We start from the raw sequence: 56,773 nt of genomic DNA on the forward strand, positions 1-56,773 counted from the left end.
GCGGTCACCGAGGGCGCGCTGCTCGGCGGCTACCGGTTCGCCGGCTACAAGACCAAGCCGCAGCCGGCCCGGCGCGCGCCGGTGGCCGAGGTGCTGGTCGCGGTGCCGGACGCGGCGGACGCGACCGCCCAGGCCGAGGTCACCCGCGCGCAGGCGGTGGCCGGTGCGGTGCTGACCAGCCGGGACTGGGTCAACACCGCCCCGAACGAGCTGCGCCCGCCGTCGTTCGCCGAGGCCGTGGCCACCGCCGCCCGGGAGGCAGGGCTCGGCGTCGAGGTGCTCGACGAGGCGGCGCTGGCCGCCGGCGGCTACGGCGGCATCCTCGCCGTGGGCCAGGGCTCGGAGGCCCCGCCTCGGCTGGTCAAGCTGACCTACACCCCGGAGGGTGGCGGCAACGGCAAGCGGGTGGCGCTGGTCGGCAAGGGCATCACGTTCGACACCGGCGGCATCTCGATCAAGCCGGCCCAGGGCATGTGGGAGATGAAGTCCGACATGGCGGGCGCGGCCGCGGTCGGCGCGGCCATGCTGGCGGTCGCGGCGCTCAAGCCGTCCGTCGCGGTCACCGGCTACCTGCCGATGGCGGAGAACATGCCGTCGGGCACCAGCTACCGCCCGGGCGACGTGATCACCATGTACAGCGGCAAGCGGGTCGAGGTGCTCAACACCGACGCCGAGGGCCGGATGATCCTGGCCGACGCCATCGCCCGGGCCTGCGAGGACGGCGCCGACTACCTCTTCGAGACCTCGACGCTGACCGGCGGCCAGGTGATCGCGCTGGGCAAGAGGATCGCCGGCGTGATGGGCACCCCGGAGCTGTGCGAGCGGGTCCGGGCCGCGGGTGACGCCACCGGCGAGCCGGCCTGGCCGATGCCGCTTCCGGACGACGTGCGCAAGGGCATGGACTCCGACGTCGCCGACATCTCGCAGGTCAACGCCGGCATGGACCGGGCGGGCCACATGCTCCAGGGCGGCGTCTTCCTGCGGGAGTTCGTCACCGACGAGGTGGCCTGGGCGCACATCGACATCGCCGGCCCCGGCTACCACTCGGGCGAGGCCACCGGTTACTGGACCAAGGGCGGCACCGGCGTCCCGGTGCGTACGCTGCTGCACCTGGTCGACGACGTCGCCGCCAACGGCTGACGCGTCCACCGCGCCGCAACGGGGCGCTCCCCTCGCCGGGGGGCGCCCCGTCCGCGTGTCCGGTTCAGAACAGCTCGGGGCGGCGCTTGCGGCGCTCGTTGTAGTCGCGCATCCGCTGCGGGTAGCCCATCAGCCGGACGTCGTAGATCGGGATGGCGAGGCGGTGCGCGAACCGGCGGGCCTCCTCCGGCCCGCCGACCCGCCGCCGGGTCCACTCGCCGTCGTCGGCGATCAGCATGACCGTGGTCTCGGTGACCGTGGTCCGGGGTTCCAGATACGCCTCGACGCCCCGCCGGGTGCGGACGAAGCCCTCCAGGTGATCCAGATCGGCGCGGTCGGCGGCGCGGTCGCGGCTCACCGCGCCCACCCGCTTGCGTCGTCGGAACAGCCCCACCGAACCCACTCCTCCCCCGTCGGTCATCGAAGACGGTGCCAAGCGTACGTGCCACCGACGTGTCGTTGGGCACCTCACTACGCGCACCGTCCCCGGTGGTGACAAGATGACCGAGGTGGGGTGTGCCTGTTACTCCCCCGTAACCCCCGATGCAGCGACGCGACCTGGGAGTTGGACGTGAGCGAGCCGAACGACGCAACCTTCGACATCGTCATCCTCGGAGGTGGTAGCGGCGGCTACGCGGCGGCGCTGCGTGCCGCCCAGCTGGACCTGTCCGTCGCCCTGATCGAGAAGGGCAAGCTCGGGGGTACCTGCCTGCACAACGGCTGCATCCCGACCAAGGCGCTGCTGCACGCCGCCGAGATCGCCGACCAGACCCGCGAGTCGGAGCAGTTCGGCGTCAAGGCCGAGCTGGTCGGCATCGACATGGCGGCGGTCAACTCGTACAAGGACGGCGTCATCTCCCGTCTCTACAAGGGCCTCCAGGGCCTGGTGGGCGGCGCCAAGAAGATCACCTTCGTGGCGGGCGCCGGCAAGCTGGTCGGGAAGAACGTCGTCGAGGTCGACGGCAAGCGCTACACCGGCCGCAACGTCATCCTGGCCTCCGGCTCGTACGCGAAGAGCCTGCCCGGCCTGGAGATCGACGGCGAGCGGATCATCACGAGCGACCACGCGCTGACCCTGGACCGGGTTCCCTCCTCGGCGATCGTGCTGGGCGGCGGCGTGATCGGCGTCGAGTTCGCCAGCGTCTGGAAGTCCTTCGGCGTGGACGTGACCATCGTCGAGGCGCTGCCCCGCCTGGTCGCGGCCGAGGACGAGGAGTCCTCGAAGGCGCTGGAGCGGGCGTTCCGCAAGCGGAAGATCAACTTCAAGGTCGGCAAGCCGTTCGAGAAGGTCGAGAAGACCGAGAACGGCGTCAAGCTGACCATCCAGGGCGGCGACACCGTCGAGGCGGAGCTGCTGCTGGTCGCCGTCGGCCGCGGCCCGACCACCGCCAACCTCGGCTACGAGGAGCAGGGCGTCAAGATGGACCGCGGCTACGTGCTGACCGACGAGCGGCTGCGCACCAGCGTGCCGAACGTCTACGCGGTCGGCGACATCGTGCCCGGCCTCCAGCTCGCCCACCGCGGCTTCCAGCAGGGCATCTTCGTCGCGGAGGAGATCGCCGGCAAGAACCCGGCCGTGATCGACGAGGCCGGCATCCCGCGGGTCACCTACTGCGACCCGGAGCTGGCCTCCGTCGGCCTGACCGAGGCGAAGGCCAAGGAGCAGTACGGCGCTGACAAGATCAAGACGTACAACTACAACCTGGGCGGCAACGGCAAGAGCCAGATCCTCAAGACCGCCGGGCACGTGAAGCTGGTCCGGGTCGAGGACGGCCCGGTGGTCGGCGTGCACATGGTCGGCGCCCGGGTCGGCGAGCTGATCGGCGAGGCGCAGCTCATCTACAACTGGGAGGCGTACCCGGCCGAGGTGGCGCAGCTCGTGCACGCCCACCCGACGCAGAACGAGGCCCTGGGCGAGGCGCACCTGGCCCTGGCCGGCAAGCCGCTGCACGCGCACGCCTGACACGACAACCGCGGCGTCCGGCGACGGGCGATGATCCCACCAGGGGAATGAAGGAGTCTGGAGAACATGCCGGTATCGGTCACCATGCCCCGGCTCGGCGAGAGCGTCACCGAGGGCACCGTCACGCGCTGGCTCAAGCAGGAGGGCGACACCGTCGAGGTCGACGAGCCTCTGCTCGAGGTGTCCACCGACAAGGTGGACACCGAGATCCCGTCCCCCGCGGCGGGCGTGCTGAGCCGGATCGTGGTCGGCGAGGACGAGACCGCAGAGGTCGGCAGCGAGCTGGCGGTCATCGCCGGTGAGGGCGAGGAGGCCGGCGGCGCCGCCCCGCAGCAGGAGGCCCCGGCGGAGCAGGCCGAGCAGGCCGCCGCCGAGCCGCAGGCCGAGGCGGAGCAGCCGGCCGTCGAGGAGCCCGCCCCGGCCGCCGCGCCGTCGGGTGAGGGCACCCCGGTCACGATGCCGGCCCTGGGCGAGAGCGTCACCGAGGGTACGGTGACCCGCTGGCTCAAGCAGGTCGGCGAGACCGTCGAGGTCGACGAGCCGCTGCTGGAGGTCTCCACCGACAAGGTCGACACCGAGATCCCGTCGCCGGTCGCCGGCACGCTGCTGGAGATCAAGGTCCCCGAGGACGAGACCGCCGAGGTCGGCGGCGTCCTGGCGATCGTGGGCGCGGCCGGCGCCGCGCCGGCGGCGAAGCCGGAGCCGAAGCCCGAGCCCAAGGCCGAGGCGAAGCCCGAGCCGAAGCCCGAGCCGAAGCCGGAGCCGGAGCCCAAGGTCGAGGAGCCGACCCCGGGCATGTCCTACAACGAGCCGGCCGCCGAGACCGAGCAGGCCGCGCAGCCGGCCAAGGTCGAGCAGGCCGCCCAGCCGGCCGCCCCGACTCCCACGCCGCAGCGGCCGACCGTCCCGGCCCAGGCCGGCGGCGAGGAGGGCGCCGGCTACGTGACCCCGCTGGTCCGCAAGCTGGCCGCCGAGCACGGCGTGAACCTCGCCTCGGTCAACGGCACCGGCGTCGGCGGGCGGATCCGCAAGCAGGACGTGCTGGACGCGGCCGAGAAGGCGAAGGCTGCCCAGGCCGCGCCGGCCGCGCAGCCCGCCGCTGCGGCGGCCCCGGCCAAGCCGGCCGCGAAGCCGCAGCCGAGCAGCAAGCGGGGCACCGTCGAGAAGCTGCCCCGGATCCGCAAGGCCATCGCCAACCGGATGCACGAGTCGCTGCACGAGATGGCGCAGCTCACCACGGTGATCGAGGTGGACGTCACCCGGATCGCCAAGCTGCGGGCCCAGGCCAAGGACTCCTTCCAGCAGCGGCACGGCGTGAAGCTGTCCTTCCTGCCGTTCTTCGCCCTGGCCGCCGTCGAGGCGCTCCAGTCCTACCCGATCGTCAACGCCCGGCTGGACCTGGAGGGCGGGACGATCACCTACCCGGACGCGGAGCACCTCGGCATCGCCGTGGACACCGAGCGGGGCCTGCTGGTGCCGGTCATCCACAACGCCGGTGACCTCAACCTGGGCGGGATCGCCAAGCGGGTCGCCGACCTGGCCGAGCGCACCCGGACCAACAAGATCAGCCCGGACGAGCTCGCCGGCGCGACCTTCACCCTGACCAACACCGGCAGCCGGGGCGCGCTCTTCGACACCCCGATCGTGCCGTCGCCGCAGTCGGCGATGCTCGGCACGGGTGCCGTGGTCAAGCGCCCGGTCGTGGTCAACGACCCGGAGCTGGGCGAGGTCGTCGCGGTCCGGTCGATGGTCTACCTGGCCATGTCGTACGACCACCGGCTGATCGACGGCGCGGACGCGGCCCGCTTCCTCGTCGCGGTCAAGGAGCGGCTGGAGGCCGGCAACTTCGAGGCCGAGCTGGGGCTCTGACTCCCTGACGGCACGAAGGGGGGCGCGCGGCGTACGCCGCGCGCCCCCCTTCGTCGTCTCCGGGTCAGCCGCGCAGGTGCTCCTCGGACACCTCCCAGAGCCGCTCGGCGGCCTCCGGGTCACGGGCGTACGGGGCGTAGCCGGTGCGGGTGCCGGGCTGGTTCGGCCCGGCCTCCTGGCAGTCCTCGAAGTACCGGCCGCCGACCCCGGCGACCAGCGGCGAGGCGGCGACCAGCACCGAGGTGGCCGCGCCCTGCTCGGGGCTCTTCCAGTACGCCGCGCCGCCGCCGCTCTGCGTACGCATCCGGTCCAGTTCCTCCTCGCTGATGTAGCGCTGGAGGTTGGTCCGGATCGCGCCCGGCATCAGCGCGTTGGTGTAGATCCCGTCGTCGGCCCAGCGCCGGGTGGCGTCCACGGCGAAGAGCACGTTCGCGGTCTTGGACTGCCCGTACGCCTGCCACGGGTCGTACGGCCGCTGCCGGAAGTGGATGTCGGAGAACACCACGGGCGAGCGCAGGTGGGCCGCCGAGCTGACCGAGACGATCCGCGCGCCCTCGGCCGCGGCCAGCGCCGGGCGCAGCCCGGTGGCCAGCGCGAAGTGCCCGAGGTGATTGGTCGCGAACTGCATCTCCCAGCCCTGCTCGGTGCGCATCTCCGGTGAGGCCATGGTGCCGGCGTTGTTGACCAGCATGTGCAGCGGCCCGTCCCAGGTGCGGACGAAGGCGGCCACCGAGCCGAGATCGGCCAGGTCGAGCGGGGCGACCAGGATCCGGTCGTTGCCGGTGGTGCCGGTGATCTCGGCGGCGGCGCGCTGCCCGGCCTCCGGGTTGCGGACCGCGAGGGTGACGTCGGCCCCGGCGGCGGCGAGCGCGCGGGCGGTCTCCACGCCGATCCCGGAGGCGCCGCCGGTGACGACGGCTCGCCGGCCGGTCAGGTCGAGGTCGCGGACCACCTCGAGGGCGGTGGTCTCGCGGGAGAACGGGGTGCTGACGGGTGTACTGGTGGTCATGATCCATCCTTGTCGGCGGCGGCGCGGACCGGTCGGCCGGCCGCTACGATGAGAAGCGGAGGATCCTCCGTTACGACCGAGCCTAACCGGAGGGCCCTCCGGTTGCCAGTCCGGCCGGACCCGCTGTCCGGTCGAGCCGAGGAGGAGCCGTGCCCGACCGACCGCTGCGCGCCGACGCGCTGCGCAACCGGCAACGACTGCTGGACGCCGCGGTACGCACGTTTTCCCAGGCGGGCGCCGAGGTAACGCTGGACCGCATCGCCAAGGAGGCCGGGGTCGGCATCGGCACCCTCTACCGCCACTTCCCCACCCGCGAGGCGCTGATCGAGGCGGCCTACCGCAACGAGCTGGCCAAGCTCTGCGACGCCGTGCCGGAGCTGCTGTCGGCAGTGCCCGCCGAGGCGGCGGTCCGGGCCTGGATGGACCGGTTCGTCGACTACCTCGCCACCAAGCGGGGCATGGCCGACGCGTTGCGGCTGGCCATCGCCTCCGGCGCCAACCCGTACGCGCACAGCCGGGACCGGCTGCTCGCCGCGCTGGGCGACCTGCTGGCGGCCGGCGTCGCCGCGGGCACCGTACGCGCCGACGTGGCCGCCGGCGACGTGCTCGCCGGGCTGAGCGGCGTCTCGCTGGTGGCCGGCGAGCCGGACCAGCGCGCGCAGGCCGGCCGCCTGCTCGACCTGCTGATGGACGGGCTGCGCCACCGCCCGGGCTGACCCGATTCCGGCCCGGCAGCAACCGACCGCTGAAAGACTCGGTCGGTGAGCGGCTTCGGGCGGCGGGGGCGCCTCGGTCCGGTGGTGCCGGTGGCCCCGGCGGCCCGGGTCGACCGGTTCGAGATCTTCTTCGACCTCGTCTTCGTCTTCTCGTTCTTCATCATCACCCGGGCCACCGCGCTGGCCATCACGCCCGGCGCCCTGCTGCATGCCCTGCTGGTGCTCGCGGTGCTCTGGTGGTGCTGGGTGGTACACAGCATCGTCGCCGCCAAGATCCGGCTCGGCGAGGGCTTCGTACCTGTGCTGATGACCGTCGGGATGGCGGCATTGTTCACCTTCTCCCTGTCGCTGCCGCAGGCCTTCAAGGAACCGGACAAAGCCGCCTCCGGTCCGTTCGTGGCCGCGATCAGTTACGTGGTCATCCGGGGCGTTCACCTGGCCCTGTACTGGCACGCCGTGCGGGACAGCCCGAACGAGCGGCGGCAGCTCCTGCGCTTCCTACCGGAGCTGGTGCTCAGCACCCTCCTGCTGCTCGCCGCCGCCCTGATCCCGGCCGCCCTCGACCACGGCGGCGGGGCGGCGCTGATCCGGGACTCGCTGTGGACCACGGTCGTGCTCCTCCAGTACGGGTCGGGAATGCTCGCGGGCACCTGGGGATGGGGGGTCACCTCCGCCGAGCACTGGACCGAGCGGTACGAACTCATCCTGATCATCGCGCTCGGCGAGTCCGTGATCTCCGTCGGCGTGGGAAGCAACCTGCTCGGCCAGGCCCCGACCTGGCCGGCGGTGATCGCCGCAATCCTCGGCATCTTCTTCACCGCTGCCCTGTGGTGGGCGCACTACGACATGATCGGACCCGCCGCCCGCATCGCCCTGCACGCGGCCGAGGACGGCCCCCGCGTGGCCATGGCCCGGGACGGGTACGCGTACTGCTTCCTGCCGATGATCGCCGGGATCATTCTCTTCGCGCTGGGTGCCGAACTGATCGTGCACCAGGTCACCGACCCGCGCGTCCCCAACCACCTGCCCGCCCGCGGCCCCAGCGAGCCGCTGCTCATCGGCGGCGTGATCTGCTATCTCTGCGGCAACATGCTGTTCCAGTTCCGGATGCTGCGCACGGTCTCCTGGACCCGGGTCGGCGCGGTGCTGCTCCTCGCGGCGAGCGTCCCGGTGGCCAACCGACTGCCGGCGCTGGGCGCCTTCGCGCTGGTGACGCTGATCACTCTGGGGCTGGTGACCACCGAGGTGATCGTCTTCAACGAGGCCCGGCGGGCCCTGCGCGGCTTCGTCTTCCAGGAGCGGACCGCATACGAGGCACACGAGGCAGCCGTGCGGGCCCGCTGGCACGAGCCGGAGCCCGAGGATCCGTCGACCTGAGCGGCCATTCGACGACGGGTCCGATGCCGTACCCTGCGTCGAAGCGTCGCGGTGCACCCGGCACGAAGGCCGCCGTGGGCATGGAGGCGCGGACAGCAGGGGAACATGTGCACCCATCCCACCCACCGAGCGGCCGGCTGGCCGCCCTCGGCACCCAGTTGATCGAGATCCACCACTGGCTCCGCGAGGAGCTGACCCGGCTCCGCGCGAGCCTCGACTCCCCCGACGTCGGCGGCGCCGCACTCTCCCGAGAGCTGCGCGCGCACTGCGTCGGCTTCTGCGCGGCGCTGGACCGGCACCACACCGGCGAGGACGGCGGCGCATTCCACGTGCTGGCCGAGCGGGTGCCCGAGCTGCGCCCCGTGCTGGCCGAGCTGAGCGCCGACCACCGCATCGTCGCCGACCTGCTGCGCCGGGTCGACGCCCTGCTCGCCGAGGCGGCCGACGGCCGGTCCGTCCGGGCCGAGCTGGACGGGCTGGCCGCGCTGCTGGAGTCGCACTTCACCTACGAGGAGCGGAAACTCGTCGCCGCGTTGAACCGGCTGGCGGGCGACCCCGTGGAACTGCTCGGCGTGACGCCACCCGGGAACGGGGACATTCTCGAACGGACGGAGACCGCATGACCATCGACACCGTCGACGCCGCCGCGGCCGGCACCTGGCAACTCGGCGACCGCACCGTCAACCGGATCGGCTTCGGGGCGATGCGGTTGACCGCGAACGCGGACGGCAGCCCCAGCGACCGGGACCGGGCCGTGGCGGTGCTGCGCCGCGCGGTCGAGCTGGGGGTCAACCACATCGACACCGCGGCGTTCTACTTCTCGCCGCTGCGCTCGGCCAACGAACTGATCAACCGGGCACTGTCGCCGTACCCGGCGGACCTGGTCATCGTGACCAAGGTCGGGCCGGGCAAGGACCCGTCCGGCCAGTGGCTGCCGATGGCCCGGCCGGACCAGCTCCGCGGCCAGGTCGAGGAGAACCTGCGCCAGCTCGGCCGGGACCACCTCGACGTGGTCAACCTCCGGGTGTACGGCCCGGAGCCGCTGGCCGAGCACTTCGGCGCGCTGGCCGAGCTGCGCGACGCCGGGCTGATCCGGCACCTCGGCGTCTCGGCCGTGAAGCCGCACCAGGTCGCCGAGGCACGCGCCATCGCCCCGGTGGTCTGCGTGCAGAACTCGTGGAGCCTCGGCTACCGGCGGAGCAACGACGCGCTGATCCGGGACTGCGCCGCGCACGGGACCGCCTTCGTGCCGTTCTTCTCCCTCGCCACCAGCGGCCGGGAGGCCGGCGCGAGCGGCGCGGAGCACGACGAGGTACGCGCGGTGGCCCGGGCCCACGGCGTGACCCCGGCGCAGGTCCGGCTGGCCTGGACGCTGCACCGGAGCCCGAACGTGCTCGCCATCCCCGGCACCGGCAACCCCGCGCACCTGGTGGAGAACGTCGCGGCCGGCGCGCTGCGGCTCACCGACGACGATTTGTCCCGCCTCGACGCCGTCCACGAGTCGGCCGGCTGAGCCCGCGCCCACCCGGATTCGCCGGTCAGCAGAATCGGCGGGTCCGGGCTGGCCGGGAGGGGCGTACCGCGGGAATGCTGGGCCGATGGCGATCTTCTCCGTGCAGGCCCGGCCCACCGACGCGACGGGCTGGACCGACCTGGCCCGCCGGGTCGAGGCCGCCGGCTTCGACGCGCTGCTGGCCTCCGACCACCCGGGCCACGGCGGGTCGCCGTTCGTGGCCCTCGCCGCAGCGGCGGCGGTGACCTCGACCCTCGGTCTCGGCTCGTACGTCTCGAACGCCGGCGTGCGGGAGCCGATCCTGCTCGCCACCGACGTGGCCACCCTCGACGTGGTCTCGGGTGGCCGGGCCCGGCTCGGCCTCGGCGCCGGGCACACCCCGGCCGAGTGGCGGGCCGTCGGGCGGGAACGGCCCGACGTCGCCGCCCGGGTCCGCCGCTGCGTCGCGGTCGCCGAGGCGGTGCAGGCCCTGTTCGCCGGCGAGGAGGTCACCGTGGACACGCCGGAACTGGCCGCCCGGGGTGCGCGGCTCACCGAGCTGCGACCCGTGCAGGCCCGGGTGCCGCTCACCATGGGTACGGCCAATTCGGCGCTGCTGCGCTGGGCCGGCGCGCACGCCGACGTGGTCGGGCTGACCGGCTTCGGGCGTACCCTCGCGGACGGTCACGCCCACGCCGTGCGGTGGCGGGCCGACCAGATCGAGGCACAGCTCGCGCATGTGGCGGCCGGGGCGGCCGGGCGGGGCACGCCGCCCGCGCTGGAGGCCCTGGTCCAGCAGGTCACCGTCACCGACGACGCCGAGGCGGCCGCCGCCGCGATCGCCGCCGACACGGGGCTGACCGTCGCCGACCTGCTCGCCACCCCGTTCGTGCTGATCGGCACGGCCGAGGAGATCGTCACGGCGGTCGCGGACCATCAGCGCCGCTGGGGGATCACCCGCTTCGTGGTACGCGCCGACGCCGTCGAGCCGCTCGGCCCGCTGTTGCCACGGCTCGCCGCCGCCACGGCCTGACCCGCGCGGTCCCACCGCCACAGTCCGTCTCCGAGTGCACTTGTTGTCGCCGGGGACGACGACAAACGCACCCGGATGCGCCCTGCCCCGACGTGAGTGATTTCGCTCAACGCATCCAACTCGCGGCCCGTACCGGAAGATGTGGACATGCGGATCCTCATGGCCGGAGTGTCCGGCTTCCTCGGCACCCGACTGGTCGACCGGCTCACCGCGGACGGGCACCAGGTCACCCGCCTGGTCCGCCGCGCACCGCGCACCCCCGACGAGCGGCAGTGGAACCCGTCCGCCGCGCAGCTCGACCCGCAGGTCGTCGCCGACGCCGACGCGGTGGTCAACCTGGCCGGCGCCGGGGTGGGCGACAAGCGCTGGAACGACGCGTACCAGGGCCTGATCCGGTCCAGCCGGGTGGACAGCACCACCACCCTGTCGATCACCATCGCCGGCCTGCCGGCCGCCGACCGGCCGGCGGTGCTGCTCAACTCCTCCGCCGTCGGCTGGTACGGCAACACCGGCGACCGGACGGTCGAGGAGGACTCGCCGGCAGGCGAGGGCTTCCTGGCCGACGTCTGCCGGGTCTGGGAGGCCGCCACCCGCCCGGCGGAGGACGCCGGCGCCCGGGTGGTGCGGCTGCGTACCGGACTGCCGTTGCACCGCGACGGCGGCATGCTCAAGCCGCAGCTGCTGCCGTTCCGGCTGGGCGTCGGCGGCAAGCTGGGCAACGGCCGGCAGTGGCTGCCGTGGATCTCCCTGCGCGACTGGCTGGACGCGGTGACCTTCCTGCTGGGCCGGCACGACCTCGCGGGTCCGGTCAACGTGGTCGGTCCGGCCCCGGTCACCAATGCCGAGTTCACCCGGGAACTGGCCCGCCAGCTGCACCGGCCGGCGGTCATGCCGATCCCCGCGCTGGCCCTGAAGGTCGCCCTCGGCGGCTTCGCCCACGAGGCGCTCACCAGTACCCGGGTCCTCCCCGGCGTGCTCGGCAGGGCCGGCTTCACCTGGACCCACCCGGACCTGCGTAGCGCGCTGCACGCCGCCCTCACCGAGTGATCGGCGAGGGCGGCGGCGCGGTCAGCAGCCGATGACCCAGTAGCTGGGGCCGGCCTGCTTGAGGGTGCTCGTGTAGAAGGTGTTGTAGAGGCCCATCCGCTGGTTGCTGCCCAGCGCGTAGGCGTAGCCGCCGGACTGGTAGGCCCGGCCGGCCGTGACGTGCGCGTAGTTGCTGGCGGTGACGCAGACCGGCGCGGTGGTCGGGGTCGGCGAGGGCGTGGGCGACGCGGTCGCCGTGGGGGTCGGGCTCGGCGTGCCCCCGCCGTTGAGCCCGAAGAAGAGCGCGTCCCGGTAGGTCGAGCAGATGGTGTCCAGGAAGTACGCCCCGGCCGTGCCGCACTGGTCGGTGGCCGGGCCCGGGTCGACCGGGGTGCCGTGGCCCATGCCGGAGACCCGGTAGAGCCGTACCTGGTCGCTGCCGTAGACCTCCAGGCTGGTGCCGGCCGGCAGCGAGGCGGTGCTGGTCGGGGTCTGCGGCACGCCCAGCACGTTGGTCCACTGGTCCCGCGACTCGGCGGCGTTCAGCGGCGCGACGGTGGTGTCCGAGGTGCCGTGCCAGATGGCCACCCGGGGGCGCGTGCCGGTGTAGCCGGCGTAGGCGTTGCGGACCAGGTCGCCCCACTGCGCCGGGGTCTTGTCCACGCCGGGGTTCATGCAGGTGAAGGCGTTGGTCATGCTGGTGGCGCAGCGGTAGGGGAGGCCGGCGATGACCGAGCCGGCGGCGAACACGTCCGGGTAGGTGGCCAGCATGACGGCGCTCATCGCCCCGCCGCCCGACAGGCCGCTGACGTAGACCCGGCTCCCGTCGACGGAGTAGTTGGTCTTCGCGTAGTCGACCATCTGCTTGATCGACAGCGCCTCGCCCTGCCCCCGGGCGGTGTCCCCGGTCTCGAACCAGTTGAAGCACGAGTTGGCGTTGTTGGCCGAGGGCTGCTGCGGCACGATCAGCGTGAACTTCCACTGGTCGGCGTACTTCTGCCAGCCGGAGTTGGTGAAGTAGGTCGAGGCGTTCTGGGTGCAGCCGTGCAGCAGCACCACGGCCGGGGCGTTGGCCGGCAGGCCGTCCGGGCGGTAGGCGTACATGGCCAGGTTTCCGGGGTTGGAGCCGAAGCCGGTCACCTGGGTGAGGGTGGCGGCCTGCGCGGGGAGCGCGGCGACGAGGACGGCGGCCGCGGCCAGCACGACCCCGGCCGCCACCCCGGCCAGGCGGGTGAGAAGGGATGAGGAGCGGGACACGGCGACCTCCCTGGTTGCGGAATGTGAACTGGGTCACCTTCGAGTTGCCGAGACGTTACGTCCGTGTTTCACACCCCCGGAATGGCCACCGCTCACACATTCATGGACGCCGAAGTGTGCGGGTGGGGCCGCGCCAGCCGGGTTTCGTGTCTGACCGGCGGGTCCAGGTCCGGTTGGTAACGTCCGCTGCGTGTCGTCCATCCCGTCCCTGACCACCGGCCCGTCGACCGCGCCCGCCGCCCGGAACCGGCGTGCCGACCTTGTGCTGGTGCTCGCCGCGGTGGCCCTGGCCCTCTGGGTGACCAGCGGAATGTGGCGGGACCCGAACACCCGCACGATCACCGTCAACTCCAGCGACCAGGCCCTCTTCGAGTGGTTGCTGGCCTTCGGCGGGCACGCGGTGACCCACGGGGAGAACCCGCTCTTCACCCACCTGATCAACGTGCCGGACGGGGTGAACCTCGCGGTCAACACCTCGATCACCGCGTACGCGGTGGTCTTCGCGCCGCTGACGTACCTGATCGGGCCGCCGGCGACGTTCCTGGTGATCCTCACGCTCAACCTCGCCGCCACCGCGGTGGCCTGGTACTGGCTGCTCAGCCGGCACCTGGTCGCCAGCCGGCTGGCCGCCGGGATCGGCGGGCTCTTCATCGCCTACTGCCCGGCCATGGTGTCGCACGCCAACGCGCACCTGAACTGGACCGCCGGCTGGCTGGTGCCGCTGCTGATCTGGGGCGTGCTCCGGCTGCGCCGCCCCGGGCGCGCGGTGGCCGGCGGGGTCGTGCTCGGCGTGCTGGTGGCGGTCGCCTTCTCGATCGCCGCCGAGGGGCTCTTCTTCACCGCGCTGGCGGTCGCCCTGTTCCTGCTGGTGTGGGCGCTGCATCCAGTCCGCCGGGCCGAGGCGCGGGCCGCCCTGCCGAGCTTCCTGCGCGGGCTCGGCGTGACCGCGCTGGTGGCCGGGGTGCTGCTGGCCTACCCGCTGTGGCTGCACTTCGCCGGGCCGCAGCGGTTCCACGGCACCGGCTTCGACCCGATGATCCACTCCGAGGACATCGCCGCGTACGGGTCGTATCCGCGCCGGTCCCTGGCCGGCTGGGCCGGGCTGGGCACCTCGCTCGCGCCCAACCCCACCGAGGAGAACTCCTTCTTCGGCATCCCACTGCTGCTGCTCGCCGTCGCCTGCTTCGTCCTGCTCTGGCGGCGCGCCGACCGGGCGTTCCGGGCCACCCTCACCGCGCTCGGGGTGACCGCGCTGGTCTTCGCGGTGCTCTCCTGGGGCCCCACCGCCAAGTGGAACGGCCGGCGCACCGACCAACTGCTGCCGTTCGGGGTGCTGGACAACCTGCCGGTGATCAACGCGGCACTGCCCTCACGGCTCGCCCTGGTGGTGGCCCCGGTGATCGGGCTACTGCTGGCGTACGCGGTCGACGCCCTGCGCGCCCGGCCGCCCCGGCACCGCTCCTCCCAGCTGGCCTGGGCGCTCGGCTTCGCCGCCGCGCTGCTGCCACTGCTGCCCACCCCGCTGCTGACCAGCGTCCGGGAGCCGGTCCCGGCGTTCATCACCAGTGGCGCCTGGCAGCGCTACGTCTCCCCCGGCGGGGTGCTCACCCCGCTGCCGCTCACCGTGGACCTCTATCCGGACGGCCAACGCTGGCAGGCGTACGCCCTGGCGCACCGGCAGGGCGAGTTCCGCATCCCGGCGGGCTTCTTCCTCGGCCCGGGCGGGCCGGACGGCCGGGGCCGGATCGGGCCGGTGCCGCGCACCTTCAGCGCGCTGATGGACCAGGCCGGGCGGACCGGGCTGGTGCCGATCATCACCGAGGGCAGCATCCGGGAGTCCCGGGCCGACCTGCACTACTGGGGGGTCGAGACGGTGGTGCTGGCCGACCGGGTGCACGGCGCGAAGTTCGACGTCGACGAGGAGGCGCTCCGCCGCACGGCGACCGCCCTGCTCGGCCCGCCCGAGCGGGTCGAGGACGTCTGGGTCTGGCGGGTCCCCCCGCCCTGACGGCCGGCCGGTGGCGCGGCTCACGCGGGTCGACCGTGGGCTGCGGGACTAGGGTGGAGCCGTGAGCGTGACTACTTCCGGATTGAGCGCCGTCCGTGCGGGGCTGCTCGACTACCAGGCCGCCTGGGACGAGCAGCGGCGGCTGCACGAGGCCGTGGTGGCCGGCGAACAGGGCGACACCGTGCTGCTGCTGGAGCACCCCAGCGTCTACACCGCCGGCAAGCGGACCGAGCCGTGGGACCGGCCGGTGGACGGCACCCCGGTGATCGACGTGGACCGCGGCGGCAAGATCACCTGGCACGGGCCGGGGCAGCTGGTCGGCTACCCGATCGTCAAGCTGCCCGACCCCGTCGACGTGGTGGCGTACGTCCGGCGCACCGAGCAGCTGCTGATCGACGTCTGCGCCGAGTTCGGGCTCGCCGCGGGGCGGGTCGAGGGGCGCAGCGGGGTCTGGGTGCCGGAGGACGACCGGGGGCCGGCCCGCAAGGTGGCCGCCATCGGCATCCGGGTGGCCCGGGGCGTGACCCTGCACGGCTTCTCGATCAACTGCGACTGCGACCTCGGCCACTTCGACCGGATCGTGCCGTGCGGCATCCGCGACGCCGGGGTCACCTCCCTGACCGCCGAGCTGGGTCGCCCGATCACGGTCGCCGACGTGCTGCCGGTGGTCGAGCGGCACCTGTCCACCCTGGTCCAGGTCTGACCCCGGTGCGGATCGATCTCGTCACCCTCGTCGTCGCCGACTATGACCCGGCGATCGACTTCTTCACCGAGGTGCTCGGCTTCGAGCTGGTGGAGGACAAGCCGTCGCTGACCAACGACGGCCGGCCGAAGCGCTGGGTGGTGGTCCGGCCGCCCGGCGGCGGCACCGGGCTGCTGCTGGCTCGCGCCGACGGGGAGCGGCAGGCGGCGGCGGTCGGTGACCAGACCCACGGCCGGGTCGGCTTCTTCCTCCAGGTCGACGACTTCGACGCCACCTACCGGCGGATGGTCGAGGCGAAGGTCGAGTTCGTGAAGCCCCCGCGCACCGAGCCGTACGGGCGGGTCGCCGTCTTCCGCGACCTCGCCGGCAACCCCTGGGACCTGCTCGGTCCCGCCTGACGAGGAGAAACCCCCGATGACCGACGTGATGTCGACCCGCCGGCGGATCGCCGAGGAGCTCCAGGTGCCGGCGACCTTCGACGCCGCCGAGGAGATCGAGCGGCGGGTCGTCTTCCTGGCCGACCGCCTGGTCGACACCGGCCTGACGACGCTGGTCCTGGGCATCAGCGGCGGCGTGGACTCGACCACGGCCGGCCGGCTCTGCCAGCTCGCCGCGGAGCGGGCCCGCGCCGCCGGCCACCCGGCCGTCTTCATCGCCATGCGCCTGCCGTACGGGGTGCAGGCCGACGAGCACCACGCCCGGGCGGCGCTGGAGTTCATCCGGCCGGACCGGCTGCTCACCGTCGACGTCAAGCCGGCCGCCGATGCCGCCCTGGACGCGCTGGTCGCCGCCGGGGTGGCCTTCCGCGACGCCGCCCAGCAGGACTTCGTGCTCGGCAACGTCAAGGCCCGGCAGCGCATGATCGCCCAGTACGCGGTGGCCGGCGCGGCGGGCGGCCTGGTGGTCGGCACCGACCACGCCGCCGAGGCGGTCACCGGCTTCTTCACGAAGCACGGCGACGGCGCGGCGGACCTGGTTCCGCTGACCGGGCTGACCAAGCGGCGGGTGCGGGCGCTCGCCGCGGCGCTCGGCGCCCCCGCCGAACTGGTCGGCAAGGCGCCCACGGCCGACCTGGAGAGCCTCGCCCCGGGCAAGCTCGACGAGGACGCGCTCGGCCTGGCCTACGAGCACATCGACGACTACCTGGAGGGCCGACCGGTGCCGGCCGAGGTGGAGGCGGCGCTGGTGGAGCGCTACCGGGCCACCGAGCACAAGCGCCGGCTCCCGATCGCACCCTGACGCGACGCCCGGCGGAAGGGGCCCCGGTCGACCGGGGCCCCTTCCTCCTCAGGGCGTGAGGCGGTGCAGGTCGCGCGGGAAGGCGGTCACCTCGCGGACGTTGGCCGCGCCGGTGAGCCGGGCGACGAAGCGTTCCAGCCCGATGGCGAAGCCTCCGTGCGGCGGCATGCCGTGCCGGAACGCGTCCACGTACCCGGCGTACGGCTCGACCGGCTCGCCGCGGGCCGCCAGCGCGGCCAGGTAGTCCTCGTACCGGTGCAGCCGCTGCCCGCCGGTGACCAGCTCCATCCCCCGGAACAGCAGGTCGAAGCCGTTGGAGTGGGTCGGTCGGGCCGGGTCCGGGTGGGTGTAGAACGGCCGCTTCGCCATCGGGTACCCGGTGACGAAGAGGAAGTCCGAGCCGTGTTCGCGGCGCGCCCACTCCCCCAGCGCCCGCTCGTGCGCCGGGGCTAGGTCCGGCTCGTCGGCCGGTGCCCCGGCGATCTTCAGCGCCTCGGCGAAGTGCACGGCCGGGATCTCGGCGGGCACCCCGGGCAGCGCCAGACCGAGCGTGGCGAGCGCCCCGCCGGCCCGCGCCGCGACCTCGGCCAGCATCCCGGCCAGGGTCTCCCGCAGCACGGCCATCACGGTCCCGGTGGTCGGCCACGAAGCCCAGCTCGACGTCGAGCGAGGTGTACTGGGCCAGGTGCCGGACGGTGTCGTGCGGCTCGGCGCGGAACACCGGCTCGACCTCGTACACCCGCTCGAAGACGCCGACCATGAGCTGCTTGTAGAACTGCGGCGACTGGGCCAGGTACGCGGGCCGGCCGAACCAGTCCAGCGCGAACACGTTCGCCCCGCTCTCGGTGGACGAGGCGACCACCTTCGGGGTGTGGATCTCCACGAACCCGCGGGCGTCGAGGGCGGCCCGGAAGCCGGCCACCGCCGCCGCCGAGATCCGCAGCGCCGCCGACCGGGTCGCGTGGCGCAGCGCGGTCGGGGCGTGGTCGAGCTGGGTGGGCAGGGTGGCGGTGAGCGCCGGCCGGTACAGGTCGAACGGCGGCGGGACGGCGGGCGGGCCGAGTGGGCGTACCGTCGGCTCGGCCAGCTCGACCCCGGCGGGCGCGGTGGCGTTCGCGACCACCGTGCCGACCACCTCGACGACGGTCTCCTCGGGCAGCGACTCGACGGCCGCGCGCACCGCCGGGTCGGTGACCACCACCTGGGCCAGGCCGGCGGCGTCCCGCACGATCAGGAAGGCCACCGACTTGAGCAGCCGGCGGCGGTGCACCCAGCCGGCGATCCGCACGGTCGCGCCGACATGGTGGGTGAGCTCGGAGGACAGGATGCGTTGCACGGCGGTTACCTCCTTGGTCAGTCGCAACGCGATCCCCAGGGAGGTGTGGGCGAGCGGGAAGCCTCGCGGTGCCACCACACCTTCGCCCCCGCCGGAACGGGGGCCTCGTTCGTCGCCTTTTCACCGGGGCCAGCCGGGCGGGTTCTACTGGGCGGGCGGACCGCCGTTCTTCCCGCAGCTCGGGAGGGTCTTCGCGGGGCCGGCGCCAGACCGCCTCACAGCAACCGGCGGCTCTCTGGGCTGGCGGATCGGCCCGCTACTCGGCTCCGTCGCAGCTTTGTCGGGGAGGCTAGCACCCGGACCCGGCCCGTGTGACGCCCATTTTTCGCCACTGGTGTCCGGTGTCACAGCGATTCGGGCGTGACGGCCGTCGCCCGTCGTTCATCGACCGCCACCGACCGGCGTAGGCTCGGTTTTGTGACGATCGAGCACTCCGCGCCGAGGACCGAGCCGGCAGCGCGCACCGCGACGGTCGCCCCCGAGGGGCGGCGCATGCTGCGGATCGAGGCGCGCAACGCCGAGACGCCGATCGAGCGCAAGCCGCCGTGGATCAAGGTCAAGGCCAAGATGGGCCCGGAGTACACCCAGTTGCGCGGGCTCGTCTCGCGCGAGGGGCTGCACACCGTCTGCCAGGAGGCCGGCTGCCCCAACATCTACGAGTGCTGGGAGGACCGAGAGGCCACCTTCCTCATCGGGGGCGACCAGTGCACCCGGCGCTGCGACTTCTGCCAGATCGACACCGGCAAGCCCGCCGAGTTCGACGCCGACGAGCCCCGCCGGGTCGCCGAGTCCGTCGCCGCCATGGGTCTCCGCTACGCCACCATCACCGGCGTGGCCCGCGACGACCTGCCCGACGGCGGCGCCTGGCTCTACGCCGAGACGGTCCGGCAGATCCACGCCCTCCAGTCCGGCTGCGGCGTCGAGCTGCTGATCCCCGACTTCAACGCGGTGCCCGAGCAGCTCGCCGAGGTCTTCGGGTCCCGCCCCGAGGTGCTGGCGCACAACGTGGAGACCGTGCCGCGGATCTTCAAGCGGATCCGCCCGGCGTTCCGCTACGAGCGCTCCCTCGACGTGATCCGCCAGGCGCGCGCCGCCGGCCTGGTCACCAAGAGCAACCTGATCCTCGGCATGGGCGAGGAGCGGGCCGAGGTCTCCCAGGCGCTGCGCGACCTGCACGAGGCCGGCTGCGAGCTGATCACCATCACCCAGTACCTGCGCCCCTCCCCCCGGCACCACCCGGTCACCCGCTGGGTCAAGCCGGAGGAGTTCGTCGAGCTGCGCGAGGAGGCCGAGGAGATCGGCTTCGCCGGCGTGATGAGCGGCCCGCTGGTCCGCTCGTCGTACCGGGCCGGACGGCTCTACCAGCAGGCGCTCGCCGCCCGCGACGAGGTCGTCGCCGCCGGCTGAGGCCGGCCGTCCACCGCGTCGCCCACCGCCGGCCACCCGCCGGATGCCATGATCCCAGGGATGACCGCCGGGGTACGCCAGGAGCCGCGCGAGGCCACCCGCCCGCGTGCGCCCCGGCGTACCCGGCTGCCGGCGCTGCTCGCCCTGCTCGTCGGGCTGGGCGGGGTCGGCTACCGGCTGGCGCTGCTGCTCGCCGACGCGCCGCCCACCAACAGCGACGAGGCGACGATGGGGCTGGCCGCCCTGCACATCGCCGGCGGCGAGGGCTTCCCGGTCTGGTTCTACGGGCAGGCGTACATGGGCACGCTGGAGGCGTACCTCGCCGCGCCGCTGGTCGCCCTGGCCGGGCCGTCGGTGCTCGTCCTGCGGCTGCCCACCCTGGCGCTGTACGCCCTCTTCCTCGCCCTGTCCTGGCGGCTCACCCGCCGGCTCGGCGGCGACCGGTGGTTCGCCCTGCTCGTGGTCGGCTTCCTCGCGCTCGGCTCGGACCGGGTGGTGAAGAACCAGCTCATCGCCGGGGGCGGCTACCCGGAGCTGAACCCGGCCGGCGTGGCGCTCGCCCTGCTCACCGTGTCGCTGTGCGCCGGCGCGTCCGGGGCGCGGTTGCCCCGGTGGGCGGCGTGGGGCCTGGTGTCCGGGCTGATGCTCTGGGTGGACCCGCTGGTGCTGCCGTACGTCCTCGGGACCGGCGCGGTGCTGCTGGCGTGGCGGCGGCGGGAGCTGGCCGGGCCGGCGGGACTGGTCCTGGCCGGCACGCTGCTGCTGGGCGCGGCGCCGATGCTGCTGGACAGCCTCCGGCACGGCCGCAACCCGCTCGCGGCGGTGCTGGCCGCCAGCGGCGGGTTTCCGCGCCCGCTTCCCCGGCCTCCGCGCCCGCTTCGGGGGCGGATCTTGGCGAGTTGCCGTTCGAGGCGAACGGTAAGTCGCCAAGATCCGGCGGCGGCGACGGCCGCAGGGTCTCGGCGGCGGTGCGGCTGGCGCTGCTCGCCGCGGCAGCGGCGGTGCTGGCGGCCTACGCGGCGAGCAACGCGGCCGGGCGGACCCCGATCGAGAGCGCCCGCTACCTGTCCGTCCTGGCGGTCGCCACGCCCGCCCTGCTCTGGCCGCTCCGGTCCGCCGCCCGCCGGGCCGGCCTCTGGCCCTCCCCCCGCCTCCCCGGCGAGGTGGCGGGATCAGACCGACCCGTACACCGCCACCTCGGCGAGGTGGCGGGATCCGACCGGCCCGGACACCGCCACCTCGGCGAGCCGGAGCCCATCGATCGCCCAACCGGCGGCCGGATGCGGACCCGGGTGGCCGGGGTGGCGGCGGTCGCGGTGCTGGCGGGGATGCTCGGCACCGGGGCGGTCGCCACGGCGGGCGTGATCGGCGGTGTGCCGGCCACCCACGCGGAGGCCGACCGGCACCGCGCGCTCGTCGACACCCTCGGCGCGCTGGGCGTACGGCAGGTGCGCGGCGGCTACTGGACCTGCAACCGGCTGATCTTCAACACCGGCGAGGCGGTCGTCTGCGCGGTGCTCGACGGCGACCTGAGCCCGGGGCAGAACCGCTATCCGGCGTACTGGAAGCGGGTGGGACGGGCGGCCCGGCCGGGGTACGTGCTGGCCGTCGGCTCGTCGGCCGAGCGCGGGCTGCGCCGGCTGCTCGGTGACCGGGCCGACGCGGCGGTGGTGGCCGAGGTCGGCGGCTATCGGGTGTACCACCCGGATGCCGCCGTGCGGCCGTGGCGCTGAACCCGGGCCGTACGCTGTGCCGATGCTCATCCTGCTGCCCCCGTCGGAGGGGAAGGCCGAGGCCGGCACCGGCCGGCGGCTGGACCTGTCGAAGCTCTCCCTGCCGGAGCTGAACCCGGCCCGGGGCGAGGTGCTGGCCGCCCTGGTCGACCTCTGCGGCGGGCCGGACGAGGCGGCGGCCCGCGAGGCGCTGGGCCTGAGCGAGGGGCAGCGCGGCGAGCTGCGGCGCAACGCGCGGCTGCGGGCGGCGGCCACCGCGCCGGCCGGGCGGATCTACACGGGGGTGCTCTACGAGGCGCTCGACCTGGCCACCCTGCCGCCGGCGGCGGAGCGGCTGGCCCGCCGCTCGGTGCTGGTCAGCTCGGGCCTGTGGGGCGCGGTACGCCTCACCGACCGGATCCCGCCCTACCGCTGCCCGGTCGGGGCGCGGCTGCCGGGCATCGGGGCCCTGTCGGCGTACTGGCGCACGGCGCTGGCGGAGGCCATGGCGGTGGCCGCCGGGAAAGGCCCGGTGCTGGACCTGCGCTCCGGCGCGTACGCGGCCACGTGGGCGCCGCGCGGGGCGGTCGCCGAGCGCACCGTGACCGTGCGGGTGCTGCACGAACGCGAGGTGGACGGGGCGCCGTCCCGGTCGGTGGTGAGTCACTTCAACAAGGCCACCAAGGGCCGGTTGGTCCGCGACCTGCTCACCGCCGGGGCCCGGCCGCGCACCGCCGACGCGCTGGTCGGAACGCTGCGCGAGCTGAAGTACCAGGTCGAGGAGCAGCCGCGGGCGGCCGGCCGCCCCCGCCAGGTCGACGTGGTCGTCACCGAGCTCTGAGGGCGGCTTGCCGCAAATTTTGCTCAAGGCTCGGGCGCAGCGGTTTCGCGGCGCGGACGGCGGGGGCCACGGTTAGGGAACCCCGACACCGACCAAGGAGCTGTTCCGATGGCCCCCGAGTCCACCACCCTGCTCGACCGGCCCCGCCAGTCGTCACCACCCCCGCCACTGGACTGGCTCACCCTGGCCGACGCCTTCGAGGTCGCCTGCCTGGTGCGCTGCACCCCGCCCCCGGCCACCGGCGCCCGCCGGCCCGACGTCGGGGCGTACCGGGGCGGGATCGCCGAGTTCAACCGGGAGGACGCGGCGCGCCGGATGCGGCAGCTGCTGCACCGGCTGGACGTGCCGGTGGACCACGAGCTTGCCACGGGCGGCCTGCGCCGCCGGTACGAGCTGCACCGGCTGTCGGTGCCCCGGGGGCACCGGGCGGCGTACGCGACCCTGTTGGAGGCCGGCTGGCGGCAGGGCCGCCGGGAGCTGCTCGGCGGGCCCTTCCCCGGGGCGTCCACGGCCCGCCGGGTGTGGCGGCCCCGGCTGGCCGCCGCGGCGTGGCGAGCGGCGCTGCTGGCCGGCGGTCGGCACGTACGCCGGCACAGCCTCGGCATCCGGCTGGCCGACCGGGACCTGGCCGCGGTGCTGGTCCGGGGCGCGACGCTGCTGGAGGTCCCGGCGGTGCTCCGGCCCGGCGCGGGCTGCTTCCTGGTGAGCGTCGCCAACGGCCCGCACCGGGTACGGATCACCGAGAGCGCCGCGGTGGCCCGGGCGGCCTGCTGAGCCACGCCGTACCGCGGCAACACGCACGCAACAGCGCCCGGCTAGCGTCCGTTCCGTTGCGCCGCGACCCGCGGGCCGACACGTCACCGAAAGTGTGGATACAGCTTGCTTCGCCCCAGCGCCGACCATGCGGTCCCGCCCGCACCGGGGTGGCACACCGGTGACGTGCGACAGCTGGCGGCCCTGCTGCGCGAACACCGGATGGCGGCGCGGCTCAGCCAGGAAGCGCTCGCGGAGACGGCCGGGGTGGCCGTGCGGACCGTACGCAACCTGGAGGGCTCCCGGATCGCCCGGCCGCGTCGCCGGACCGTGGAGGAGCTCGCCAACGCGCTCGGCCTGACCGGCGAACCGCGCGCCCGGCTGCTCCGGACGGTGCACGGGATCGCGCCGGCGCCGGCCTGGCAGCACAGCAGCCTCCCCCCGGTGGTGTCCGACTTCGTCGGTCGGCGGGCCGAACTGGACCAGCTGGTCGCGCAGGCACGGTGCCTCGCCGAACAGCCGGGCAACGCCACCGTCGTGATCAGCGGCCAGCCGGGCGTCGGCAAGACCAGCCTGGTCGTGCGCGCCGCGCACGCCCTCGCGGCGGAGATACCCGGTGTCGCGTGCCACGTCGACCTGCGCGGCATGGACCTGGCGCCACTCTCGGCCGACCGCGCGATGGAACAGCTGCTCACCACCCTCCGTGGCGGCCAGGGCGGGCCGTTGCCGCCCGGACCGGGCGAACGGCTCGCCCTCTACCGGATGCTGACCGCCACCCGTCCCGGGCTGCTGGTGCTCGACAACGCGGCCACCGAGGCGCAGGTACGACCGCTGCTCCCGACGGGTCCCGGCTGGCTGACGCTGGTCGCCAGCCGGTTCAGCCTCGGCGGGCTGGAGAGCAACGCCCGGCTGCGCCTGACGGACCTCGACGAGGCCACCGCGACGAGGCTGATCGAGGAGATCGTCGGCGCCGATCGGGTGTCAGCCGAACCGGAAGCCACCGCCGAACTCGTCCGGCTGTGCACCGGACTGCCCTCGCCCTGCGGGTGGCCGCCAACCGGCTCGCCTCCCGCCCGTCCTGGAGCGTCGGCTGGCTGGTCGAGCGGATCCGCGACGAGGCCCGCCGCCTCGACCTGCTGCATCCCGGCGACACCCGGCTCCGCGCCGGGTTCAGCCTGTCGTACGACCAGTTGCCGGAGATCGCGCGGCGGACCCTGCGCCGGCTCGCGTTGCTGCCCTGGCCGGACTACTCCGCCGCCCCGGTGGCGCAGTTGCTGGGGGTCGACGTCCGCGCGGCCGAGGCGGCGCTGGAGACGCTGGCGGACGCGAGTCTCCTGTCACCGGCGGCGGCGCCCGGCCGTTACCTGCTGCACGATCTGCTTCGGGTCTTCGCCGCCGAGCGCCTCGCCGCCGAGGAGCCGCCGGCGGATCGCGACGAGGCCGCCGCCCGGGTCCGGGCGTGGTTGCTCGGGATGGTGGAGGTCGCCGGCCGATGGCTCGACCCCGACCCCCGGCGGGAACCGGCCGCCGACACCGGGTTCGGCGGCGTCCATGCCGCCGTGGCGTGGCTCACCGCCGAGCGGCACGGCTGGTGGTGGGCCGTGCGGCAGGCCGCGGCGAGCGGGCGGCACCGGAACGTGATCGCGGCCGCCGAGGGGCTCTACTGGTACTCGGACCGCTACCACCACGTGATTGACTGGTCCGAGCTCTTCGGCCTCGCCGTCACCAGTTGGGAGACCGGGCACCGAACACCCCGATCGGCACCGCCTTCCTCAACGCCACGCTGGCCGGGGTCTTCGTCTCGGCGTCCGCCGGCAACGACGGCTTCAGCGGCGCGATCAGCAACGCCCAGCCGTGGGTGACCACGGTCGGCGCGGCGGTGACCAACGTGAACGAGGGGACGGTCCAGCTCGGCAACGGCACCAAGATCGTGGGCGCCTCGCTGGACGTTCTCCCCGGTGGCCAGCCCCGCCCGTTGGTCTTCGGCGAGCAGGCCGGCAATGTGGAAGACGGCTCGGCGTACTGCTACGGCCTGGACCGGGCGAAGGTGAAGGACAAGGTGGTCGCCTGCGCCCTGGACCACCCGTACGACCAGGTGGCGGAGGCCAAGGCCAACGGTGCCGCGGCGCTCATCCTCTTCGACCCCTGGGGCAACTTCCGGGTCAACTCGATCTACGACTTCCCGGTGCTCTACCTGAACACCAAGGAGCAGGCCGGCAAGCTCTTCAACTACCTGATGCGCCACCCGACCGACGGCACCGCGCTGGTCACCTCCGGCGGTGACGGCTCCAGCGTCCCCGGCGTGCCGAGCGTCGCGGACTACTCGTCCACCGGGCCGGACAAGACGCACAACGGGCTCATGAAGCCCGACCTGGTCGCGCCGGGCACCGACATCATCGCGGCCGTCTCCCCGCCCGGTAACTTCGGCCGGCAGTACGACGCGTACTCGGGCACCTCGATGGCGGCCCCGCAGGTGGCCGGCGCGGCCGCCATCCTGCGGGCGCAGCACCCCGACTGGTCGCCCGGAGCGGTCGCCTCGGCGCTGCGGACCACCGCCACCGACACCGTGGGCACCGACAACCCGCTGGCCCAGGGCAGCGGCATGCTCGCCCTGGACCGGGCCGACGACCCGGGGCTGGTCATCGAGCCGGCCGCCGCGGACCTGGTCGCGTTCGGTGCGGCCGCGCAGCCGGACGGCCGGGACCTGAACCTGCCGTCGATCTCGCTGCGCGAGTACGACGGGACCAAGCAGGTGACGCTGACCCGCAAGCTGACCAACGTCGGCGGCAAGCAGGAGACGTACCAGACCTCGGTCACCGGGCTGCCGGGCATGCAGGTCAACGTGTCGCCGAAGGTGGTGACGGTGCCACCGGGCAAGACCGCCACGGTCACCATCACGCTGCGGCGCGGCAGCGCGCCGTGGGACCGCTACGTCACCGGCGCGATCACCTGGCGCAGCGCTGCCCACCAGGTACGGATTCCGGTCGCCGCGCGCCCGTGGGGCATCTCCCCCCGGATCTACGACGACAACCTGGAGGAGTTCGGCCGGCTCGTCAACGGCGCCTACGGGTGGATGGAGCCGGGCTTCACCGGCAAGATCTCCGGCCGGTCGACCGGCTACACCCCCGTGCAGTGGGACTCGTACTCGATGCCGACGGTTGTCAACGGCGGGGTCTTCGACCCGGAGGCCCTCGGGGTGCGGGCGCACACCTTCACCGTGCCGGCGGGCAGCGCCGGGATCGTGGTGCAGACCGCCACCGACGACCCGAACGCCAACCTCGACCTCTGGCTGTACAAGGGTGACAAGCTGGTGTACCGGAGTGCCGCCGCCTGGCACAGCAGTGAGCGGGCCTGGGTCTTCATGCCGGAAGCCGGCACCTACACGGCGTACGTCTTCGCGCAGGCCACCGGCGGCCCGACCGTCGACTACCGGCTCGGCCACGTGATCCTCAGCCGCGACGGCCACTACGCCCCCGCCACGCTGGAACTGCCGGCCAGGGTGGAGCGGGGCACGACCCCGTCGTACAAGCTCCGGCCGAACGCTCCGCTGGAGGAGAACGTCGAGTTCTGGGCGTACACCGAGTTCTCCATCAACGGGGAGGTGGTCCCCGGACATCTGGCCTCCACCACGCAGTACTTCTGGGAGTGACGCGCTGATCCCGGATTCGGTGGGGCGGAGCCGTCGGCTCCGCCCCACCGCGCCCGCCGGACGGTCGGCCCGGCGGGCTTGCGCGCCGGGCCGTGCACGGCGCACAGTGCAGCCCGTGAACCGACACTGGCCTGTGCCCGGCCGACGCCGGACCGCCGCCCCGATGGCGCTGGCGCTGCTGCTGGTGTCGGCGCTCGCCGGCCTGGCCGGCTGCCGGGACGCGCCGACCGAGCCGGTGCGGATCCGGATCGCCACCGGTAGCCCCACCGCGGTCTACCACGCCTTCGGCCAGTCGCTGGCCGCCCTGCTCAACCGGGAGCTGCAGGGCGTGCGGGCCAGCGTGGTGGTCACCGCGGCGTCCGCGCAGAACGTCCGGCTGGTCGGCTCCGGCGAGGCGGAGCTCGGCTTCACCCAGGCCGACGTGCTGCCGCCGCACGCACCGGAGCACCCCACGGTGCTCGCCGTGGCCCGGGTCTACGACGACCTGCTGCACCTGGTCACCACCGCCGGCGGCCCGGTACGCACCCTCGCCGACCTGCGCGGAAGGCGGGTGTCGGTGGGCGCCGACGGCTCCGGCACCGAGGTCACCGCCACCCGGCTGCTCACCGTGGCCCAGCTCGGCGGCAAGGTGGTCCAGGAGCACCTCGGCCTGGACGACTCGGTGGCGGCGCTGCACGCCGGGCGGATCGACGCCTTCTTCTTCTCCGGCGGCCTGCCGGTCCGCGGCGTCGCCGAGCTGGCCGGGCGCACCTCGATACGGATGGTCGACCTGGGCGACTGGACCGAACCGCTGCGCAGCGGCTTCGGGCAGGTCTACGTGACCCGGGACATCCCCCGCTCGGTCTACGGGGCGGACCCGGTCAGCACGGTGGCGAACCCGAACTACCTCATCGTCCGCGCCGACCTGCCGAAGGAGCTGGTGCGCGAGGTGACCCGGCTGCTGATGGAGCGCCGGGAGGAGCTGGCCGCCGCGCACCCGGCGGCCGGCCGGATGAGTCCCCGGGCCGCGATCGTCACCACCCCGCTGCCGCTGCACCCGGGCGCGGCCGACTGGTACCGGGCCACCAAACCCTGAGGCGGGGTCAGCGCCGCCCGACCTCGGAGCCGACCGGTTCGACCGGGCCGTCGCCGAGCGCCGCAGCGGGATCGTCCGGCTCGGCCGGCTCGTCGTCCGGGGCCGGGAACCACAGCTCGGCGACCAGCCCCCGGGGCTCGCCCTGGCGCATGGTCAGCCGGCCGTCGGAGGCGTCGACCAGCACCGCGACGATCGTCAGCCCGAGCCCGGCGCCGTCCACGTTCTGCACGTCCGGGGCCCGCCAGAACCGCTCGGTGGCCTGGTCGAGCTGGCTGGCCGTCATGCCGGGGCCGGTGTCCCGCACCTCCAGGGCGGTCCCGCCGTCGGCCGGCCGTACGGTCACCGTCACCGCTCCCCCGGCGCCGCTGAACTTGACCGCGTTGTCGATCAGCGCGTCGAGTGCCTGGTCGATGGCGGTCGGCACGGTCCGGGCGTACGCGGGCGCCCCGGTCGTGTCGAGCGCGAGGGTGACCGACCGGTGCCGGGCCAACGGCAGCCAGGCCGCCACCCGGGAGGCGGCGATGCCGGCGGCGTCCACGGTGACCCGCTGGTTCTCCTCCCGCTCGGCCCGGGCCAGGGTGAGCAGCGCGTCGAGCACGGTGGCCAGCCGGTCGGTCTCCTCCAGCGCCAGCTGGTGCTCGGCCCGGCCGTCGGGGTCGGTCAGGCTCGGCCCCAGCTCCTCCACCCGCAGCCGCAACGCGGTCAGCGGGTTGCGCAGCTGGTGGCTGGCGTGCGCGACGAACGCCCGCTGCCGGTCCATCACGTCCGAGACCGCGTCGGCCATGTCGTTGAAGCTGGTCGCCAGCCGGCGCAGCTCGGGCGGGCCGAGCCGGGGACGGACCCGGGCCCGCCGGTGCCCCTCGGCGATCTCGTGAGTGACCGCGTCCAGCTCGGTGACCGGGCGCAGCACCCAGCCGGCCAGCCCGAACGCGGTCGAGACGCAGGCCAGCACCGCGAGCAGGCCGATCCCGGCGAGCAGCAGCCACCAGGCGGTGACGGTGCGGCGCACCTTGGCCGCCGGGGTCGTGGTGACCACCGCGCCGAGCACCTCGCCGCCGTCGTTGATCGGGACCGCCACCACCAGCGGCCCGTCCACCCAGGGCCAGACCGACTCCGGCCCGCTGAACTGCTGCCCGGAGAGCGCGGTGACCAGGGCCGGGTCGGTGCCCGCGCCGAACTCCCAGCGGGCCGAGGCGACCACGGTGCGGCGGTCCCGGTCCACCACGGCCGCGCCGACGCCGTAGAGGTCGTCGTAGGCGGCCAGTTCCCCGTCCAGCGGGCCGGGGGTGCCGCCGCGCAGCGCCGGGCCGGCCAGCGAGGCGAACCGGGTGGCGTCGGCGAGCCGGTCGGCGCGGACCCGGTCGGTCTCCCGGCTGGCCAGGGTGGCCGCCAGCGGGGTCTCCAGGGCGAGCAGCACCAGCACCATCAGCAGCAGGTAGCTGATCACCAGCCGGCGGCGCACGACGACCCCCTCACTCGCCGCGGAGCCGGTAGCCGACCCCGCGGACGGTCTCCACCAGCGTCGGGTCGCCGAGCTTGCCGCGCAGCGAGCCGACGTGCACCTCCACGGTGTGCCGGTCGGCCCAGGTGGTGCCCCAGACGTCGAGCAGGATCCGGTCCCGGGGCACAGCCACCCCGGGCTGGCGGGCCAGCGAGAGCAGGATGTCGAACTCCTTGCGGGTGAGCGCCACCGGCCGGCCCGCCACGGTGACGGTCCGGCCGCTCACGTCGATGCGGACGGCGCCCGCCTCGATGAGGTTGCGCTCCGGCACGGTGTGCGCGGCCCGGCGCAGCACCGCCTCGATCCGCGCCTGGAGTTCCACCATCGAGAACGGCTTGACCACGTAGTCGTCGGCGCCCAGCCGCAGCCCGAGCACCCGGTCGCGTTCCTCGCCGCGGGCGGTCACCGCGATGATGCCCAGCTGACTGCTGCGCCGGCGCAGCTCCCGGCACAGGTCGGTGCCGTCGCCGTCGGGCAGGGTCAGGTCGAGCAGCACCAGGTCGCACGGGGCGGCGGAGAGCGCGGCCTCGACGGTGGCGGCGTGCTCCACCTCGTACCCGCGCCGGGTCAGCGCGGACGACAGGGCGCCGGCCACCCGACGATCGTCCTCGACCAGGAGGATCCGCACCCGTGCCTCCATCCGCTCGACGTGCTGCCCTGCGAATGGTGGCAGACATGGCCCGGCGGGGGGAGACCCCGGGCGCACCGTGGAAACCGGAGACACCGTCGGTGAGCTATGGTTCCGCCTTGTGTCCGCAGCTGCTGCTACACCGGAGTCCCCGGTCACCGACCCCGCCGACGCCGCCCCTGCCGCCGGCCACGAACGTCCCGGCGGCACCGGTGGCTCCGCCGACGCGGGCGGTGGGGCGGACGAGCGCCCGGGCCTGTGGCGGCGGTACCCGGCCGCGACCGCGCTCGTGCTCTACGCCCTGCTCCGGCTCAGCGGTCTGATCATCCTCACGATCTTTGCCCACCGGGCGGGGGCCGACTTCTGGGCCTTGCTGAACGGCCGCTTCGACGCACTGCGGTACGTCCAGGTAGCCGAGGACGGGTACGACAAGGGCCTGACCGCCGACCACCCGGAGGTGTTGAAGAGCAATCTGTCCAACCTGCCGTTCTTCCCGCTCTATCCGGGCCTGATCGCGTTGGTCGCGGCGGTCACCCCGTTCTCCGCCCCGGTCTCGGCGCTGATCGTGTCGTGGACGGCCGGGCTGGCCGCCGCGTGGGGCATCTACGCCGTCGGCGCGCACGTCGCGTCCCGCCGGGTCGGGCTGATCCTGGTCGCCCTCTGGGCGCTCCTGCCGCACGCCGTCGTGCAGAACATGGCCTACACCGAGACGATCTTCACGGCGCTCGTCGCGTGGACGCTGTACGCGCTGCTGCGCCGGCAGTGGCTGACCGCCGGCCTGCTCTGCCTGGTCGCTGGCCTGTCCCGGCCCACCGCCACGACGGTGGTCGCCGCCGTGGGGTTGACCGCGCTGGTGGCGATCGTCCGTCGCCAGGACGGCTGGCGGCCGTGGGCGGCGGCGGCGCTCTCCCCTCTCGGCTACCTGGGCTACCTGGCCTGGGTCAGCGCCCGCCTGGGCCGGGTCGACGGCTACTTCTACCTCCAGGAGAAGACCTGGCGGATCGGCTTCGACGGCGGCGCCTCGACGTTCACGGCGTTCAAGCAGGTGCTGACCGAGCCGGAGAGCCTCGTCTCCTACATGTCCACCCTGCTGATGGGCCTGGCCGTGGTGCTCATCGTGCTGCTCGTGTCGCACCGGTACCCGCTGCCCCTGGTGGTCTACTCGATCGCGTTCTTCCTCATCACCATCGGGACGGAGAACTACTACTGGGCGAAGGGCCGCTACCTGGTTCCGGCCTTCACCCTGCTCCTGCCCATCGCCGTCGGGCTGGCGAAGGCCCGCCGGAGCACCCTTCTGACGGTGCTCGGGTTCCTCCTGCTCGCCTCGGGTTGGTACGGCATGTACCTGAGCCTGGTCTGGCACGCGTCGCCCTGACCCCTGACCGGCCGCCGTCAGATGCCGAAGACCTCGTCCGCGGTGGCGTCCCGGACCCCGTCGGTGAAGCCCCGGAAGCCCGGGTCGGCGTGGCTGGCCGGCACGCTCGTCACGTTCTCGCCGGTGGCCTCGGCGACGGCGTCGACCAGCGGCGGAAAGTCGATCTCGGCGTCGGTGAAGGCGTCGTCGTCGGCCTGCCCGAGGTTGATCACCTGCTGGACGTCGTCGGTCGGAGTGTCCGGGTCACCGGCCCAGTCGGCACCGGCCCGGTAGCACTCGTCGTAGACGCCCCGCTGGCCGTCGGTCCAGTCGTCGTCGTAGCTCTGCATGCCCACCCCTCCGCGGCCGCCGCACCCCGAGCATGCCGGCTCCGGGCGGGCGGCCGGGGGCGTACGCCGGAACCGGCCCACGGCGGGCGGGCGCCGGTCTCTAGGCTGCGGTGGTGATCTACAAGATTCTGGCCACCAGCGAGTGGGAGCAGGCGCAGGCGGCCGGGCGGTTCACCGGCACCGCGATGGACCGCCAGGACGGCTTCATCCACCTGTCGGCGGCAGACCAGGTGGTGGAGACGGCCCGCCGGGTCTTCGCCGGGGTCACCGGCCTCACGCTGCTCGCGGTGGACGAGGCGCGGCTCGACGACGCGCTGCGCTGGGAGGTGTCCCGGGGCGGCGCGCTCTTCCCGCACCTGTACGCCGCGCTGCCGGTCGACGCGGTGCTGGCCGCGCACCCGCTGCCCGCCGACCGACCCGCCGCCGACGCGGTGGCGGAACTGGTCGCCTGACGGCTCGTTATGCTGCGTCGAGCCCGCGCGCCGGCTCCGCGAGTCCGGCGCGGCCGGGTGGTCCTGGCCCGGCCGGGCGCGCGGCGGTCAACCGGCGCGGCCGCCCGGCACCGACGGCGCGACGACGCGCCCTGCGACGATGCGAGTTGACATGACTGACACCACCAACCGGTCCGCCTCCGTCTTCGTCCACCCGACGGCCGACGTGGAGTCCGGTGCCCGGATCGGCGACGGCACCAAGGTCTGGCACCTGGCCCACGTCCGGTCGAGCGCGCAGGTCGGCGCCGGCTGCGTGATCGGCCGCAACGTGTACGTCGACGCGGGCGTGACCGTCGGCGACCGTGTGAAGATCCAGAACAACGTCTCGGTCTACCAGGGCGTCACCATCGAGGACGAGGTCTTCGTCGGCCCGTGCGCGGTGTTCACCAACGACTTCCGCCCCCGCGCCCAGAACCCGGACTGGACCATCACCCCGACCATGGTCCGCCGGGGCGCCTCGATCGGCGCCAACGCCACCCTGGTCTGCGGCATCGAGGTGGGCGAGTACGCGATGATCGCCGCCGGCTCGGTGGTGACGAAGGACGTCAAGCCGTACCAGCTGGTGGCCGGCAACCCGGCCCGGCCGAAGGGCTGGGTCGACGAGAAGGGGGAGGTCGTCTCACGGGACGTCGACAACCCGCCGGTCCAGGCCTGAGCGCGGCCGGTACGCAGATCACCGGCAGCCGGGTGTCGGCCAGCTCGCGGAACGCGTCCTCGGCGCGCAGCAGCACCACCGCGCGGCGGCCGGCCGCTTCGACCGGGGCGAGCCACATGTTGGCCTGGTAGACGTCCTTCGCCGGGCCGGCGAAGTAGAGCGCCACCTCGGGCCGCTCCCGGGCCAGCCAGTCGTACACGGCGGGCAGCACGCCGGGGGCCTCGCCCCGACCGGGCGACCGGGTGAGCATCGGCACCGCGACGGTGAGCAGCCCGGCGGCCAGGGTGACCACCCCGGTGACCACCACCGGGGTGACCCGGTCGGCCGCCGCGGCAACCACGGCCGCCGGCACGAGCAACACGTTGAGCAGTGGCAGCCGCAGGCCGGCCAGGCGCCGCGCCCAGGCCGGCGGGACCGGCGCCCGGCGCAGCCCGCCGAGGTCGAGGTTGCGGGTGAGCGCCGGGGTGGCGGCCCGCCCGTCGACCGCCCTGGCCAGCGCGGTGGTGCCGGCCGCGACGGTCCACAGGGCGGCGGGCAGCAGCAGCACCGCGACGGTGCCGGCCGGGCCGGGGCGGACCGCGCTCACCACCAGCAGCACCACGGACAGGTCGCGGAGCAGGCGTCGGAAGACCAGCCCGAGGCCGGCCTTGCGGAGCAGCCCGCCGGTCTCGGCGTACCGGGTCGCGAGAGTCAGCTCACCGGCGATCACCACCGCCGCGGCGACCGCATACGGGACCACCAGACCGAGCGCTCCGGAGAGGATCATGACCCCGTAGCCGAGCAGCGTCAGGCCAACGACGGTGAGACCCCGCCGGCTCCGCTCTCTGCTGAACAACGGCACGCTCCCTGTCTGCCCACCGGCGTCGAGCTGGTCCGACAACGGGCAGCTGCGACCTGGAACCGGGGCAAGCAAGACAAGTATTGCCAGGGTGCCGGACGGGCGGACGGCCGATGACGATGCTCACCCCCGGGGGCCCGGCGGGCGACGCGACGCAGCGGGCCCCGGCCGTCGCGCGGCCGGGGCCCGAGGGGCTGCGGGCGGGTCAGCCGCCGATGACCACCCGGCGGACGCCGGTCCAGCGCGCCGGGTCGGTGACCCGGCGGCCATCGACCAGCACCGTCACGCCCGGCAGGTCGGCCGGGGTGAGGTTGCGGTACTCGGCGTGGTCGGCCTGGATCACCGCGGCGCCGATCGGCTCGCCCTGGTAGCCGGGGAGGCCGTGCGCGGCCAGCTCCTCGTTGGAGTACATCGGGTCGGCGACGTACGGGACGGCACCCCGCGCGCGCAGCGCCTCGACGGTCGGGAAGACGCCGGAGAAGGCGGTCTCCTTGACGCCACCCCGGTAGGCCGCACCGAGCACCAGCACGCCCACCCCGGTCAGGTCCCCGTACGCGGCGGCGAGCAGGTCGACGGCGTACTCCGGCATGGCGGCGTTGGCCTCGCGGGCCGAGCGGACCACGGTGGCCGCCGGGTCGTTCCACAGGTACATCCGCGGGTAGATCGGGATGCAGTGGCCGCCGACGGCGATGCCCGGCGAGTGGATGTGGCTGTACGGCTGGGTGTTGCAGGCCTCGATGACCTTGGTGACGTCGACGCCCACGGTGTCGGCGAAGCGGGCGAACTGGTTCGCCAGGCCGATGTTGACGTCGCGGTAGGTCGTCTCGGCGAGCTTGGCCAGCTCGGACGCCTCGGCCGAGCCGAGGTCCCAGACGCCGTTCGGGCGGTCGAGATCGGCCCGCTCGTCGAAGTCCAGCACCGCCTCGTAGAAGCGCACGCCGTGCGCGGCCGACGCCTCGTCGATGCCACCGACCAGCTTGGGGTAGCGGCGCAGGTCGGCGAAGACCCGGCCGGTGAGCACCCGCTCCGGGCTGAACACCAGGTGGAAGTCCTGGCCGGCGGTGAGGCCGGAGCCCTCCTCCAGCATCGGGGCCCAGCGGTTACGGGTGGTGCCGACCGGCAGGGTGGTCTCGTAGCTGACCAGGGTGCCGGGCTTGAGCCCGCGGGCGATGGCCCGGGTGGCGTCGTCCATCCAACCGAAGTCCGGCACGCCCTCGGCGTCCACGAAGAGCGGCACGACCACGACGACCGCCTCGGACTCGGCGACCGCGGCGGCCGTGTCGGTGGTGGCCGACAGCAGCCCGGCGGCGACCGCCTCCTTCAGCTTGACGTCCAGGTCGGCCTCGCCGGGGAACGGCACGGCACCGTCGTTGACCAGCTGGACGACCCGCTCGGAGACGTCGGCACCGATCACCCGGTGCCCCTTCGAGGCGAACTGCACGGCGAGCGGCAGACCGATCTTGCCGAGCGCGACGACGCAGATGTTCATGAAACTACTTTCCTCCAGAGGGCCAGATTCGGCGCAGGCGGGCAAGGAACCGACCGGGAGTCACCGGCGTGATCGCGACGATCACCTGGCCCTTGTGATTGGTGGTGGGCGTGACGAGGTGGAACCGGACGCCGTGCCGGGCCAGGAGCCGGGGCGCCGCGACGCGGCGGTCCGTGCGCAGCGGCGCCGAGGCGCTCCCGCCCAGCGCGGTCACCTCGGCACGCACCACCCGGCGCTCGCCGTTCGCCGCGACGACCGAGAGCAGCCGGTCCACCGCGAAGTCCGTCCGTACGACGGTACCGGTGCCGTCGGGCGCGACCGACGTCACACCTGCCAACTCGCCGACGCTGACCTGGATCGCCTCGGCGGACAGCTCGGACAGCTCGGCCCAGCGGCTGCGTGCGGTGACCACCAGGGCGCGGGCGCCGGCGGCGTCCCGGCCCCAGGCCAGCCCGGTCGCGGTCAGCCTCGCCAGCGCCTTGGCTGCCTGGTCGGTGATGTCGTACCAGTCGTCCGGGTAGCCGAACGCCGGGTCGCGGAAGCCGACGTGGTGGGCGTACCAGCGGTTGTCGACGATGGTGACCTCGGGCAGCCCCTTGTCGGCCTGCTGCCGGATCAGCTCCCGGAGTTGCGCCAGGTCGCCGTCGCGCGCGACCGCGAGCCGCAGCCGCAGGTCGCGCGCCATCCGGGCCTGGACGCCCTCGGTCAGGTACGCCTCGGCGAGCTTGCGGATCCGGTCGTGGACGTGCTGCTGGACGTCCGGGGAGAGGTCCAGGAACTCCGCCCGGAGCAGCTTCGCCACCTCCCAGCTGAAGTGGCGCAGCAGCACCGCCTCCCGGCGCGGGCCCGGCTCGATCAGCCCGGCCACGAAGCCGACCAGCTCCTCGGCGCAGCGCAGCCGCTCCTCGAAGCGGCTGGCGTAGGTGATGTTCTGCGCGTTCTCCCGCTTGACCGCGTAGTAGTACTCGTAGTCGGCGAGGACGGAGATCTTCCTCGCCCGGAAGCAGGCCTCCAGCGTGAACGGCTGGTCGCTGCCCATCCGCATGTCGGTGCGGAACCGCAGGCCGTGGCGCTCGACCAGGTCCCGCCGGAACAGCTTGGTGTTCGACAGCGACCAGGGCAGCGCGCTGTCGAAGAGGTCCAGCCGTTCCTCGGTGCTCGCGTAGGCCGCCTGGTGCACGTAGCGCTTGTTGGTGCCGACCATCCGGCCGAGCACCACGTCGGAGTCCCACCGGTCGGCGGCGGCCACCAGGCGCTCCAGCGCCTCCGGGCCGAGGTGGTCGTCGGAGCCGATGAAGAAGACGTACCGGCCGCGGGCGTGGTCCAGGGCGAGGTTGCTCGGTGCGGCCGGGCCGCCGGAGTTGGCCTGGTGCAGCACCCGGACCGTGTCCGGGTAGCGGGCGGCGTACCGGTCCAGTTCGGCGCCGCTGCCGTCGGTGGAGCCGTCGTCGACCGCCACGACCTCCAGCCGGTCCAGCCCGATGGTCTGCCCGACCAGCGACTCCAGGCAGGTGGTCAGGTACGGCATGGTGTTGTAGACGGCCACGACCACCGTCACGTCGGGCCGCCGGCTCATGCCCCCGCCCCCACCGAGGTCGGGGTCGGGTCGCCGGCCGGCGCCGGGCGCGGCGGGGCGTCGGGCAGCAGCCGGGAGTAGACGCCGTCGAGCACCTGCGCCTGCGCCTCCCAGGTCCAGCCGGCCAGCAGACCGGGCCGGTCGTACGCGGCGCGGTAGCGCGCCGGGTCGGCCAGCACCGCGGTGACCGCCCGGACGAAGTCGGCCACGTCCTCGGCCGTGAACACCTCGCCCTGACCGGTCTCCCGGACAGTCTCCGCCATCGTCTGCACATCGGAGACGACCAGCGGTAGGCGGGCGTGTGAATACTCGAAGAACTTGGTGATCAGCGCGATCTCGTGGTTGGGCCAGTGCTGGATCGGGATGACCCCGACCTGCGCGCCGGAGAGGAACCGGACCACCTGGTGGTGGGGCACGTAGGGCAGCAGGTGCACCCGGTCCGCCACGCCCAGCTCGCCGGCCCGGGTGACCAGGCCCTTGACGTACGCCGACGTGGGCTTGTTGACCACGAACGCGACGTGCGCGCCGGGCAGCCGGGGCAGCGCCTCGACCATCACTCCGAGGCCGCGCTTGGCGGCGGCCACCCCGCTGTAGACCAGCAGCGGGGTCTCCGGGCCGATGCCGCAGAGCGCGCGGATGTCCGGCACCGGCTCGCCCGCGTCGGCCGGCAGCTCGTCCACCGCCGGGGCGTTGAGCACCACCGCCGGGCGCTCCGCCAGCCCGTGCTCCCGCTGGAGCAGGTCGGCCAGGCCGCCGGAGACGGTCATCGCGGCGTCCGCGTACGGCACGTACTCCCGCTCGTGGGCCACGTTGCCGGGCAGCCAGCGGGCGTTGTCCCGCCACGGCTGCACGCCGGGCAGGTACTCGTGGGCGTCCCAGACCAGCGCGATCCGGCGGCCCTTCGCGGCCGCCCGGATCTTCGCGCGGGCGCCGACGCCGATCATCCGGAAGTCGTTGGCGTGGATCAGGTCCGGGGCCAGCTCGTCGACGACCGGGCCGTAGGCCAGCTCGTAGTCCCACAGCCCCGGCTCGAGGCGGCGCCACGCGCCGTCGCCGCGCAGCCGCTGCCAGAACAGCGTGTACGCCCGGTCCCAGGGACCGTCGAGCTTGCGGCTCTTCCGGGCCTGGTTGAGCTGCCGGTTGCGGAAGCCCACCCACTTGCGGGTCAGGCCGGCGAGCTTCTCCTCGGCGCGCAGCGCCGCCCAGGGCAGGCCACCGGGCCGGCCGGCGCCGGACTCCCGGGCCGCAGTGGTCAGCGCCGCCCGCCGGACCGCCAGGTCGGCCCGCCAGGCCTTCACCGCCTGGGTGCGGTGGGCGGCGATGCCGGACGGCGGGTATGCGAGCGGCCGGCGCAGCCACACCCGCCGGAACTCGTGCCGGCGCTTGGCGAGCGGCTCGGGCATCGGGATCAGGCGGACCTCGGCGTCGCCGAGCCGCCATTGCTGCGGCTGCCCGACGGGCGCACGTCCGAGGAGGACGACGTCCCAGCCGGCCTCGGCCGCCGACCGGGCGGCCTTCTGTACCCGGGAGTCACCGATGACCCCGTTGTCCACCAGCATGACGACCCGTCCCCGGGTGGCCGCCGCTGCGGTCGTGCCGTCAGATCGCATTCCTTGCCCGTCTCCGTCGTCGCCAGCACCGCGCCCGCGGACCCGAGCGAGTCTACGACAACGGATCGGCGCGAAACGTCCACCGCCGTCGGCGGTCCGCGCCCGCGCGCGCCGGTTGCTACCCTCCATGCTGTTCAACGACCGGCGGCGTCTCCCGTTCGCGGGCCGGGCCGGCCCAGCGCCTCCCGACGGGCTCGGCGAGCCGTCGGATCGCCCCAGCTCAGCGCGGACGGGATCGCACAATGGACGTGGTGACGACCGAGGAACCGAGCCGGCCGACGCCGGCCCAGCCCGCGGCGCCGGCGACCCCGGACCCACGCCGCTCCGGCCCCGGACAGCGGCTGTGGGCCGCTGCCCGGCAGGCGTTGCCCGCGCTCGTGGTTTACGGCGTGATCCGCCTCGTAGGGCTGCTCACCGTCTACCTGTGGGCGCGCAACGTGGGCGCGTCCGCGAGCGATCGGCTCACCCGGTACGACGGCAACTGGTACCTCGCGATCGCCCAGCACGGGTACGACGGGTACGAGAAGACGCAGAGCAACATGGCGTTCTTCCCGCTCTACCCCGGCCTGACCGCCGGCCTCGACCGGATCTCCCCGCTCAGCACGCACGGCGCCGCCCTGATCGTGGCGTGGCTCGCCGGGCTGGCGGCCGCCTGGGGCCTCTTCGCGATCGGCGCGCACCTGCACGACCGGCGCACCGGGGTCCTGCTCGCCGCACTCTGGGCGGCGGTGCCGCACGGCGTGGTGGAGTCGATGGGCTACAGCGAGAGCCTGTTCACCGCCCTCGCCGCCTGGACGCTGTACGCGCTGCTGCGCCGCCACTGGGTCACGGCGGGGGTGGTCTGCCTGTTCGCCGGCCTGACCCGGCCGACCGCCTCGTCGCTGATCCCGGTGGTGGGGCTGGCCGCGCTGATCGCGGCGGTCCGGCGCCAGGACGGCTGGCGGCCCTGGGTCGCCATGCTGCTCGCGCCGGCCGGCTGGCTGGGCTACCTGGCCTGGGTGGGCACGCGGACCGGGCGGCCGGACGGCTGGTTCCACATCCAGTCCGCCGGTTGGGGCACCAGCTTCGACTTCGGCGACTACACCCTCCACCGCGGGCAGGCGGTGCTGGCGCAGTCGCCCCCGCCACAGATGCTGATCGTGAGCGTGGTGGGGCTGCTCGCGGTGATGTTCCTCGTCCTGAGCGTGCTCGACCGGCAGCCCTGGCAGCTGCTGCTGTACAGCGGGTTGCTGCTGGTCACGACGCTGGGCTCGGCGGGCTACTACCACTCCAAGGCGCGGTTCCTGCTGCCGGCGTTCGCGCTGCTGCTCCCGGCGGCCGTCGGCCTGGCGCGGGCGGGCCGGGCCCGGGCGGTCACCGTGCTCGTGGCGCTGACCGCCTTCTCCGCGTACTTCGGCGGCTACCTGCTGCTGATCTGGAAGGGGTCGCCGTGACCGCCAGCCGGTGACGGGCGACACGCCCCTCACCGCGTGAACGGCCGGACGTCCCAGAGCCAGACGTCGTCCACCCGCTGTCCCGGGCCGTACAACGCGTCCAGCACGATCTTCAGGTCGTCGTGCCCGCGGGCGACCCGGTCGGGCAGCGCCACGGCGTCGGCCTTCCAGTACCGGACGTCGGACCGTGCCTGGGCGATGTCCGCCGGACCGACCGTCGTGTCCCGTTCCCCGCGCGAGACGGCGGTGAGCAGCTTCGCGGTCGGCTGCGGCTCCACGCCCCAGCGGCCGGTGGCGTCGGTGGCGGAGACCGGGCCGAGGAAGTAGCCCTCCGGAACGGCGAAACCGGCCACCGCGGCGGAACTCCAGTAGAGCGAGGTCATCCCGCGGACCGGCACCGGCACCAGGGTGCGGCCGGGGGCCACGTGGTCCTGCCACGCGCCGCTGGTGACGAAGTCCGGGACGGGGACCCGACCGCGGACCTCCAGCGGGGTGGGCAGGATCGGCAGCAGCGCGGCGAGCGCCGCCACCGCGGCCAGCCGGGGGACCAGGCGGGCCTCGCCCTCGCCGGTCACCCGCATCCGGCCGAGGCGGTCGCCCGTGACCGCGAACAGGACGCCGAGCGCCGCGGTCGTGATCAGCGCGAACCGGGCGACCACCACCGAGTCGAAGATCGGCAGGTCGCTCACCAGCGCGAACGGCGCCGGCACGCCGGTACGCCGGCTGCCCCAGGTCCAGGTGGTGCCGATCGAGAGGACAGCGGAGACCGCCATCACCACGCCCAGCACCCGGACGACGATCTCGCGGTGCAGCCACCAGCAGGCGGCCAGCGCCAGCACCACCACCGACCAGCCGTAGAAGCTCGACTGCTCGGTGGTGTTCGGGCCCCACGGCAGCGCGCCGGTCCGCCCACCGGCCACCGACTCGGTGGCGTAGCGCACGAACGAGCCGACGGTCAGCGCGTAGACGTCGGGGTCGCCGGGGTGCCCGACCCGGTGCTGCGGCCCGGCGAACTGCATCCACAGCGGGTACGCGGCGGCGGCTCCGACCAGCACACCGGTGATCGCGAGCCCGCCGAGCAGCGCCGGGGCTCGGCCCAGTGCCTCGCGGGGCCGGAAGACCAGGTATCCGAGCATCATCAGCAGGCAGCCGAGCGCCGTCAGGAACAGGATCTCCAGGCTCACGAAGAACTGCGCCACCACGAGCCACCCCAGCACGAGCCCGTCGCGGACCGGGCGGGCGTCGCGGGCCAGCCTGACGACCCGTAACAGGATGAACGGCACCAGCCACTGGGCGGTGATGTGCGGATGCCCGTTGCTGTGCGAGACGAGGGCCGGCGCGAAGGCGCAGAACAGGCCGCCCACGAAGGCCGCGGCCCGGGACGACACCAGATGCCGGGAGAGCATGTGGTACCAGGCGTACCCGGTGCCGGCCAGGTTGAGCGTGATGAAGAGCAGGTACGAGAAGGGCGCGCCGAACAGGAGGGTGAACGGCGACAGGACCAGGCCTGGAAGCTGCATCCCCACGTTGGTCATCAGGTTGACGCCGGCCGGGGCGTTCTGCAGCGTGGTGAAGAACGGATTCTCCAGGTGGCTGACCGCGTGCGCGGCGTAGGCCAGCATCCACTCGTTGAAGCCCTGGTCGTCGGGCCGGCTGCCGAGCAGCCGGCCGCCCGGATCGAGCCAGCCACGGGCGGTCACCCACAGTGCGCCGGCCAGGTAGACCGAGGCGACCAGCAGGTCCGGGCGCAGCCGGCGCCAGCGTGCGGGGGCGGCCGGCGACCGGGCCGGGCGCTGCGCTGCGTCGACCGGTGGCTCGGTCGGGCCGGGGGCCGCCTCGACGGTGGCGGCGGCCACCGGTCCGGCGTCGGCGGAGACGCGTGTCCGGCCGTCAGGGCCCGAGGCCGTCATATCGCCATATTTTACGCAGGTCAACCCCCTGGTCGGGCTCGCCACGCCGGACGGAGGCACCCCGGCCGGCCGGCGGGCGTCACGGGAGCCGGTACGGGGCGGACGGCCGCGCACGTTCGGTTAGGGTGGTGCGCTGTGTCCCGCCCTCGCGCCGCTCGTCGCCGTCCGCACCGGTCGGGCGCCGATGACCGGAACCGTCCGGTGGCGCCGCGCACCGTTCCCCGCCGACCGCCACCGCGTGCGTCGTCCGGCGCCGGCCGGGGCACTACTATTTCTAGGGCGCCCGCCCACGACCCGGGCTTTAGCAGCCGGCGCGCCGAGCTGAACACGGCCCCCGGTCCCCGCCGCCGGTGCCAGATCCACCCGTAGTCCCCGTCGCAGATCACGAGGAGTCACGTAGTGAAGGTCGTCAGCATTGTCGGCGCCCGCCCGCAGTTGGTGAAGCTGGCGCCCATCGCCGCGGCGTTCGCCGAGGACGGGTGCGAGCACGTGATCGTGCACACGGGCCAGCACTACGACGCGGACCTGTCCGACGTGTTCTTCTCCGGCCTCGGCATCCCGGACCCGGACGTGCACCTCGGCATCGGCTCTGGCAGCCACGGCGTGCAGACGGGCAACACCCTGGCGGCGCTGGACCCGGTGCTCGCCGCCGAACGACCGGACTGGGTGCTGGTCTACGGCGACACCAACTCGACCCTGGCCGGCACGCTGTCGGCCGTGAAGCAGCACCTGCGGGTGGCCCACCTGGAGGCCGGGCTGCGGTCGTTCAACCGGCGCATGCCGGAGGAGCACAACCGGGTGCTCACCGACCACGCCGCCGACCTGCTGCTCGCCCCCACCGAGGAGGCCGTGCGGCACCTGGCGGCGGAGGGCCTGGCGTCGCGCTCGGAACTGGTCGGCGACGTCATGGTGGACGTCTGCCTGCGGGTCCGCGACGACGTGTCACGCGGTGACCAGCCCCGGCCGGCGCTGCCCGAGGGCATCGACCCGGACGCCCCGTACCTGTTGGCGACCCTGCACCGCGCGGAGAACACCGACGACCCGCAGCGGCTCGCCGCGCTGCTCGACGCGCTGGCCGACCTGCCCGTGCCGGTGGCGCTGCTGGCCCACCCGCGGCTGGTCGCCCGGGTCGAGGAGCACGGCCTGAAGCTGTCCCGGGGCTCGCTGCACGCCGGCCGTCCGCTGCCGTACGCCGCCATGGTGGCGGCGGTGCTCGGCTCGGTCGGCGTGGTCACCGACTCCGGCGGCCTCCAGAAGGAGGCCTACCTGCTGGACCGCCCGTGCACCACGCTGCGGACCGAGACGGAGTGGGTGGAGACCCTCGCGGACGGCTGGAACGTCCTCGTTCCGGACCCGCGCGAGCTGGGCGCGCAGTGGGCGACGACGGCGACCCGTCCCGCCCCGGAGGCGCCCCGCGGCACCCCGTACGGCGACGGCCGGGCGGCCCACCGCGTCGCCGAGACGCTGCGCCGGCACCTGGCATGACCGCGCGTCCCCTCTTCACGATCGGCTACCTGCGATGAGCAACCGAGTCCTCCCCCTCCCCCGGTCCGGCGGCGACAAGCGACCGCACGCCATCTACCTGGCGATCGGCTTCCCGCCCGCGGCGAAGAGCAGCGCCTACCGGCTGCGCGAGACGGCGAACCAGTTCGTCGCCCTGGGCTGGGACATCACCGTCATCACCATCTGCCAGGAGGCCTGGGAGCGGGAGTACGGCCTGGACCACACCCTCTCCGAGAAGGTCGACCCGCGGGTCAAGGTGGTCGAGCTCCCGCTGATCCGGGAGGACCTGGAGACCGACATCCGGGCCTTCTCCGAGGAGCGCTCGCTCGACCCCGCGGGGTGGATCAAGCGGCTGCGTCAGCGCGAGCAGAAGCTCTTCCCCGAGCCGGTCTTCGGCGGGTGGCGGCACGACCTGGAGCAGGCGGTGCTGCGGGTGCACCGCGAGCACCCCGCCGACCTGCTGCTCGCCTCCTGCGCCCCGTACGTGAACCTGGCCGCCACGTGGAAGCTGTGGGAGGAGCACAAGGTCCCCTACGCGGTGGACTTCCGCGACGGCTGGTCGCTGGACGTCATCGGCGGCGGCGAGGCCTTCACCCGGGACTCGGTCTCCGGCCGCTGGGAGTCCAAGGTGCTGGAGCACGCCGTCGCGGTCTGGTGCGTCAACGACCCGATCGCCGGCTTCTACCGCGAGCGGTACCCCCACCTCGCCGACCGGGTGCACGTCGTGCGCAACGGCTACGACGAGGACAGCCTGCCGGACGTCACCGGCCGGTCGCCGGACCCGGCCGCCGGGCTGACCTTCGGCTACCTCGGCTCGGTCAACTTCACGCCGGCCTTCCTCGAGTCGGTGCTCGACGGGTGGCGGATCGCCCGCCGGGACGACCCGGTGCTGGCCAGCTCCCGGTTCGAGGTGCGGGGGCACATCGGCGCCGGTCCGGCCCGCGAGGCCAACCGTCACATGGACCTCCTCAAGGAGGCCGCCGTCGACGGGGTCAGCTTCGGCGGCCCGGTGCCGAAGGCCGACCTGGCCGCCACCTACGGCTCCTGGGACGCCCTCGTCCTGATGCTGGTCGGCGGCCGCTTCGTCACCTCCGGCAAGGTGTACGAGTTCATGGCAACCGGCCTGCCTGTGCTCTCCGCCCACGACGTGGACCACGACGCGACGAACATCCTGGCCGGGCACCCGCTGTGGACCGGGGCCGTCGGCCTGGACCCGCACCGTCTCGCCACCTCCTTCAGCGAGGCCGCCCGGATGGCCCTGAAGGCGACCGACGCCGACCGGACTACGGCGCGCCAGCTCGCCCGCCGGTTCGCCCGGCCGGCGGTGCTCGGCCCCGCCGTGCGACACCTCACCGAACTCGTCCGGCCCACCACGGCCGGCGACTCCGCCCCGGCCGCTTTGACGGAGGATGTCCAGCTGTGACCACCGTGCTCATCGTGGCCGCCACCGCGCCGAAGCAGCCGGCCGTCCTGATCGAGGCGCTCGAGCGCTTCCGTGCCCGGGGCGCCAGCGTCACCGTGGCGTGCTTCTTCAACAGCGCGGACCTGCCGGTCGACCCGGCGCTGGCGGAGGTGCGCACCTTCGCCGTACCCGGGGAGAAGCGGGACGCCCGGCTCCGCAAGGCGCTCGGCCGGGCGCCGGCCAACCGGAAGGTGTGGTTGCACGCCCGCCGCAACCCGTGGCTGCGGCAGCTCTTCCGGAAGGCGGACCTGCTGGTCGCCCTCGACGCCCGCGCCGTGCACACCGTGTGGGAGATGGCCCAGCGCAACACCCGGGCCGGCGCCTACTACGGGCTCGTGCCGGCGCAGCGGGCGCTCGACGCCCGGCGGACCGAGTCGGTGAGCCGGCGGCTGGAGCGTCAGGTCTCCGCGGCGGCGGGCATCGGCGCCCGGGGCGCGCGCCGGGCGGCGGCGCAGACCGTCCGGACCACCTTGCACAAGGCCACCGGCCAGACGGTCATGAGCAACCCGGCGGGGGCCTGGTTCTGGACCCGCGCGGTGGCGGCTCCCCGCGTGCCGGACCGGTTCCGCAGCAAGCTCGCCGTCCGGCTGCACGACAGCGCGGTGAAGGCCGGCCGGCCGGCCGTCGCCGCCCGGGCCGCCTCCGCCGCGGTCAGCCGCATCAGCAGCGCCGGCACCCGCGCGGACGTGCTGACCAAGGCGGCGCAGGCCGAGCTGGCGCTCGGCCGGGTGCCGACCGGCCTGCACGACGCGATCCGGGCCCAGCTGGCGCTGGCGGACAACCTGCTCCCCCGGGACAGCAAGAAGGCCGCCGCGGCCGTGTCCAGGGCGTGGAGCCTGGCCTCCAACCGGGTGCTGCACTTCGACCGGCTCTCCTCGCCCATGAGCGAGGACCCGGGGGCCTTCCTGGCGCCGTTCCGCGAGAGCACCGCGGCCCGGAAGCTGTCCGCGAAGCGCGGCCGGCTCGCCCCGGCCGCTCCAGCGCCCACCGACCGGCCGCTGCGCCTGCTGGTCACCACGCTCATCAACGACAACTTCCTCCAGGAAATCCTGGAGCGCTACCGGGCGATGCCGAACGTGGAGGTCCGGTTCCTCGATCTCTACGACGACCCGGTGACCCGCCCGCTCGCCCTGAGCGGCAGCACCGTCATGGAGCACCTGCTGGCCGGCGAGTCGTCGTACGGCGCCAAGATCGAGGAGTGGCTGCGGCCGCACCTGGACTGGGCCGACACCGTCTTCGTCGACTGGTGCCAGGCCACCGCGGCACTGTTCACGCTGCACGACCCGGGTACCGTCCGGATCATCGTCCGACTGCACAGCTTCGAGGCCTTCAACTTCTGGCCGCACCTGGTGGACTTCTCCCGGGTCGACGACGTCGTCTTCGTCTCCGAGCACCTCAAAGACCTGTCCACCGCGGTGCTGCCCCAGCTCACCGAGGCGCACGGCCCCCGGCTCCACGTCATCGACAACGCGATGGACCTCCAGCGGTACCCCCGCGCGAAGCCGGCGGACGCCCGGTTCACCCTCGGCATGGTCGGGTTCAGCTCGGTGGCGAAGGACCCGCGCTGGGCGGTCGAGGTGCTGCGCAGGCTGCGCGAGCGGGACGAGCGCTACCGGCTCACGCTCATCGGCAGCGACTTCAACAACCGGACCAGCAAGCCGGCCAAGGACTACGGCAAGCTGTTCAGCCAGGACCTGGCGGAGTTGGAGCCGCTCGGCGCGGTCCGGCGGTACGGGCAGACCGACGACGTCCCGGCCGGGCTCCAGGAGGTGGGGATCATCCTCAGCGCCTCCGTGCGGGAGAGCTTCCACTGCGGCCTGGTAGAGGGCGCGGCCAGCGGGGCGGTGCCGGTGGTCCGGGACTGGCCGTTCTTCGCCGGAAAGCCGCACGGCGCCCGAAGCCTCTTCCCCGCCGACTGGGTGGTCGACACCCCCGAGGAGGCCGCCGAGCGGATCCTGGCCGTCACGGCCACAGAGGAGCGGTGGGCGGAGGCCGGTCGGGCCGCGTCCGAGCACGTCCTGAAGACGTGGGACTGGACCGTCACCCAGTCCGGGTACGACCGGCTGCTGCTGGACGACTGAACCTGCGGCGGAACGCAGGGAAAACGGGAAGGGGCCCGGCCGATCGGCCGGGCCCCTTCGTCGTGAGCACGATTCAGCGGACCGGGACGGCCGACCGCTGCGCCGGTACGGACGGGGTGGCGGGGTCCGCGGCCGGGACCGCCTTCGGGTGGTCCGGGAGCAGGCGGGTGTAGACCTCGTCCATCACCCGGGCCTGCGCCTCCCAGGTCCACTGCTCGAGCACGCCCGGCCGCTCGTAGGCGGCGCGGTACCGCTGCGGGTCGTCCAACACCGCCCGCACCGCGCGTAGGTAGTCGTCCAGGTCCTCGGCGCGGAACACCTCGCCCTGGCCGGTGGCCCGGGTCGCCTCGGCCATCGTCTTGACGTCGCTCACCACCATGGGCAGCCGACCGTGGGCGTACTCGAAGAACTTGGTGATCAGCGCGATCTCGTGGTTCGGCTTGTGGTGGATCGGGATGACGCCGAGGTCGGCAGGGGCCACGAAGGCGGAGACCTGCCAGTGCGGCACGTACGGGAGCAGGTGCACCCGGTCGGCCACGCCCAGCTCGGTGGCGAGCTCCTCCAGCTCGTACATGATCGGCACCTTCCCGTTCGGGTGCAGCGACACCAGCGCGACGTGCGCGTCGGGCATCCGCGTCAGGCCCCGGATCATGATGTCCACCCCGCGCGACGGGTTGATGCCGCCGCAGTAGACCAGCAACGGGGTGGTCGAGTCGATGCCGCAGAGCGCCCGGATGTCCGGCACCGGCACGGCCCACTGCTCCGGTGTCAGCGCGGCGGGCGGGGCGTTCAACACGACGGCCGGCTGCTCGGGCAGGTCGTGGGTCTCCCGGAGCAGGTCGGCCAGCGCCGAGGAGACGGTGATGACGGCGTCGGCGTAGGGCGCGTGCTCACGCACGTACGCGATCTGGGCCGGCAGCCAGCGCAGGTTGGCGGGCCGGCCGATGATGCCCGGGACGAACTCGTGGGCGTCCCAGATCAGCTTGACGTCGCGGCCGCCGGCCCGGGCCCGCATGGCGGCCCGCGCCCCGACGCCGAGCATCCGGAAGTCGTGGGCGTGGATGAGGTCCGGCTCGAGCTCGTCGACGACCGCGGCGAAGGCCAGTTCAAAGTCCCACAGCTCCGGGTCCAGCCGGCGCCAGGCGCGGTCGCCCTGCAGGCCCTGCCAGAACCGCAGGGCGGCCCGGTCGAGCCGGGAGTTCGGGTCCTGCTGGCGCTCCTGCAGCCGCTTCAGCTCCTGCGACCGGAACTTGACCCACTGGAACATGATCTTGTTGAGGAAGTACGGCGACGCCAGCCGGGCCTTGCCGGTCAGCTCGGCCCAGCGCGCCCCACCACCGCGCCGCGCCACCTTGATCTCGGAGAGCCGGAAGTTGAGGTCGTCCCGCCGGGCCTTGAGCCTGTTCAGCTTCCGCTTCGCCTCAGGCCCCGGCTTGTAGGCCAGCGGGCGGCGCAGCAGGGCGCGACGATAGGTGACCGGGTGCGGGAGCCGTCGGGGCACCCGGATGAGCCGCACCTCGGCGTCACCGAGCCGCCAGGTCTCCTCCGCGGTGGCGCTCTTCAGGATGCCGACCAGGATCACCTCCCAGCCGGCCTCGGCGGCCGACCGGGCGGCCTTCTGCACCCGGGAGTCGCCGTGGACCCCGTTGTCGACCAGCATCACCACCCTCCCCCGCGTCGGTCGGGCGTCGGTGGACGGCACAGCAGGCATCGGGTGCTTCTCCTCGTTGACGGGTCTGGCACGGTCGGTCCGGCTCCCCCCGCCGGTCGTCCGGGGACGACCGGCGCGGGTCACCGGAGGAAAGCGTCGAAGACCTCGGCGGTCCGCCGACCGTCGTGCTGGTCACGGACGTACCCGGGCCCCTCGGCGGCGAGCGCCGCCGCGGCGGCACGGTCGTCGAGCAGCGACTCGATCGCCTTCACCAGGGTGGTGGGCGTGGCGTTCACGATGGGTGGTTGGACGCCGACCGCGCGGTGGGCGGCCTCGCTGAGGTAGGCCACCACCACCTTCCCGGCGGCCATCCCCTCACAGGAAAACGTGCCGTAGCTGCCGATCACGAGCTGGTCGACGACGATGTCGGCGTCCTGCACCTGGCGGCGCATCTCGCTGTACGGCAATCCTTCCACCAGCCGCAACTCGATGATCCGCCGGTCGTGCAGCTCCTGCAACTGCGGCAGCAGCCGGTCGGTGCCCTTGGTCCAGCGGTTGGACGGGGCGTGCAGCACCACCGGGCGGGCCCGCTCCAGCACCGGACGGTCGCACGTCCAGCCGTCGACGTCGACCACCAGTGGGGCCCAGGTGGCGAAGGGCACGTCGTCCAGCAGGTCGGGGGTGGTGACGAACAGCGGCAGGCCGCTCTCCTCGGCGGTGCGCCGGTTCCGCTCGGCCACCACGGTGAGCCGCTCCCGCAGGTCCTCCGGGGCGTCCCGGAACGCGGACTCGGCGTGCCGTTCCAGGTGCGCTCTCGGGTGGCGGATCTCGCTGCCGTGCGCCAGCAGCGCGACCTTGATCCGGGCCCGGCGCAGGGCGGGAAGGTCGGCCGCCACGTCGTCGCCGTTGAGGCGGCCGAGCACCGGGCGGAAGGCGTCGACGATCAGGTGGGTGTACGCGCCGAGCACCCGCCGGATCTGGTCCAGCTGCACATCGAGCTGGTGTTCAGCCGGGAAGTGCAGGTAGCGGTCCGCCGGGTACCGGTAGTTCGCCGGTGGCTTGGCCACGACCAGCTCCACGCCGACGTCCGGGCGGGCGGCGCTGATCGCGGCGGCCAGCGCGGAGAGCTGACCGGCGTAGTTGGCGGTGCCCAGGCCGAGCCGCACGGGCCCGGCGCCCAGGGCCCGCCAGGGACCCGGTGTGCCGGCCTCGACCGGCGCGACGGTCGGCTCCGCCGCCTCCGGCGCCTCCGCGGTGCGGTCCCACGCCCGCTCGACGGCCTTCACGAAGGACGGCACCGAGCCGGGGACGAACAGTTCGCCGGTCCGGTGCCGGGCCAGGTACTCGCGTACCGGCCGGGCGTTGCCGGCCACGATCCGCAGTCCGGCGGCCCGGTAGGCGTCGAGCACGGCGGGCACCGACGCGGCCGGGTCCCCCGCCGGGGCGAACCCGAGCACGGCCAGGTCCGCCGAGGCGAGGAAGGCCGGTGTCAGCCGACGCGTGCGGGGCACCTCGTGCACCCGCCGGCGCGCCTTGCCGGCGCGGCGGATCAGCTCCCGCACGGCCGCCCCGTCCGCATCGGTGCGGACGAGGGCCAGGTGGAACTCCGGCAACCGGGCCAGGGCGGCCAGGATGCCGCCGAGCGCCCGGTCGTCCGCGATGCCACTCGCGTGCACGAGCAGCGGCGTGGTGGCGGGGAGCTCGCAGAGCTCACGTACCGAAGGGGTCTCCCAGGGCCGATCGCCGGCGGCGGCCCGGCGGAGCGCGATGCGCCACCGCCGGGGGAGCCGCCGCTTCACCGCGGAGACCGTCCGCCGAACCGGCGCCGGGCTCATCGCAGTGCCGGCTCCGCGTCGCTCCCGGCGGCCGCCACGGAGACGACCTTGCCGTCGGACGCGGACTCGAGGAGACCGGCGGCGACCCGCACGGTACGCAGGCCCTGCCGCAGCGTGACGATGTCACTCTGCTTGCCCTCCACGGCGTCGCGGAAACGCTCGTGCTCGACCAGCAGCGGCTCGCGCTTCGGGATCGCGTACCGGACCATGTCGCCCTCGGCCACGCCGCGGAACGCGCGCAGCGCCTCCCATTCCGTGTCGATGGCGGCGTTGGCGTAGAAGGTCAGGTCGGCGGTGAGCGTGTCGGCGACGAAGCAGCCCTTGTCACCGGTGACCACGGTGGACCGCTCCTTGAGCGGGCTCAGCCAGTTGACCAGGTGGTTGACCATCGTGCCGTCGGCGAGCTGGCCGACCACGGCGACCATGTCCTCGTGCAGCCGGCCGCTGCGGGAGATCGTCCGGGCCGACACGGAGGTGTATTCCTGGCCGGTCACCCAGGCGGTCAGGTCGATGTCGTGGGTGGCCAGGTCCATCACCACGCCGACGTCGGCGATCCGGTGCGGGAACGGGCCCTGGCGCCGGGTGACGACCTGGAAGACCTCGCCCAGCTCGCCGGCCTCCAGCCGGGTGCGCAGGCTCTGCAGCGCCGGGTTGTAGCGCTCGATGTGCCCGACACCGGCCACCAGGCCGGCGGCCTCGAACGCCTCCACCAGCGTGGTGGCGGCCTCGACGGACTGGGCCAGCGGCTTCTCGATCAGCGCGCAGACGCCGTTGGCGGCCAACTCCAGGCCGATCCGCTCGTGCAGCGCGGTCGGGCAGGCGACCACCGCGTAGTCGATGCCCATGGCCAGCAGGTCGGCCAGCTCGGGGACGACCGGGGCGCGGAGCGTGCCGGTCACGTCGCCGGCCGGGTCGACCACGCCGACCAGCTCGACGCCGTCCAGGTTGGACAGCACCCGGGCGTGGTTGCGGCCCATCGCGCCCAGGCCGATCAGGCCGGCGCGCAGCTTGCGGCCCTGGCTCACTGCGCCACCTTCCGTTCGCGACTGCGGGGCTCGCAGAACCGGCTCACTCCTCGCGCTCACCGGGCACCCCCGGCGAGGTTCGCACCTTCGGCGATCCGCTCCAGGTCGGCCGGGCTCAGCGACGGGTGCACCGGCAGCGAGACGACCTCGGCGGCGGCCCGCTCGGTCTCCGGCAGGTCCCACGGGCCCGGCTTGCCGTCGGAGTCCAGGTAGGGCTTGAGCCGGTGGATCGGGGTCGGGTAGTAGACCGCGTTGCCGATGCCCAGCTCGGTGAGGCGGGCCATGGCCGCGTCGCGGTTGCCCTCCACCCGCACGGTGTACTGGTGGTAGACGTGCTTGGCGGCGTCCGCCACGGGCGGGGTGACCATCCCGGTGATCTTCGAGTCGAGGAACTTGGCGTTGGCCCGGCGCTGCTCGGTCCACTCCGCGAGCTGGGTGAGCTGTACCCGGCCGATCGCGGCGGCCACGTCCGTCATCCGCATGTTGGCGCCGACGATCTCGTTGGCGTACCGCTGCTCCATGCCCTGGTTGCGCAGCAGCCGCAGGGTGCGGGCCACCTCGGCGTCGGCGGTGGTGACCATGCCGCCCTCCAGGGCGTGCATGTTCTTAGTGGGGTAGAAGCTGAAGCAGCCGGCGGTGCCGAAGGCGCCGACCGGGGTGCCGTGCAGCGTGGCCCCGTGCGCCTGGGCGGCGTCCTCCACCACGGCGAGGCCGTGCCGCTCGGCGATCGCCATGATCTGGTCCATGGCGGCCGGGTGGCCGTAGAGGTGGACCGGCATGATGGCGACGGTGCGCGGGGTGACCGCGGCGGCGACCGCCTGCGGGTCGACGCAGAAGCTGCCCGGCTCGATGTCCACGAAGACCGGCTCGGCGCCGACCAGCCGGACGGCGTTGGCGCTGGCGGCGAAGGAGAACGAGGGCACGATGACCTCGTCACCCGGGCCGAGGCCGAGCGCCATCAGGGTGAGCTGGAGCGCGGAGGTCCCGGAGTTGACGGCGACGCAGTGCCGGCCGGCGACCAGGTCGCCGAACTCCTCCTCGAACGCGGCGACCTCGGGGCCCTGCACGACCCGGCCGCTCCGCAGCACCCGGACAGCCGCCTCGATCTCGGCCTCACCGATGATCGGTCGTGCTGGGGGAATGAACTCTGGGTGCGGCCCGACCATGGGGCTTCCTCCTGTCGACACGGTTCTCACTTGGGGGACGGTTTCGGGGGGATGGTAGCGGTTGCTGCTGCAAACGACCCGGTCGCAACCATTGTCCGACCAGATGTGTCCTGATGTTCATGATCGACTGGCGCTCCGCGACCGGGATCCGGAGTCACACTTCCACCTCGTCGCGGACAGGCCCCAAGCATGCTACCCGGAGGGCCGCGACGATCGCGGAGGCCAGGCGGGGCACCTCCTCGACGTCCAGCGACGCCCGTGAGATGGCCATCCGCCAGTAGACCGGGCCGACGATCAGGTCCACCGCGGCGCGCCGGTCGGTGTCCGGGGAGAGTTCCCCCCGCTCGACCGCACGGCCGATCAGGATCCGGCCGACGGCCTGCTGGTAGTCGTCCAGGGCGGCCTGGAGCTTCTCCGCGATCTGCGGGTTGCGGGCCGCCTCGGCCAGCAGGTCCGGGATGATCTGCGAGGCCAGCCGGTGCCGCAGCGCGCGGGCCATCACGTGGAGCAGGATCTCCAGGTCACCGAGGAGGCTGCCGGTGTCCAGCAGCGGCAGGTTGCGTCCCGCCGCCGCGGAGACCATGTCAAGCACCAGGTCGAGTTTCGAGCGCCAACGGCGGTAGATCGCGGTCTTGCTGACCCCGGCCCGGCGGGCCACCGCCTCGATGGAGAGGCGGCCGTAGCCGACCTCGGCCAACTCCTGCATCACGGCGGCGCGGATGGCACTGGTGATCTCCCCGCGCAGCACCGCCGCGCCGGCCGGGGCACGCCTCTTCTCGGTCGTCACGTGGGACAATGTAGCGCAACGACGGTACGGTTGCGTCCCGACGTGTTTTGGACTACCTTCCACGCAGCAGCGAGGCACCCTCCCCCGCCCGGCCACGCTAGATTTCAACGCCGCGACACATCTCCTGCTCCCCATCGGCACGAAAGATCGGAGCGCCTGACCATGGCCAACACCGCGGTGGCCGACCCCGAATCCGGGCTGACCCGGGCCCAGCTCGCCCAGCGGTACGGGCTGCGGGTCGCCGGGGAACGCCCGCCTCTGGCCGAGTACGCCCGCAAGCTCTGGGCGTACCGACACTTCATGACCGCGTACTCGCGGGCGAAGGTCGCCTCGTCGTTCAGCAACACCCAGCTCGGGCAGCTCTGGCAGGTGCTGACACCGCTCACCAACGCGGCGGTCTACTACCTGATCTTCGGCGTGATCCTGTCCCAGCACCGGAGCGTGTCGAACTTCATCGCCTACCTGTGCACCGGCGTGTTCATCTTCATGTTCACCCAGACCGCGGTGCAGAACGGCACGAGCGCGATCACCGGCAACCTGGGGCTGATCCGGGCCCTCCAGTTCCCCCGGGCCGCGCTGCCGATCACCGTCACCCTGGTGCAGCTCCAGCAGCTGCTCATGTCGATGATCGTGCTGGCCGCCATCGTGGTGCTGACCGGCGAGCCGATCACCTTCCGCTGGCTGCTGATCGCCCCCATGCTGCTCCTGCAGACCGTCTTCAACGTCGGGCTGACCATGGTGATGGCCCGGCTCGGCTCCAAGGTCACCGACCTCAAGCAGGTCATGCCGTTCGTGATGCGGACCTGGCTGTACGCCTCCGGCGTGCTCTACCCGGTCTCCCTGTTCCGGCAGCACCTGCCGCACTGGGCGGCGGCCGTCCTGGAATGGAACCCGCCGCTGGTCTTCATCGAACTGGCCCGGTACTCGCTGCTCGATTCGCACCAGGCGAACCTGGTGAGCTCCCCCCTGCGGCTCTGGGCGCTCGGCCTGTTCTGGGCGGTCGTCATGGGCATCGGCGGGTTCGTCTACTTCTGGCGCGGAGAGAAGGAGTACGGCCGTGGCTGACCAGACCCAGTCGGCGGGCAACGCCGCCGTGGTGGACGCGGGACGGGTCCCGACCGTCGTGGTGGACGACGTGCACGTGATCTACAAGATCCACAAGGGCGCCACCGGCGGCACCAGCCCGGTCTCCGCCCTCAAGCGCATCGTGTCCCGGACCAACGCGCCGAACATCCGCGAGGTGCACGCGGTCAAGGGCGTGAGCTTCACCGCGTACGAGGGTGAGGCCATCGGCCTGATCGGCAGCAACGGCTCCGGCAAGTCGACCCTGCTGCGGGCCATCGCCGGCCTGCTCCCGCCGGCCCGGGGCGCGGTCTACACGCAGGGCCAGCCGTCCCTGCTCGGCGTGAACGCGGCCCTGCTCAACGACCTCTCCGGCGAGCGCAACGTGGTGCTCGGGTGCCTGGCCATGGGCATGCCGCCGGACGAGGTCAAGCGGCTGGCGCCGGAGATCATCGAGTTCTCCGGGATCAACGAGCGCGGCGACTTCGCCTCGCTGCCGATGCGCACCTACTCCTCCGGCATGGGCGCCCGGCTGCGCTTCGCCATCTCCTCCGCGAAGAAGCACGACGTGCTGCTCATCGACGAGGCGCTGGCCACCGGTGACCGCAAGTTCCGGGCCCGCAGCGAGCAGCGGGTCCGCGAGCTGCGCGACAGCGCCGGCACGGTCTTCCTGGTCAGCCACTCGATCAGCTCGATCCGGGACACCTGCGAGCGGACCATCTGGCTGGAGAGCGGCGTGCTGAGGATGGACGGCCCCACCGACGAGGTCTGCGACGCCTACGAGAACCAGAAGTAGCCGTCCGGGGCGCACCGGTCCCGGGCTCGCCCGGGTCGGTGCGCTCCGTCGTACGCGTTAAGGTTTCCTGGTTGCCGGCGAAAGTTCACCACCCGGTCATCCAGTCGCAAAACCCCATCCACCCGCAGAAGTGAGGAACGGCAATGACGCAGGACCGCACCCCCGCGCCGGCGAGCCCGGCGCCCTGGCGCCCCTCGCGGACGGTGGCCGTGATCCTCGCCGGGGGGACCGGGACGCGTCTCGGGCTGGGCATCCCGAAGCAGCTGCTGAAGATCGCCGGCAAGCCGATCATCGAGCACACCCTGGCGGTGTTCGAGGCCGCGCCGGAGATCGACGAGATCATCGTGCTGATGGCCGCCGGTCACGTGCCCGACGCCGAGCGGATCGTCGCCAACGCCGGCTTCCGCAAGGTCAGCAAGGTGATCGAGGGCGGGGACACCCGCAACGACACCACCCGGATCGCGCTGGACGCGGTCGGCGAGGGCGACGTCAACATCCTCTTCCACGACGCGGTGCGCCCGCTGGTCAGCGCCCGGATCGTGCGCGAGTGCGTGAACGCGCTCTGGACCTACTCCGCGGTGGACGTGGCCATCCCGTCCGCCGACACGATCATCCAGGTCGACCAGGACGACTGCATCACCGGCATCCCGGTCCGCGCCACGCTGCGCCGCGGCCAGACCCCGCAGGCGTTCCGGTCCGGCACCATCCGCGAGGCGTACCGGCGGGCCGAGGGCGACCCGGACTTCGCCGCCACCGACGACTGCGGCGTGGTGCTGCGCTACCTGCCCGGCACGCCGATCAAGGTGATCGACGGCTCGGACGAGAACATCAAGGTCACCCACCCGGTCGACGTGCACCTGGCGGACAAGCTCTTCCAGCTCGCGGCCGCCCAGGTGCCCAAGCTCACCGACCACCGCAGCTACTCCGAGGAGCTGACCGGCCGGACCATCGTGGTCTTCGGCGGCAGCTACGGCATCGGCCACGACCTCACCGAGCTGGCCCGCCGCTACGGCGCCCAGGTCTTCCCGTTCAGCCGCTCCACCACCGGCACCCACGTCGAGCGGGCCGAGGACGTGGCCGCCGCGCTGAAGACCGCCTTCGAGGCGACCGGCCGGATCGACCACGTGGTGGTCACCGCCGGGATCCTGGAGAAGGGCGCCCTGGCGGAGATGGACGAGGAGACGATGGAGCGCCTCCTGCACGTCAACTTCGTGGGCCCGGTCACCATCGCCCGGCAGTCGCTGCCGTACCTCCAGCAGACCAAGGGCCAGCTGCTGCTCTACACCTCCAGCTCCTACACCCGGGGCCGGGCGCGCTACGCGCTCTACTCGGCCACCAAGGCCGCGCTGGTCAACCTGACCCAGGCGCTCGCCGACGAGTGGGCCGAGTTCGGCGTACGGGTCAACTGCGTCAACCCGGAGCGCACCGCCACCCCGATGCGCACCAAGGCGTTCGGCGAGGAGCCGGAGCACACCCTGCTCTCCGCCGAGGCGGTCGCCCAGGCCTCCCTGGACGTGCTGATCTCCGAGCTGACCGGTCAGGTGATCGACGTCCGCCGCGCGCCCGGCGAGCCGGTGGCCGCGGTGCCCGCCCAGCCGGGCGCGCACCCGTCGGAGCTGCCCACCGGCGTCGGCGCCTGACCGGCGGACGGGACGAGCCAGATGCGTGGTGACCTGGTCCGGAAGCTGCTCGCCCGGGTGCTGACCACCGGGCTGGCGGTGCTGGCCTTCCTCGTCGTGGCGCTCACCGGGGCGACCGGCTGGGGGCTGGCGGTCGCGGTCGCCGCGCTCGCCGCCACCGCCTGGGAGCGCCGGGTCCGGCCGACCGCCGACGGCCTCGCCGAGTCGGTGCTGGCCGCCGCCGGCATCCTGGTCGGCTACGCCCGCCGGCTGGACGCCGGCTTCGACCCGGCGCTGGCCGCCACCGCGCTGGTCCTGCTCGGCCTGGTGCTGCTGGTGGGGCCGC

The 56,773-nt window shown here is 73.6% G+C and carries 45 protein-coding genes and 3 pseudogenes; 31 read left to right on the forward strand and 17 right to left on the reverse strand.

The window, feature by feature from the left end; all coding sequences use genetic code 11:
- The coding region (locus B0E53_RS03815; protein ID WP_107074685.1) for a leucyl aminopeptidase at positions 1-1,140 on the forward strand (1,140 nt) is incomplete at its 5' end.
- 64 nt (positions 1,141-1,204) lie between these two features.
- Here the strand turns inward: B0E53_RS03815 and B0E53_RS03820 are convergent.
- A complete protein-coding gene (locus tag B0E53_RS03820) occupies positions 1,205-1,534 on the reverse strand; it encodes a hypothetical protein (protein WP_107074686.1) in 330 nt (109 codons plus the stop codon).
- Between the two features lie 177 nt (positions 1,535-1,711).
- Between B0E53_RS03820 and lpdA the strand changes: the two genes are divergently transcribed.
- Positions 1,712-3,103, forward strand: a complete 1,392-nt coding sequence (lpdA, locus tag B0E53_RS03825) for a dihydrolipoyl dehydrogenase (RefSeq protein ID WP_107074687.1) — start codon at positions 1,712-1,714, stop codon at positions 3,101-3,103.
- Between the two features lie 66 nt (positions 3,104-3,169).
- Complete coding sequence (gene sucB, locus B0E53_RS03830) at positions 3,170-4,972, forward strand: 2-oxoglutarate dehydrogenase, E2 component, dihydrolipoamide succinyltransferase (protein ID WP_107074688.1); 1,803 nt, start codon at positions 3,170-3,172, stop codon at positions 4,970-4,972.
- 64 nt (positions 4,973-5,036) lie between these two features.
- On the opposite strand, the gene B0E53_RS03835 is transcribed toward sucB, so the two are convergent.
- Positions 5,037-5,981 carry an SDR family NAD(P)-dependent oxidoreductase gene (locus B0E53_RS03835; protein WP_107074689.1) on the reverse strand — a complete coding sequence of 315 codons (945 nt, stop codon included), beginning with the start codon at positions 5,979-5,981 and terminating at the stop codon, positions 5,037-5,039.
- Between the two features lie 149 nt (positions 5,982-6,130).
- On the opposite strand from B0E53_RS03835, the gene B0E53_RS03840 reads away from it, so the two are divergent.
- The 6 genes from B0E53_RS03840 (at position 6,131) to B0E53_RS03865 (ending at position 11,646) form a co-directional block, all read left to right on the forward strand.
- Positions 6,131-6,697 (forward strand): TetR/AcrR family transcriptional regulator, encoded by a 567-nt coding sequence (locus B0E53_RS03840; protein ID WP_107074690.1) that lies wholly within the window; start codon positions 6,131-6,133, stop codon positions 6,695-6,697.
- 45 nt (positions 6,698-6,742) lie between these two features.
- The gene (locus B0E53_RS03845; protein WP_107074691.1) at positions 6,743-8,074 is read left to right on the forward strand and encodes a low temperature requirement protein A; all 1,332 of its coding nucleotides are present in this window, start codon (positions 6,743-6,745) and stop codon (positions 8,072-8,074) included.
- Positions 8,075-8,097: 23 nt separating this feature from the next.
- Positions 8,098-8,697, forward strand: a complete 600-nt coding sequence (locus B0E53_RS03850) for a hemerythrin domain-containing protein (RefSeq protein WP_246835211.1) — start codon at positions 8,098-8,100, stop codon at positions 8,695-8,697.
- Positions 8,694-9,587, forward strand: coding sequence for an oxidoreductase (locus B0E53_RS03855; protein ID WP_107074692.1), 894 nt, complete (start codon positions 8,694-8,696; stop codon positions 9,585-9,587). Before B0E53_RS03850 ends, B0E53_RS03855 begins: the two co-directional genes overlap by 4 nt.
- A gap of 85 nt (positions 9,588-9,672) precedes the next feature.
- On the forward strand, positions 9,673-10,599 hold the full coding sequence (locus B0E53_RS03860; protein WP_107074693.1) for an LLM class flavin-dependent oxidoreductase: 927 nt from the start codon (positions 9,673-9,675) through the stop codon (positions 10,597-10,599).
- 147 nt (positions 10,600-10,746) lie between these two features.
- On the forward strand, positions 10,747-11,646 hold the full coding sequence (locus B0E53_RS03865) for a TIGR01777 family oxidoreductase (RefSeq protein WP_107074694.1): 900 nt from the start codon (positions 10,747-10,749) through the stop codon (positions 11,644-11,646).
- A 21-nt stretch (positions 11,647-11,667) separates the two neighbouring features.
- On the opposite strand, the gene B0E53_RS03870 is transcribed toward B0E53_RS03865, so the two are convergent.
- Positions 11,668-12,882 (reverse strand): PHB depolymerase family esterase, encoded by a 1,215-nt coding sequence (locus B0E53_RS03870; RefSeq protein WP_107074695.1) that lies wholly within the window; start codon positions 12,880-12,882, stop codon positions 11,668-11,670.
- 190 nt (positions 12,883-13,072) lie between these two features.
- Between B0E53_RS03870 and B0E53_RS03875 the strand changes: the two genes are divergently transcribed.
- From B0E53_RS03875 to nadE, 4 genes are all read left to right on the forward strand, one after another.
- Positions 13,073-14,890, forward strand: coding sequence for a DUF2079 domain-containing protein (locus B0E53_RS03875; RefSeq protein ID WP_107074696.1), 1,818 nt, complete (start codon positions 13,073-13,075; stop codon positions 14,888-14,890).
- Between the two features lie 61 nt (positions 14,891-14,951).
- Positions 14,952-15,593 (forward strand): lipoyl(octanoyl) transferase LipB, encoded by a 642-nt coding sequence (gene lipB, locus B0E53_RS03880; protein WP_107074697.1) that lies wholly within the window; start codon positions 14,952-14,954, stop codon positions 15,591-15,593.
- A 5-nt stretch (positions 15,594-15,598) separates the two neighbouring features.
- Positions 15,599-15,991 carry a VOC family protein gene (locus B0E53_RS03885; RefSeq protein WP_107074698.1) on the forward strand — a complete coding sequence of 131 codons (393 nt, stop codon included), beginning with the start codon at positions 15,599-15,601 and terminating at the stop codon, positions 15,989-15,991.
- A gap of 16 nt (positions 15,992-16,007) precedes the next feature.
- Complete coding sequence (nadE, locus tag B0E53_RS03890; RefSeq protein ID WP_107074699.1) at positions 16,008-16,832, forward strand: ammonia-dependent NAD(+) synthetase; 825 nt, start codon at positions 16,008-16,010, stop codon at positions 16,830-16,832.
- Positions 16,833-16,880: 48 nt separating this feature from the next.
- Here nadE and aspS read toward each other — a convergent pair.
- Positions 16,881-18,168, reverse strand: a pseudogene (aspS, locus tag B0E53_RS03895) (aspartate--tRNA(Asn) ligase).
- A 360-nt stretch (positions 18,169-18,528) separates the two neighbouring features.
- Between aspS and lipA the strand changes: the two are divergent.
- The 7 genes and pseudogenes from lipA to B0E53_RS03930 all read left to right on the forward strand — a co-directional run bounded on the left by lipA (position 18,529) and on the right by B0E53_RS03930 (position 27,605).
- The gene (gene lipA / locus B0E53_RS03900) at positions 18,529-19,575 is read left to right on the forward strand and encodes a lipoyl synthase (RefSeq protein WP_168215211.1); all 1,047 of its coding nucleotides are present in this window, start codon (positions 18,529-18,531) and stop codon (positions 19,573-19,575) included.
- Positions 19,576-19,635: 60 nt separating this feature from the next.
- Positions 19,636-21,308: pseudogene (locus tag B0E53_RS03905) on the forward strand (DUF423 domain-containing protein).
- A 22-nt stretch (positions 21,309-21,330) separates the two neighbouring features.
- Complete coding sequence (gene yaaA, locus B0E53_RS03910) at positions 21,331-22,128, forward strand: peroxide stress protein YaaA (protein WP_168215212.1); 798 nt, start codon at positions 21,331-21,333, stop codon at positions 22,126-22,128.
- Between the two features lie 108 nt (positions 22,129-22,236).
- Entirely contained in the window at positions 22,237-22,902 is a 666-nt protein-coding gene (locus B0E53_RS03915; protein ID WP_107074701.1) for a hypothetical protein, read from the forward strand.
- A 998-nt stretch (positions 22,903-23,900) separates the two neighbouring features.
- On the forward strand, positions 23,901-24,743 hold the full coding sequence (locus B0E53_RS39030) for a hypothetical protein (protein ID WP_246835212.1): 843 nt from the start codon (positions 23,901-23,903) through the stop codon (positions 24,741-24,743).
- Positions 24,719-26,530 carry a S8 family serine peptidase gene (locus tag B0E53_RS03925; RefSeq protein WP_348639642.1) on the forward strand — a complete coding sequence of 604 codons (1,812 nt, stop codon included), beginning with the start codon at positions 24,719-24,721 and terminating at the stop codon, positions 26,528-26,530. The genes B0E53_RS39030 and B0E53_RS03925 overlap by 25 nt, the downstream gene beginning before the upstream one ends.
- A gap of 163 nt (positions 26,531-26,693) precedes the next feature.
- Positions 26,694-27,605, forward strand: a complete 912-nt coding sequence (locus B0E53_RS03930; RefSeq protein ID WP_107074722.1) for a TAXI family TRAP transporter solute-binding subunit — start codon at positions 26,694-26,696, stop codon at positions 27,603-27,605.
- Positions 27,606-27,612: 7 nt separating this feature from the next.
- Here B0E53_RS03930 and B0E53_RS03935 read toward each other — a convergent pair whose 3' ends face one another.
- A complete protein-coding gene (locus B0E53_RS03935) occupies positions 27,613-29,067 on the reverse strand; it encodes a HAMP domain-containing sensor histidine kinase (protein ID WP_107074703.1) in 1,455 nt (484 codons plus the stop codon).
- A 10-nt stretch (positions 29,068-29,077) separates the two neighbouring features.
- Positions 29,078-29,746, reverse strand: coding sequence for a response regulator transcription factor (locus B0E53_RS03940; protein ID WP_210405911.1), 669 nt, complete (start codon positions 29,744-29,746; stop codon positions 29,078-29,080).
- Positions 29,747-29,855: 109 nt separating this feature from the next.
- Here B0E53_RS03940 and B0E53_RS03945 point away from each other — a divergent pair, with 109 nt between their 5' ends.
- Positions 29,856-31,109, forward strand: coding sequence for a glycosyltransferase family 39 protein (locus B0E53_RS03945; RefSeq protein WP_246835213.1), 1,254 nt, complete (start codon positions 29,856-29,858; stop codon positions 31,107-31,109).
- Between the two features lie 17 nt (positions 31,110-31,126).
- On the opposite strand, the gene B0E53_RS03950 is transcribed toward B0E53_RS03945, so the two are convergent.
- Complete coding sequence (locus tag B0E53_RS03950) at positions 31,127-31,438, reverse strand: hypothetical protein (RefSeq protein ID WP_107074704.1); 312 nt, start codon at positions 31,436-31,438, stop codon at positions 31,127-31,129.
- Positions 31,439-31,551: 113 nt separating this feature from the next.
- On the opposite strand from B0E53_RS03950, the gene B0E53_RS03955 reads away from it, so the two are divergent.
- Together B0E53_RS03955 and B0E53_RS03960 are read left to right on the forward strand one after the other, a co-directional pair.
- Positions 31,552-31,890, forward strand: a complete 339-nt coding sequence (locus B0E53_RS03955; RefSeq protein WP_107074725.1) for a DUF952 domain-containing protein — start codon at positions 31,552-31,554, stop codon at positions 31,888-31,890.
- Between the two features lie 151 nt (positions 31,891-32,041).
- Positions 32,042-32,584: an acyltransferase gene (locus B0E53_RS03960; protein WP_107074705.1), complete on the forward strand. Its 543-nt coding sequence runs from the start codon at positions 32,042-32,044 to the stop codon at positions 32,582-32,584.
- Here the strand turns inward: B0E53_RS03960 and B0E53_RS03965 are convergent.
- The 4 genes from B0E53_RS03965 to B0E53_RS03980 all read right to left on the reverse strand — a co-directional run bounded on the left by B0E53_RS03965 (position 32,475) and on the right by B0E53_RS03980 (position 38,046).
- Positions 32,475-33,419 (reverse strand): hypothetical protein, encoded by a 945-nt coding sequence (locus B0E53_RS03965; RefSeq protein WP_246835214.1) that lies wholly within the window; start codon positions 33,417-33,419, stop codon positions 32,475-32,477. The genes B0E53_RS03960 and B0E53_RS03965 overlap by 110 nt on opposite strands.
- Before the next feature lie 208 nt (positions 33,420-33,627).
- On the reverse strand, positions 33,628-34,911 hold the full coding sequence (locus B0E53_RS03970) for a nucleotide sugar dehydrogenase (protein WP_107074706.1): 1,284 nt from the start codon (positions 34,909-34,911) through the stop codon (positions 33,628-33,630).
- A gap of 4 nt (positions 34,912-34,915) precedes the next feature.
- Positions 34,916-36,487: a glycosyltransferase gene (locus B0E53_RS03975; protein WP_107074707.1), complete on the reverse strand. Its 1,572-nt coding sequence runs from the start codon at positions 36,485-36,487 to the stop codon at positions 34,916-34,918.
- A complete protein-coding gene (locus tag B0E53_RS03980; RefSeq protein ID WP_107074708.1) occupies positions 36,484-38,046 on the reverse strand; it encodes a glycosyltransferase family 4 protein in 1,563 nt (520 codons plus the stop codon). Before B0E53_RS03980 ends, B0E53_RS03975 begins: the two co-directional genes overlap by 4 nt.
- A 293-nt stretch (positions 38,047-38,339) precedes the next feature.
- Here B0E53_RS03980 and B0E53_RS03985 point away from each other — a divergent pair, with 293 nt between their 5' ends.
- Positions 38,340-39,530, forward strand: a complete 1,191-nt coding sequence (locus tag B0E53_RS03985; protein WP_107074709.1) for a glycosyltransferase family 39 protein — start codon at positions 38,340-38,342, stop codon at positions 39,528-39,530.
- A 29-nt stretch (positions 39,531-39,559) separates the two neighbouring features.
- Here the strand turns inward: B0E53_RS03985 and B0E53_RS03990 are convergent, their stop codons facing one another.
- Entirely contained in the window at positions 39,560-41,440 is a 1,881-nt protein-coding gene (locus tag B0E53_RS03990; RefSeq protein ID WP_107074710.1) for a hypothetical protein, read from the reverse strand.
- A gap of 399 nt (positions 41,441-41,839) precedes the next feature.
- Here B0E53_RS03990 and wecB point away from each other — a divergent pair, with 399 nt between their 5' ends.
- Genes wecB through B0E53_RS04005 form a run of 3 tightly spaced genes read left to right on the forward strand, consistent with a single transcriptional unit; the run spans position 41,840 to position 46,486 of the window.
- Positions 41,840-42,925, forward strand: a complete 1,086-nt coding sequence (gene wecB / locus B0E53_RS03995; protein WP_107074711.1) for a UDP-N-acetylglucosamine 2-epimerase (non-hydrolyzing) — start codon at positions 41,840-41,842, stop codon at positions 42,923-42,925.
- Between the two features lie 34 nt (positions 42,926-42,959).
- Positions 42,960-44,366, forward strand: a complete 1,407-nt coding sequence (locus B0E53_RS04000) for a glycosyl transferase (RefSeq protein ID WP_107074712.1) — start codon at positions 42,960-42,962, stop codon at positions 44,364-44,366.
- Positions 44,363-46,486: a glycosyltransferase gene (locus tag B0E53_RS04005; protein ID WP_210405912.1), complete on the forward strand. Its 2,124-nt coding sequence runs from the start codon at positions 44,363-44,365 to the stop codon at positions 46,484-46,486. Before B0E53_RS04000 ends, B0E53_RS04005 begins: the two co-directional genes overlap by 4 nt.
- Positions 46,487-46,559: 73 nt before the next feature.
- Here B0E53_RS04005 and B0E53_RS04010 read toward each other — a convergent pair whose 3' ends face one another.
- From B0E53_RS04010 to B0E53_RS04030, 5 genes are all read right to left on the reverse strand, one after another.
- Positions 46,560-48,197: a glycosyltransferase family 4 protein gene (locus tag B0E53_RS04010; protein ID WP_246835215.1), complete on the reverse strand. Its 1,638-nt coding sequence runs from the start codon at positions 48,195-48,197 to the stop codon at positions 46,560-46,562.
- A gap of 80 nt (positions 48,198-48,277) precedes the next feature.
- Positions 48,278-49,936, reverse strand: coding sequence for a glycosyl transferase family 1 (locus tag B0E53_RS04015; RefSeq protein WP_246835216.1), 1,659 nt, complete (start codon positions 49,934-49,936; stop codon positions 48,278-48,280).
- Positions 49,937-49,968: 32 nt separating this feature from the next.
- Positions 49,969-50,997, reverse strand: a complete 1,029-nt coding sequence (locus B0E53_RS04020) for a Gfo/Idh/MocA family oxidoreductase (protein ID WP_107074714.1) — start codon at positions 50,995-50,997, stop codon at positions 49,969-49,971.
- 56 nt (positions 50,998-51,053) lie between these two features.
- Positions 51,054-52,163 carry a DegT/DnrJ/EryC1/StrS family aminotransferase gene (locus tag B0E53_RS04025; protein ID WP_107074715.1) on the reverse strand — a complete coding sequence of 370 codons (1,110 nt, stop codon included), beginning with the start codon at positions 52,161-52,163 and terminating at the stop codon, positions 51,054-51,056.
- A gap of 154 nt (positions 52,164-52,317) precedes the next feature.
- Positions 52,318-52,950: a TetR/AcrR family transcriptional regulator gene (locus B0E53_RS04030; protein ID WP_107074716.1), complete on the reverse strand. Its 633-nt coding sequence runs from the start codon at positions 52,948-52,950 to the stop codon at positions 52,318-52,320.
- Positions 52,951-53,112: 162 nt separating this feature from the next.
- Here B0E53_RS04030 and B0E53_RS04035 point away from each other — a divergent pair, with 162 nt between their 5' ends.
- The 4 genes and pseudogenes from B0E53_RS04035 to B0E53_RS04050 all read left to right on the forward strand — a co-directional run.
- Positions 53,113-54,015: an ABC transporter permease gene (locus B0E53_RS04035; RefSeq protein ID WP_107074717.1), complete on the forward strand. Its 903-nt coding sequence runs from the start codon at positions 53,113-53,115 to the stop codon at positions 54,013-54,015.
- Entirely contained in the window at positions 54,008-54,808 is an 801-nt protein-coding gene (locus B0E53_RS04040) for an ABC transporter ATP-binding protein (protein ID WP_107074718.1), read from the forward strand. The genes B0E53_RS04035 and B0E53_RS04040 overlap by 8 nt, the downstream gene beginning before the upstream one ends.
- 143 nt (positions 54,809-54,951) lie before the next feature.
- Complete coding sequence (locus tag B0E53_RS04045; protein ID WP_107074719.1) at positions 54,952-56,448, forward strand: bifunctional cytidylyltransferase/SDR family oxidoreductase; 1,497 nt, start codon at positions 54,952-54,954, stop codon at positions 56,446-56,448.
- Between the two features lie 21 nt (positions 56,449-56,469).
- Positions 56,470-56,773 (forward strand): annotated as a pseudogene (locus tag B0E53_RS04050) (CDP-glycerol glycerophosphotransferase); the annotation flags it as partial.

Origin of the sequence: Micromonospora sp. MH33 (assembly GCF_003013775.1) — a bacterium.
GTDB classification, from domain to species: domain Bacteria; phylum Actinomycetota; class Actinomycetes; order Mycobacteriales; family Micromonosporaceae; genus Micromonospora; species Micromonospora fulviviridis.

What these genes read in the sequence shown, in the direction of transcription:
- B0E53_RS04035 (WP_107074717.1), top strand. Translation starts at nt 53,113, where the DNA reads ATGGCCAACACCGCGGTGGCCGACCCCGAATCCGGGCTGACCCGGGCC.
- B0E53_RS03970 (WP_107074706.1), bottom strand. Translation starts at nt 34,911, where the DNA reads ATGAACATCTGCGTCGTCGCGCTCGGCAAGATCGGTCTGCCGCTCGCC.
- B0E53_RS03975 (WP_107074707.1), bottom strand. Translation starts at nt 36,487, where the DNA reads ATGAGCCGGCGGCCCGACGTGACGGTGGTCGTGGCCGTCTACAACACC.
- B0E53_RS03850 (WP_246835211.1), top strand. Translation starts at nt 8,098, where the DNA reads ATGCCGTACCCTGCGTCGAAGCGTCGCGGTGCACCCGGCACGAAGGCC.
- B0E53_RS03865 (WP_107074694.1), top strand. Translation starts at nt 10,747, where the DNA reads ATGCGGATCCTCATGGCCGGAGTGTCCGGCTTCCTCGGCACCCGACTG.
- B0E53_RS03960 (WP_107074705.1), top strand. Translation starts at nt 32,042, where the DNA reads ATGACTGACACCACCAACCGGTCCGCCTCCGTCTTCGTCCACCCGACG.
- B0E53_RS03985 (WP_107074709.1), top strand. Translation starts at nt 38,340, where the DNA reads ATGGACGTGGTGACGACCGAGGAACCGAGCCGGCCGACGCCGGCCCAG.
- nadE (WP_107074699.1), top strand. Translation starts at nt 16,008, where the DNA reads ATGACCGACGTGATGTCGACCCGCCGGCGGATCGCCGAGGAGCTCCAG.
- B0E53_RS03930 (WP_107074722.1), top strand. Translation starts at nt 26,694, where the DNA reads ATGGCGCTGGCGCTGCTGCTGGTGTCGGCGCTCGCCGGCCTGGCCGGC.
- sucB (WP_107074688.1), top strand. Translation starts at nt 3,170, where the DNA reads ATGCCGGTATCGGTCACCATGCCCCGGCTCGGCGAGAGCGTCACCGAG.
- B0E53_RS03950 (WP_107074704.1), bottom strand. Translation starts at nt 31,438, where the DNA reads ATGCAGAGCTACGACGACGACTGGACCGACGGCCAGCGGGGCGTCTAC.
- B0E53_RS04025 (WP_107074715.1), bottom strand. Translation starts at nt 52,163, where the DNA reads ATGGTCGGGCCGCACCCAGAGTTCATTCCCCCAGCACGACCGATCATC.
- B0E53_RS03940 (WP_210405911.1), bottom strand. Translation starts at nt 29,746, where the DNA reads ATGGAGGCACGGGTGCGGATCCTCCTGGTCGAGGACGATCGTCGGGTG.
- yaaA (WP_168215212.1), top strand. Translation starts at nt 21,331, where the DNA reads ATGCTCATCCTGCTGCCCCCGTCGGAGGGGAAGGCCGAGGCCGGCACC.
- B0E53_RS04010 (WP_246835215.1), bottom strand. Translation starts at nt 48,197, where the DNA reads ATGCCTGCTGTGCCGTCCACCGACGCCCGACCGACGCGGGGGAGGGTG.
- B0E53_RS03915 (WP_107074701.1), top strand. Translation starts at nt 22,237, where the DNA reads ATGGCCCCCGAGTCCACCACCCTGCTCGACCGGCCCCGCCAGTCGTCA.
- B0E53_RS03855 (WP_107074692.1), top strand. Translation starts at nt 8,694, where the DNA reads ATGACCATCGACACCGTCGACGCCGCCGCGGCCGGCACCTGGCAACTC.
- B0E53_RS04045 (WP_107074719.1), top strand. Translation starts at nt 54,952, where the DNA reads ATGACGCAGGACCGCACCCCCGCGCCGGCGAGCCCGGCGCCCTGGCGC.
- B0E53_RS03980 (WP_107074708.1), bottom strand. Translation starts at nt 38,046, where the DNA reads ATGCTGGTGGACAACGGGGTCATCGGTGACTCCCGGGTACAGAAGGCC.
- B0E53_RS03835 (WP_107074689.1), bottom strand. Translation starts at nt 5,981, where the DNA reads ATGACCACCAGTACACCCGTCAGCACCCCGTTCTCCCGCGAGACCACC.
- B0E53_RS03860 (WP_107074693.1), top strand. Translation starts at nt 9,673, where the DNA reads ATGGCGATCTTCTCCGTGCAGGCCCGGCCCACCGACGCGACGGGCTGG.
- B0E53_RS04000 (WP_107074712.1), top strand. Translation starts at nt 42,960, where the DNA reads ATGAGCAACCGAGTCCTCCCCCTCCCCCGGTCCGGCGGCGACAAGCGA.
- B0E53_RS03990 (WP_107074710.1), bottom strand. Translation starts at nt 41,440, where the DNA reads ATGACGGCCTCGGGCCCTGACGGCCGGACACGCGTCTCCGCCGACGCC.